The organism is Streptomyces sp. NPDC056479 (assembly GCF_042795335.1).
Lineage (GTDB): Bacteria > Actinomycetota > Actinomycetes > Streptomycetales > Streptomycetaceae > Streptomyces.
The window spans coordinates 305,920-362,009 of the sequence record NZ_JBHTRZ010000005.1 but is presented as its reverse complement, the minus strand read 5'-3'; the positions used below and the strand labels follow the sequence as shown (position 1 = coordinate 362,009).

Below are 56,090 nucleotides of genomic sequence, written 5' to 3'. Positions count from 1 at the left end.
CGTCCCGCCGTGACAGACACCCAGACCACAAACCCCCCGCGCCTGACCCGCCTCGCCTTCCACGGCCCCCTGTCGGAGTCCCGCGCAGCCGCCCTGGTGCAGCGCCTCAGCCGCACGAACCCCGCCACCGTGCTGGACATCGGCTGCGGCTGGGGCGAGTTGATGCTCCGCGTCCTCGCGGCCACCCCGGAAGCGACCGGCATAGGCGTGGATCTCAACGGCGACGACCTCGATCGCGCCCGTAGCAACGCCGAGGACAGAGGGCTCGGGCGACGGGCCGAGTTCGTCGAGGAGTCGGCCACGAAGACCGCGCGCGGCCCCGCCGACCTGGTCCTGTGCGTGGGAGCGAGCCAGGCCCTCAGCACGGACGGTGCCCCCGACCCCCTCATCGAGGCGCTCCGCGAACTACGCCGCCTGGTCACCGACGACGGCCGTGTGCTGCTCGGCGAGGGTTTCTGGCAGCGTCCCCCGACCCCCGCCGAACTCAAGGGCATGTGGCCGGGAGCCTCCGCCGACGATCACCACGACCTCGCCACCCTCCTCGATCTCGCGGTCGCCGCCGGCTTCCGCCCGGAGTGGACGGAGACGGCGAACCTCGACGAGTGGGAGGAGTTCGAGTCGGCGTACCAGGCGGACGTCGAGATATGGCTGGCCGGGCACCCCGACCACCCCCTGGCCGCCGAGACCCGCGAACGCCTCGACCGCCACCGCGCCCAGTGGATGAGCTATCGCGGGGTGCTGGGACTGGCGTACCTCACGCTCGTCCCGGCCCGCTGAGTCACCGACGCTCCGGCTCAAGCGGGAACGTGCACCGTCTCCACCCTGCTGGCGACCAGCCGTTCCCGCTCCCTGAGCGCCGCCCGCTTCCGCAGCCGCAGGATCTGGCTGACCCCCAGCGCCTGAAGGACGAACACCACCGAGAAGGCGACGGTGTAGTCACCGCCGGTCGCGTCCAGCAGCACACCGACGGCGAACAAGGTCGTCATCGAGGCCACGAAACCGCCCATGTTGGTGATCCCGGAGGCCGTCCCCTGACGTTCCGGCGGATTCGCCGGCCGCGCGAAGTCGAAGCCGAGCATCGAGGCCGGTCCGCACGCCCCGAGCACCGCGCACAGCACGACCAGCAGCCACATCGGTGCCGTCTCGCCGGGCCAGAGCAGTGTCGTCGCCCACAGCGTCGCCGTCGCCGCGACGGTCCCGAGCGCGAGCGGGAGGCGGGCCTCGTGGTGCCGGGCGACGATCTGGCCGTAGACCAGGCCCACCACCATGTTCGACAGCACGACGAGGGTGAGCAGTTCACCGGCCGTCGCCCGCGACAGCCCCTGCGCCTCCACCAGGAACGGCAGCCCCCACAGCAGCAGGAAGACCATCGCCGGGAACTGCGTCGTGAAGTGCACCCACAGTCCCAGCCGGGTGCCCGGCTCCCGCCAGGACGCGGCGATCTGGCGTCGTACATAGGCCGCGCCCAGGTGCGGCAGCGGCTCCGGCTCGTGTCCCTCGGGGTGGTCCTTGAGGAACACGAGCATCAGGACCAGTACGACGACACCCGCGCCCGCGCTGCCCGCGAACGCGGCCGTCCAGCCCACCCCGTGCAGCAGCCGGGCCAGCAGCAGCGTGGAGACGAGGTTGCCGGCCATACCCGCGAGCCCGGCGAGCTGGGCTATCAACGGGCCGCGCCGGGCAGGGAACCAGCGGGTGCCGAGCCGCAGCACGCTGATGAACGTCATCGCGTCGCCGCAGCCCAGCAGCGCACGCGAGGCGAGGGCCATGCCGTACGAGGGGGAGAAGGCGAAGCCCAGTTGGCCCACGGTGAACAGCACCGTGCCCATGGCCAGCACCTTCTTGGTGCCGAGCCGGTCGACCAGCAGGCCGACGGGTATCTGCATGCCCGCGTACACGAGCAGCTGGAGGATCGAGAACGTCGACAGGGCCGAGGCGTTCACGTCGAAGCGGTCCGCGGCGTCGAGGCCGGCGACCCCCAGCGACGTACGGAAGATGACGGCGACGAAGTAGACCGAGACGCCTATGCCCCAGACGGCGATGGCGCGGCGGCCGCCCGGAGGATCGCCGGGCAGTGCGGCGGACCTCATCGCTCCTCACCTCGCGCGAGGTGCGAGAACCAGTCGATGTGCCGGTGGACCAGCCCGACGGCCGCCTCGGGGTCGCCGGAGCGCAGGGCCTGAAGGATCTCCTCGTGCTCGACGAGGGTCTTGGCGATCCGGTCGGGGTGGGAGTGCAGGATGGCGACGCCCATGCGCAGTTGACGGTCGCGCAGTTGGTCGTACAGCCGCGACAGGATCTCGTTGCCGCCGCTGCGGACGATCTCGGCGTGGAAGCAGCGGTCGGTGACGGCGGCTCCGGCGAGGTCTCCGGCGGCGGCCTGTTCCTTCTGCCGGGCGAGCAGTTCCTCCAGGCGCTCGATGAGTCCGGGCGGTGCGGGGACGGCCTTGCGCGCCGCGTGCTCCTCGACGAGCAGCCGCGTCTCCACGACGTCCTTGATCTCCTGTGCGGAGACCGGCAGGACCAGTGCGCCCTTCTTCGGGTAGAGCTTGATCAGCCCCTCGACCTCAAGACGCAGCAGCGCCTCCCGCACCGGAGTACGCGAGACCCCGACGGCCTCCGCCAGCTCCCCCTCGGTGAGCAGCGTCCCGCCTTCGTAACGGCGGTCCAGGACGCCCTGTTTGACGTGGGTGTAGACGCGGTCGGCGGCAGGGGGCTGCTTGAGCGGGGCGGGCGGGGCGGAAGGCATGTCCACAGCATAGATACAACACGTACGCATGACGGCGTTCATCCAGCATGCGGACCACTTCCCAACCGTCAGTCAAAAAAGCAACATTCATGCCAGCCACCGCACAACCTTGTGTGCTACTTACGTGTCACACCCGTGCGGCCCCATCTTCTTCCCCTTTCATTCGGCCGCGCATTCGGGGCATTTCGACGTAATCGGGGTATTTCAGTTGATTACCGCCACCAAGGGACTCCGTGTCCGCAGAGCCGTCGCCGTCGCCGCGACGACCGGCGCAGTGCTCGTCACCGGAGGCCTCAGCGCGGCTCCCGCGCAAGCCGTGACGGCGCCCACCATCACCGCCAAGGGTGGGTACCTGATGAACAGCACCACCGGCACGACCCTGTTCACCAAGGCCGCCGACACAAAGCGGCTCACCGCCTCCACCACGAAGATCATGACCGCCAAGGTCGTGCTCTCGCAGGCGAACCTGAACCTGGACACGAGGGTGACGATCCGCAAGGAGGTCAGCGACTACATCGTCTCCAAGGGCGCCTCGTCGGCCCGGCTGATCGTCGGTGACAAGGTCACCGTCCGTCAGCTGCTCTACGGGATGATGCTGCCGTCCGGCTGTGACGCCGCGATGGCCCTCGCCGACAAGTTCGGCTCCGGCACGACGGTCAAGGCCCGCACGGCGAACTTCATCGGCAAGATGAACACCATGGCCAAGAGCCTGGGCATGACCAACACGCACTTCGACTCGTTCGACGGCATAAGCAATGGCTCCAACTACTCGACGCCGCGCGACCTGACGAAGCTCGCCCGCAGCACGATGAAGAGCACCACGTTCAAGGCCGTCGTGAAGACCAAGGCGTACACCGCCAAGACGATCACGAAGACCGGCGCCACCCGCACGATGCAGACGTGGAACAACACCAACACCCTGCTCGGCTGGAACGGCACGCTCGGCATCAAGACCGGCTCCGGCACCGAGGCCAAGTACTGCCTCGTCTTCGCCGCCACGCTCAACGGCGAATCGGTGATGGGCGCCGTCCTGACCGCCTCCTCGGAGGCCAACCGTACGGCGGACGTGAAGAAGCTGATCAACTACGGCTACGCCCGCATCAGCTGACCTCCACGACCCACGCAAAGGGGCGGCCACCCGAGGGTGGCCGCCCCTTTCGCTACCGCCGGTGGCTCACGCCCAGGTGATCAGCCGCTTCGGCTGCTCCAGGATCGCCGCGACGTCCGCCAGGACCTTGGAGCCCAGCTCGCCGTCCACCAGACGGTGGTCGAAGCTGAGCGCCAGCGTCGTGACCTGACGCGGCTTCACCTTGCCCTTGTGGACCCACGGCTGGAGCTTGATCGCGCCGATCGCGAGGATCGCGGACTCACCGGGGTTGAGGATCGGGGTGCCGGTGTCGACACCAAAGACTCCGACGTTGGTGATGGTGACCGTGCCGCCCTGCATCGCGGCGGGGGTGGTCTTGCCCTCCCGCGCCGTCGACACCAGCTCACCGAGCGCCTGAGCCAGCTGCGGAAGCGTCTTGGCGTGGGCGTCCTTGATGTTCGGAACGATCAGACCGCGCGGGGTCGCCGCCGCGATGCCCAGGTTGACGTAGTGCTTCTGCACGATCTCCTGGTTCGCCTCGTCCCAGGACGCGTTGACGTCAGGGTTGCGCCTGATCGCGACCAGCAGGGCCTTGGAGATGAGCAGCAGGGGGTTCACGCGCAGGCCCGCGAACTCCTTGTCCTCCTTGAGCTCCTCGACCAGCTTCATCGTGCGCGTCACGTCGACCGTCACGAACTCCGTGACATGCGGCGCCGTGAAGGCCGAGCCGACCATCGCCGCGGCCGTCGCCTTGCGGACGCCCTTGACCGGGATACGGGTCTCGCGAACCGCGTCGTACGTGGCCACCGGCGCCGGGGCGGCGGCGGGCGCGACGACCGGAGCGGCCTGGGGCACCGGCTCGGCGGCCGGGGCCGGCGGGGCCACCGCCGCGTGGACGTCCTCGCGGGTGATGATGCCGTCGGGGCCGGTGGGAGTGACCATGGCCAGGTCTACGCCCAGGTCCTTCGCCAGCTTGCGCACCGGCGGCTTGGCCAGCGGCCGGGGAGGCGTCACCTCCGGCGCGGGACCATGGCCGTTCAGCTCGGACTGCAGGGCCTGCGCCGCGGGCTCCTGGCGGGGGACGTCGGCTCCCTTGCGCGGCCGGCGCTTCGTCGAGGTCTGGGCCACGCCGTAGCCGACCAGCACCGGCTGGCGGCCCGAGCCCGCGGGCTTGGGCTCCTCCGCCGGTACCTCCGGCTGCGCGGCGGGCGCCTCCGCGGCCGGGGCCGCCCCGCCCGCCACGTCCACCGCGATGATCGACGTACCGACGTCCACCGTGGTGCCCTCGGGGAAGTGCAGCTCACGGACCACCCCGTCGTACGGGATGGGCAGTTCCACGGCCGCCTTGGCCGTCTCGACCTCGCACACCACCTGGCCGTCGGTGACCGTGTCGCCCGGCTGGACGTACCACTTGAGGATCTCCGCCTCGGTGAGTCCCTCGCCCACGTCGGGCATCTTGAACTCGCGCACGGACGCTTCAGTCATCGTCGTCACGACCCTCTCCTCAGTACGCCAGGGCACGGTCGACGGCGTCGAGCACCCGGTCCAGGCCCGGCAGGTACTCCTCCTCCAGACGCGCCGGCGGATACGGGGCGTGATAACCGCCCACCCGCAGCACCGGTGCCTCCAGATGGTAGAAGCAGCGCTCCGTGATCCGGGCGGCGATCTCCGCGCCCGAACCGAAGAACACCGGTGCCTCGTGGACCACGACCAGTCGGCGCGTCTTCTCGACCGACGTCTGGATGGAGTCGAAGTCGAGCGGGGAGACCGAGCGCAGGTCCAGGACCTCCAGGCTGCGGCCCTCCTCGGCGGCCGCGTCGGCGACCTCCTGGCACAGCTTCACCATCGGGCCGTAGGCGGCCAGGGTGAGGTCCGTGCCCTCGCGGACGACCCGCGCCTTGTGCAGCGGGCCGGGGATGGCCTCGGTGCTGACCTCGCCCTTGTCCCAGTAACGGCGCTTGGGCTCGAAGAAGATCACCGGGTCGTCGCTCTGGATGGCCTGCTGCATCATCCAGTACGCGTCCGACGCGTTGGACGGCGAGACGATCTTCAGGCCCGCCACGTGCGCGAAGAGGGACTCGGGGGACTCGCTGTGGTGCTCGACCGCGCCGATGCCGCCGCCGTAGGGGATGCGGACGACGACCGGCAGCTTGACCTTGCCCAGCGAGCGCGCGTGCATCTTGGCGAGCTGGGTGACGATCTGGTCGTAGGCCGGGAAGACGAAGCCGTCGAACTGGATCTCCACCACCGGGCGGTAGCCGCGCAGCGCGAGACCGATCGCCGTGCCGACGATGCCCGACTCGGCCAGCGGGGTGTCGATGACACGGCTCTCGCCGAAGTCCTTCTGCAGGCCGTCGGTGACCCGGAAGACGCCGCCGAGCTTGCCGACGTCCTCGCCCATGATGAGGACCTTGGGGTCCGCGTCCAGCGCGTGCCGCAGCGACTCGTTGATCGCCTTGGCAAGAGCCATGCTCTTGACTGTCTGCGCTGCCATGTCAGGCCCCCTCTACGTCCGCGAACGACGCCTGGTAGGCGGCGAACTGGGCGCGCTCCTCGTCGACGAGCGCATGCCCGTCCGCGTACACGTTCTCGAAGATGGCGAAGTGGTCCGGGTCCGGCATGGCACGGACCGCCTCGCGCACTCCCTTGCCCAACGCCTCGCTCTCGGTCTCCAGTTCCGCGAAGAATCCCTCGTCCGCGTGGTTTGAAGCCTCGAGGTACCGGCGAACGCGCAGGATCGGGTCCTTCGCCTCCCAGGCCTCGCGCTCCTCGTCGGCCCGGTACTTCGTCGGGTCGTCGGAGGTGGTGTGGGCGCCCATGCGGTACGTGTACGCCTCGACCAGCGTCGGTCCCTCACCGTTGCGGGCGCGCTCCAGCGCCCACTTCGTCACGGCCAGGCAGGCCAGGACGTCGTTGCCGTCGACGCGGACGCCGGGGAAGCCGTAGCCCTGCGCACGCTGGTAGAGCGGCACGCGGGTCTGCTTCTCGGTCGGTTCGGAGATCGCCCACTGGTTGTTCTGGCAGAAGAACACCACCGGGGCGTTGTAGACCGCGGAGAAGGTGAAGGACTCGGCCACGTCGCCCTGGCTGGAGGCACCGTCGCCGAAGTAGGCGATGACCGCGCTGTCGGCGCCGTCCTTGGCGATGCCCATCGCGTAGCCGGTGGCGTGCAATGTCTGCGAGCCGATGACGATCGTGTAGAGCTGGAAGTTGTTGCTGTTCGGGTCCCAGCCGCCGTTGTTCACGCCGCGGAACATGCCGAGCAGGTTGGTCGGGTCGACCCCACGGCACCAGGCGACGCCGTGCTCGCGGTAGGTCGGGAAGACGTAGTCGTCCTCGCGGGTGGCCCGGCCGGAGCCGATCTGCGCGGCCTCCTGGCCGAGCAGCGACGCCCACAGGCCCAGCTCGCCCTGGCGCTGCAGGGACGTGGCCTCGGCGTCGAAGCGTCGGGTGAGCACCATGTCGCGGTAAAGGCCGCGGAGCTCTTCGGGGGTGATGCCGGCGACGTACTTGTCGTACTCGGCGTTCTTGACGCGCTTTCCCTCAGGCGTCAGCAACTGCACGAGTTCGGGGTCCGCGCCCTGCGTTTTCCTTGCGGTTGTGGTCTTGCCGGCCGTGCTCTTGGTACCGGCGCTGCGTCGCGGCTTGCGCGCGGCAGTGCTCTCCACGGTCACGTGTGCTCCTCCGTCGGTCCGGCGCCCGGGTTCGCCGGGTGCCAGTGCGGCTCACCTGAAGCCCTATCGGACGCACAGGGTGGGTGCGCTCGATGGGGACAGGCGTGACAGGTGCCCCGGCGAGCATCCTGCAAAAGGCACGTTACCCAGTGCTCCACATTTCTGTGAAACCCCTCCTGACCTGCGATTTTGCTTGGATTTCCAAGTAAATCTCGAAAGTCGGGAACAACTCCTGGTCACAGCCTTGCAGGGGGCCGGAACAACGGCACGTTATATCGGTGAGCCAGGCCACGGGAAGAGTCGCCGAGGGGCAGATCACTCAGTCGATGTGACATCAGACTCGTATGGGAAGAAGGAAATGTCCAGGTATTCCCGATCGGCAAAAACGATCAAGAATGGCAAGTCGTTCGGTGATCGGTTCCACGACCGGAAGTGACTGACGGCGACTGGCAACGACTGGCTGTGACAACGCCCAGCTCACAGGATCTGCCGTTGCCCTAGCATCGGCGCGTGCCGCGCTCCTGTGTACCACCCCTCGTGTCTCACACGCCCCCTCTGGGCGCCCTCCTCCGCCAGTACGCCGCCGGTTCCGCCCTCGCCTGCGATCCCGTCGACCAGGGCCTGCTGAACCGCGGCTACCGGCTGCGCACGACCCGCGGCCGCTACTTCCTCAAGCACCACCACGACCCCGAGACCGCCGATCCGGCCGCCATCGCCCGCCAGCACCGGGCGACCCAGCGCCTGGCCGACCTCGGCGTCCCGGTGGCCCCGCCGCTGACCTGCCGGGACGGACGTACGGTCGCCGTCGTCGGCGGCCGCGCGTACGCCCTGCACCCCTGGATCGACGGGCGGCACCGCCACGGCGGCCAGCTGACGCACGGGCAGTGCGAGCGGCTGGGGGCGCTCTTAGGCGTCGTGCACGCGAGCCTGGAACGTGTGATGCCGGCGGAGGGGCGGGCGCCGGTCGAGAGCGCCGACCCCGCCGATACGTTCGCCCTCATCGACGACCTGCTCGCCCGGGTGCGCCGCCACCGCCCCGCCGACCGCTTCGACCAACTCGCCCGGCACCGTCTGCTGGAACGCCGCGAACTCCTGCAGCGGCACGCCGGCCGGCGTCCCCCGCGCGGCGCGCTGGTCGGCTGGGTGCACGGCGACTTCCACCCCTTCAACCTGCTCTACCGGGGCGACGCCCCCGCCGCGATCGTCGACTGGGACCGGCTCGGCGTGCAGCCCCGCGCGGAGGAGGCCGTACGCGCCGCCGCGATCTTCTTCGTACGGCCCACAGGGGCGCTCGACCTGGCGAAGGTACGGGCGTACACGCGCGCGTACCGGCGTACGGCCGACGCCACCGCGCCGGAGCTCGCGGCGGCCGTGCACCGCGTCTGGTGGGAGCGGCTGAACGACTTCTGGATGCTGCGCTGGCACTACGAGCGCGACGACACCCGCGCGGACCAGCAGTTCCCGGCGGTCTCGGCGCTGGCGGTGTGGTGGACCCGGCAGTACGAGGCGGTCCACGACGCCTTCACCGACTGATCCGGCGAGGCCCGCACGGGCGGCCGGTCAGCCTCCGGTGCCGTCCGTCGGGGCGGTCGGAAGCGTCGGATCCACCGTCGGGTCCTCCGTCGGCTCCTCGGTGGGCTCCTCGGTCGGCTCCTCCGTCGGCTCGGCCGTGGTCGGCTCCTCCGTGGGCTCCTGCGTCGGCTCCTCGGTGGGCTCCTCGGTCGGCTCCTCGGTCTGCGTGTAGTCCGGGTCGGCGCCCGTGCCGGAGCCGTCGTCCGTGACCTCCTCGGTCGGCTCCTCGGTGGCCTCGTCGGTCGGCTCGTCGGTCGCCTTGTCCTCGTCGGTGGTCTGCGAGACGGTCGGCGTCTGATCGGTGTCCTTGTTGCCGCCGCCACCGCCGCCGTTGTTCAGCGCCAGCGCGACGCCCGCCGCGATGGCGACCACCGCGAGGACGGCGAGGATCCACAGCTTGCCGCGGCCGCTGCCCCGGTTGCCGTGCCCTTCGAAGCCGCCGTCGTCCCCGCCGCCGTACCCGGAGGGCAGGATCTGCTGCGGGATCTGCGTCGTACCGGAGGCCGGATCGCCGGGGTGACCCATGACGGTCGTGTTGGCGAAGCCCGATGCCGGGGTGTGGCGGCCCTCGTGCATGGTCACCGGGCCGGTGTTCCAGGTGCCGGTGTGGCCGCCGTGGTCGTACAGCATCTGCAGGCCGTACTGGACGAGGCCGCGCATCTCCTCGGCCGTCTGGAACCGGTCGTCCGGCTCCTTGGCGAGCGAGCGCATGACCAGGCCGTCGAGCTCCGGCGGCGTGGCGTCGGAGACCTCGGACGGCGGGGTCGGGATGTCCTGGACGTGCTGGTAGACCACCGACAGCGGCGTCTCGCCGGTGAAGGGGGGCCTGAGCGCGAGGAGTTCGTAGAGGAGGCAGCCCGTCGCGTACAGGTCGGAGCGGTGGTCGACCGCCTTGCCGAGCGCCTGCTCGGGCGACAGGTACTGCGGGGTGCCCATGACCATGCCGGTCTGCGTCATCGTCGACTGCGCGCCGTGCAGGGCGCGGGCGATGCCGAAGTCCATCACCTTCACGGCGCCGTTGTGGGTGATGATGACGTTGGCGGGCTTGATGTCGCGGTGCACGATGCCGTGCTGGTGCGAATAGGCGAGAGCCTCCAGGACGCCGGAGACGATGATCAGCGCCTGCTCGGGGCCGGGTGCCTCGGCGTTGATGAGGAGGTCGCGGATGGTGCGGCCCTCGACGATCTCCATGACGATGTACGGCACGCTCTGGCCGTTCACGAAGTCCTCGCCGGAGTCGTACACGGCGACGATCGCATGGTGGTTGAGGCCGGCCACCGACTGGGCCTCGCGCGTGAAGCGGGCCTTGGACACCGGGTCCTCGGCAAGGTCGGAGCGCAGCAGCTTGACCGCCACGGTGCGGCCGAGACGCACGTCCTCGGCCGCGAACACCTCGGCCATGCCGCCCCGGCCGAGTCTGCGGGTCAGCCTGTAACGGCCGTCCCCGACAAGTCCGCCATTACCCCACATTTCCGGCGCGTCTGACATACCGCCGCCAGCCGCCTCGGGGTCGGACGGGCCCTGAGCGCGCTGCTGCTGTGCCATCGGTCCTCGCCGTCGTTTCTGCCCGCGGTGCGCGCGGTGTTGTTACGGTCTCCGTCGGCCACGCTACAGCCTCAGCGCAAGCCGCCGGTCCGAGACGGTAGCCCCAACCGGACGGAGACAGACCGGCCATCAAACCGGTACCCCGTCTCCTCGTGCAAATTCTGTGCACCGACCGTACGGCCCCTGTAACGCTTCCGCGACGCTCCCTTCGCGTACGGTCACGGATCGGGCACCGCGCTTGACCTGTCAGTGCCGTCGGGCAGACTTGGCCGGGAATAGCACATTGGATCACTCGGGACCGCTCGGTCCAGGGGGCCGCAGGCGCCCGAGAGGCACGGGGGACGCAGAACATGAGCCAGGACGGCGCACAGGGCGCAGGCGCGGGGCGGGCGCTGGCCGGCGGCCGCTATCAGCTGCGCGACCTGCTCGGCCAGGGCGGCATGGCCGCGGTGCACCTCGCGTACGACTCCGTGCTCGACCGGCAGGTCGCGATCAAGACCCTGCACACCGAGCTCGGCCGCGAGCAGGCGTTCCGCGAGCGCTTCCGCCGCGAGGCGCAGGCCGTGGCCAAACTCACGCACACCAACATCGTCTCGGTCTTCGACACCGGCGAGGACACCGTCGAGGGCATGACGACGCCGTACATCGTCATGGAGTACATCGAGGGCCGCCCGCTCAGCTCGGTCTTCGACGAGGACGTACGGCAGTTCGGCGCGGTGCCCGCCGACAAGGCGCTGAAGATCACCGCGGATGTGCTCGCCGCTCTGGAGATCAGCCACGAGATGGGTCTGGTCCACCGGGACATCAAGCCGGGCAACGTGATGCTGAACAAGCGTGGCGTGGTCAAGGTGATGGACTTCGGCATCGCGCGCGCCATGCAGTCCGGTGTGACCTCGATGACCCAGACCGGCATGGTCGTCGGCACCCCGCAGTACCTCTCGCCGGAACAGGCGCTCGGCCGGGCCGTGGACGCCCGCTCCGACCTGTACTCGGTCGGCATCATGCTGTTCCAACTCGTCACCGGGCGGCTCCCGTTCGACGCGGACTCCCCGCTGGCGATCGCGTACGCGCATGTGCAGGAGGAGCCGGTCGCTCCGTCCTCGATCAACCGCGCGCTGCCGCCGGCCGTGGACGCGCTGGTGGCCCGCGCGCTGAAGAAGAACCCGAACGAGCGCTTCCCTAGCGCCGAGTCCATGCGCGACGAGTGCATGCGCGTGGCCGCTTCCTTCCAGGCCGCCCCGCCGAGCATCGTGCCGGGCGGCCACACCCAGAGCGGCCAGGGCGTCGGCGCCTCGGTGTTCCCGCCGGTCGGCCAGACGCCCCCGCCCGGCGGCCCGGTCCAGTCGCCGTACCAGCCGACCCCGGCCCCGAACCCGTACGGCACCACCCCGCCGCCGTCCGCACCCTCTCCGGCATACGGCTACCCGCAGCAGCAGCCGGGCTTCCAGACGCCCCCGCCGGCGGCGTACTCCCCGCAGCCGGGCCATGCCACGCCGCCACCGTATTCCATCTCGCCCCAGGCACCCACCACTTCGGGCGGCGGCAAGAACAACAAGCCGGTGATCATCGGCTCGATCGTCGTGTCCATCGTCGCGGTGGTCGGCCTGATCGCCGCGCTGGCTCTGAAGGGCGGCGGCTCCGAGGACGACGCGCGCGGGGGCGGCGAGACCCCGACGACGTCGACGACGAAGAAGGCGGGATACCGGGCGGGGGACACCGAGAACACGGTCGAGACGAGCGAGTGCACCGAGCCGGACGAGTCGTACCTCGACCCGGACAAGGTGACGATGCCGAGCTTTGCGTTCAAGCACTGGTCGTCGGTCGAAGCGTGCCTCAAGGCCGCGGGGTGGGAGTACAAGAAGGTCGCCGTCGACGAGAACACCTTCGGCGACGGCACCGTCATGCGGCAGTCGCCCACGGCGCGGACGGACTTCGACCCGGACGACCCCCCGGAGATGGAGTTCCAGGTCTCGACGGGCAATCCGGAGTGACCCCGGCGAACTGAAAGGGCCCGGCAGCATCTGGCTGCCGGGCCCTTCGCGGATCTGGGGCGGCGATTACTTACAGGTAGGGCCCGCCCGAGCGGCCGCCCGGGTGCTGCTCTCCGTCCTCGTGACCGCCGACCCCCGGCGGGAGGGCTCGGCGCATCTGCTCCAGCTGGGCACGCGCGGCCATCTGCTGGGCGAAGAGCGTGGTCTGGATGCCGTGGAAGAGGCCCTCCAGCCAGCCGACCAACTGGGCCTGCGCGATGCGCAGTTCCGCGTCGGAGGGGGTCGCCTCGTCCGTGAACGGCAGGGAGAGCCGCTCCAGCTCCTCGACGAGCTCCGGCGCCAGGCCGTCCTCCAGCTCCTTCACCGAACTGGCGTGGATCTCCTTCAGCCGGACCCGGCTCGCCTCGTCGAGGGGAGCCACGCGCACCTCTTCGAGCAGCTGCTTGATCATGCTGCCGATCCGCATGACCTTCGCGGGCTGCTCGACCTGCTCCGTCACCGGAACCTCGCGGGAGTCCTCGTCTCCGTTGCCGCCGCTCAGCGCCATCCCGTCCTGGCCCACGACCAGGATCTGGGGGTGCTCGGGCTGCCTGTCGTTCCTCGGCATCTCCATGCCGCCATTCTCTCGCACCCGTACAGCTCATCATCGTGGTGCCCCCGGTGTGGGGTGATCCACCTTTTACGTCCCCGCTGTTTCTGTCAGTCCGCCGGCCGCCCTGCGGCCCGGGTGAGCCGGGTGAGCCGGGCCTCGCAGAGGTCCAGCCAGCGGCTCTCCGCCTCGGCGTGGAGGACGCGCTGGTCCAGGACGAGCAGCCGGGCCATGTCGTCGGGGTGCTCGTGCGCCCGGGCCAGGGTCTCGGCCCGCTGCCGTACGCAGGCGTCCAGGGCCTCGGCCACATGCCGGCGCTGTGCCTGCACGACCTCCCGTACGTCGACGTCGGGCGCCCCCACCGCCATCACCAGCTTGATCGCCAGCTCGTCGCGCGGTGGACCGACCCGCTCCACGGGCCGTTCGAACCAGGCCCGCAGCTCGGCGCGGCCCGCGTCCGTCAGGGCGTACAGCACCCGCCCCGCCTCGTCCGTGCCGTCCTGGACGACCATGCCGTCCCGCTGCAGACGCCCCAGGGTCGTATAGACCTGCCCGATGTTCAGCGGCCAGGTACCCCCCGTGCGCGCCTGGAAGTCGGTGCGCAACCGGGAGCCGTAGCGGGGGCCGGCTCGCAGAATCGCCAGGAGCCCGTGCCGTATCGACATAAACGGATTGTGCGCCCGATCGGGTCGGGTGGCGGTGTCCGGAATGCCGGGCGTGCCGGGTGCTGTGAGGGTTGTTCCATGACTTCATGGCTGGGGGCGGTGCGGGGGCGTACGCGAGCGGCCTCGAGTGGGCCTCGCGCCGTGCCGTGGCGGGCGGGACCGCTGGTCCTGGTGGTGGCGGGGCTGGTCGCCGGGCCGTGGGGGGCCGCGGTGTCGTACGGCCTTGATGCCCCGGTCGGCGAGGCTTGGTCCGTGGTCGCGCCCGCCGGTTCCACGGCTGTGTCCCGGCCGTCGTCCGAGGTTTCCCCGGAGCCCGGGGATTCGCCCACGGCCGGCTCGGGGGCATCCACGGCCGGCTCGGGGGCATCGTCCGGCTCCTCGGCCGAGGCTCCGCCTTCGTCCCCGCCTGAGGCGTCCGAGGGCCCCTCCGCTTCCTCTGGCGCGCCGGGCGAAACAGCCGGGGAGCCCGGGAAGTCGTCCGGCAAATCGCCCGGGGAATCGGGGAAGGCGGTGCAGCCCAGGGGGTCGTCCAGCCCTACCGCCCACGGACCGGCCGCGTCCCGGCCCGACCCCTCCGACAAGCCATCCCGCGCCGGGAGCAGGGCCGGTGAGGGTCGGGAGCGGCCCGGGCGGGAGAAGGGGCCGCTGGAGGACCAGGAGGCGGCGCGGGATCGCGGTGACGGCGTCGACGAAGGGGACAGGGACCGCTCGGGGCCGCCGGAGGAGCGTGAGGACGACGGGGGGAGCGCGGCCGAGAGCTCGGATGCCGCCGACGCCCCCGCCGAGGATCCGTCGCCCGCCACCCCGTCGGCCCACCCGGCACGGCATCCCGCCCCACGCGCCGACGGCCCCGCCGAGCCCGTGCTCGAACTGCTGCCCCTCGGCTCGGGGCTCGTGCTCATCGGGCTCGGCCTGGGCCTCGCCTTCGTGGGCCTGCGGCTGCGGCGCGGCTAGGCCGTGTCCGCAAGGTCCCGTCGTCCGCCCGGAGGGCGGGCCACGCGGCGGCGATGGGGGTCCCCCCGCGCAAGGTTGTTCGAGCGTGGGGGAGGGTGCTCTCGGCGTGCCGGGCGGGTGCCCTCGTACTGGACTTACGTGGGCTTTCGCCCGGTGCGGCGAGTGGGAGTCCCCCTCTGGGGGAGCGTGCCGTGCGTCGCGGGGCAGGCGGGACTTTGCGGACACGGCCTAGCGGGTGTCCTACCGGTTGTCCTACGGCACGACGAGGAGCACCTTGCCCACGTGCCCGCTCTCCTCCACCACCCGGTGTGCCTCGGCCGCGTCGCTCATGGGGAGCTCCCGGTCGACGACCGGGCGTACGTGGCCGGCGTCCAGGAGGGGCCAGACGTGTTCGCGGACGGCTGCCACGATCGCCGCCTTCTCGGCGAGGGGGCGGGCGCGCAGCGAGGTCGCGCTGATGGCGCCGCGCTTGCCGAGGAGCGCGCCGATGTTGAGCTCGCCCTTGATGCCGCCCTGCATGCCGATGATGGCGAGACGCCCGTTGACGGCGAGGCTCTGGATGTTGCGGTCGAGGTACTTGGCGCCCATGTTGTCGAGGATGACGTCGGCACCGGCGCCGTCGGTGGCCTGCTTGAGCTCGTCGACGAAGTCCTGCTCCCGGTAGTTGATCAGGATGTCGGCGCCCAGCTCGGCGCACCGTTCCAGTTTCTCCTTGCTGCCCGCGGTGACGGCGACGTTGGCGCCGACGGCCTTGGCCAGCTGGATGGCCATGGTGCCGATACCGCTGGAGCCGCCGTGCACGAGCAGCGTCTCGCCGGGGCGGAGGTGGGCGACCATGAAGACGTTGGACCAGACCGTGCAGACCACCTCGGGCAGCGCGGCGGCCTGCGTCAGGCTCACGCCCTTGGGCAGGGGCAGCAGCTGACCGGCCGGCACGACGACCTTCTCGGCGTAGCCGCCACCCGCGAGCAGTGCGCACACCTCGTCGCCGACGGCCCAGCCGGAGACGTTGGGGCCGAGCGCGGAGATCCGGCCGGAGCACTCCAGGCCGGGGTAGGGGGAGGCACCGGGCGGCGGGTTGTAGAAGCCCTGACGCTGCAGAATGTCGGCGCGGTTGACGGCCCCGGCCACCACCTCGACCAGCACCTCGCCCTCACCGGCCACGGGATCGGGGACCTCGTCCCACACCAGCGCCTCGGGCCCACCAGGTTCGGGAATCGTGATCGCATGCATGGGACGGACGCTACTCCTCGGACCCCGCTCCCCCTGGCCCTAGGTCCCTTGTCCCCGCGCCCTGGGTCATTGGCCCGTGTCCCTCGGTCTTTGTCCCCGTGTCCCTCGGTCCTTGGGCGGGTCCTTCGAAAATCCCTGTGCGCCGCCGATGAGTTTGCGCGACCGTAAAAGTCTCCCTATGCGTACCCCAAGAACGCGGAAGGACCACCCGGAAGGACCCCGACAGCATGAGCACGCAGACGACGTCCGGTCTCGCGATCGAGACCGCCGGCCTGGTGAAGACGTTCGGCGAGACACGGGCCGTCGACGGCGTGGACCTCGCGGTCCCGGCCGGCACGGTCTACGGCGTCCTCGGCCCCAACGGCGCCGGCAAGACCACCACGGTGAAAATGCTCGCCACCCTGCTACGACCCGACGGCGGCGAGGCCCATGTCTTCGGCCACGACGTCGTCCGCGAGGCCGACGCCGTACGCGGCCGGGTGAGCCTCACCGGTCAGTACGCCTCCGTGGACGAAGACCTCACCGGCACCGAGAACCTGGTCCTGCTGGCCCGGCTCCTCGGCCACGGCAAGCAGGCCGCGCGGGAGCGCGCCGCGCAGCTGCTGGAGGCCTTCGGGCTGACGGACGCGGCCGGCAAGCAGGTCAAGAACTACTCCGGCGGCATGCGACGCCGTATCGACATCGCCGCATCGATCCTCAACACCCCTGACCTGCTCTTCCTCGACGAGCCGACGACCGGACTCGACCCGCGCAGCCGCAACCAGGTGTGGGACATCGTGCGCGCGGTCGTCTCACAGGGCACCACCGTGCTGCTGACCACGCAGTACCTCGACGAGGCCGACCAGTTGGCGTCCCGGATCGCCGTCATCGACCGCGGCAAGGTGATCGCTGAGGGGACCAAGGGCGAGCTGAAGGCGTCCGTCGGCGCCGGGTCCGTCCATCTGCGGCTGCGTGATCCGGAGCAGCGGCCGGAGGCCGAGCGCGTGCTGCGGCTGGCACTGGACGCGGACGTGCAGCTGGAGTCCGACCCCGTCGCACTCACCGCCCGCGTCGGTTCCGGGGCGAACAACGGCCAGGGCGCGGCGGAACAGGCGGGCCGCGCGCTCGCGGAGCTCGCCCGCACCGGCATCACCGTCGACAACTTCTCGCTGGGCCAGCCCAGCCTGGACGAGGTGTTCCTCGCCCTCACCGGACACGACACCCACGAGACCAAGGACGACAACGAGGACAAGGACGAGGTGACGGCATGAGCACCGTGACGCAGACCGAGAGCAAGGAACTCGCCCCCGTCAGCGCCGAGTCGCTCGCCGCACTGCTCGTCACCAAGGAGCGTCCGCCGCGGCCCAGCGCCTGGTCGGCCTCCATGACCTTCGGCTGGCGGGCGATCCTGAAGATCAAGCATGTGCCGGAGCAGCTCTTCGACGTCACCGCGTTCCCGATCATGATGGTGCTGATGTACACGTACCTGTTCGGGGGTGCCCTGGCCGGCTCCCCGAAGGAGTACATCCAGTTCCTGCTGCCGGGCATCCTGGTGATGTCGGTCGTGATGATCACGATGTACACCGGCGTCTCGGTGAACACCGACATCGAGAAGGGCGTCTTCGACCGCTTTCGTTCGCTGCCGATCTGGCGGCCGTCGACGATGGTCGGCTATCTGCTGGGCGACGCCCTGCGCTACACCATCGCGTCCATCGTGATGCTCACCGTCGGCATGATCCTGGGCTACCGCCCGGACGGCGGAGTCGCCGGAGTGCTGGCCGGGATCGCGCTGCTGGTCGCCTTCTCGTTCGCGTTCTCGTGGATCTGGACGATGTTCGGGCTGATGCTGCGCTCCGAGAAGTCGGTGATGGGCGTCAGCATGATGGTGATCTTCCCGCTCACCTTCCTGTCCAACGTCTTCGTCGACCCGAAGACCATGCCGGGCTGGCTCCAGGCGTTCGTGAACAACAGCCCGATCACCCATCTCGCCTCGGCCGTGCGCGGGTTGATGGCGGGCGACTGGCCGGCCGCCGAGGTCGCCTGGTCGGTGGGCTGGGCAGGCCTGTTCGTGCTGGTCTTCGGGCCGATCACGATGCGGCTGTACAACCGCAAGTAGGGCCCGGCCTCAGATGGGCTTCATCCCTGGGGGCAGACGCCGGTCATCGGGAGTCACCTGAGTGGCCGGCGTCGCGCGCACGATGGTGATCAGCCGGTCCGTCAACTCCAGTGTCCCGACGGCCGAATCGTCGTATCCGAGCACCCGATGCCCCCGGATGACGCTGACCACCAGGTCGTCGGTCTGCCGCGGGGTCTTGCCCACCTCGGCCTTTATGACCGGCCGTTCGACGATGTCGAGTCCGCTGCCCTGGTGGATCAGGTCCTCCAGGACCATCCCGGCGGCGGGACTGAGCACGGACAGGCCGAGCAGCCGCCCGGCCGCACTGGCACTGGTGATGACCGCGTCGGCGCCGGACTGCTTCAGCAGCGGGGCGTTCTCCTCCTCACGCACCGCGGCCACGATCTTCGCGCCGCGGTTGAGCTGCCGGGCTGTCAGCGTCACCAGGACGGCCGTGTCGTCCCGCTGGGTCGCGATGATGATCTTCCGCGCCTTGTGCACCTCGGCCCGCATCAGAACCTCGCTGCGGGTCGCGTCACCCGTGACCCCGGCGTATCCCTCCGCGACGGCCGCCTCGATCACCTTGGAACTCGGGTCGACCACGACGACCTGCTCCTTCCGCAGCCCGGTCGCGCAGACGGTCTGGATCGCCGAACGCCCCTTCGTGCCGAAGCCGACGACGACGGTGTGGTCGCGCAAGGTGGACCTCCAGCGGTTCAGACGCCATTCCTCCCGGGTCCGTTCGGTGAGGACCTCAAGAGTGGTGCCGACCAGGATGATCAGGAACAGCACGCGCAGGGGCGTGATGACGAAGATATTGGTGAGCCGGGCGGCGTCACTGACCGGGGTGATGTCGCCGTATCCGGTGGTGGAGAGGCTGACGGTCGCGTAGTAGAAGGCGTCGAGGAGATCGACGGAACCGTCGGAGTTGTCGTTGTAGCCGTCATGGTCGGCATAGACGATCAAGGCGGTCGCCACGAGCAGGGCCAGTGCCAGCGTGACCCGCTTGGCGACCTGCCGGAACGGATGCTCCACGATCTTCTTCGGGAGCTTGACCCGGTAGGTCTCGACACGCTCGTCCGCCCGGCGCGCTATGGCGTCCTGGCCGGGAAGTTTCACGTGAAACACACCTCGATGCCGGCACTGGCCCAGGGCAGATCGAGCAGTTCCGCCTCCTGACCAGCCCGTGCGCCACCCGGCGGCACGACGGCGACGGCGTCCGCCGCCGCCATGCCCCGCAGCATGGCCGGTCCCTGGTAGTGCAACGGCACGGCATGGTCACCGCGCAGCACGACGGGGATGAGCCGGGTGTCGTACGGGTGGCCGTGCGCCGCTTCCTTCAGGGGCAGCGTGTACGACTCGGGGGCGGGGCGGGCCGCGAGGGTGCGCAGCATCGGTTCGGCCAGGGTGAGCAGGCCGGAGACCGCGGCGAGGGGGTTGCCGGGCAGACCGACGAGGTGCTGGTTCTCCTTGATGCGGGCCAGCAGCATGGGGTGGCCGGGCCGCACCTTGACGCCGTCCACCAGGAGTTCGGCGTCGATGCGCTGAAGCGTGGGGTGGACATGGTCGACGGGGCCGGCCGCGGTGCCGCCGGTGGTGACGATCAGGTCGGCGTCGGACTTGGTGAGGGCCTTGCGCAGGGCCTTGGCATCATCACCGAGCCGGCGTACGGCGGTGACCTCGGCGCCCAACGCACGCAGCCAGGGCGGCAGCATCGGGCCGAGGGCGTCGCGGATCAGCCCGTCGTGCGGCAGCCCTTCGGTGAGCAACTCGTCGCCGAGGATCAGGACTTCGACGCGGGGGCGGGGCACTGCGGTGACGGCGTCGTATCCCGCGGCCGCCGCCAGGCCGAGCACCGCCGGGGTCACCAGCGTGCCGACGGCGAGCAGTTGATCGCCGTTACGGCACTCCTGGCCGCGTGCGCGGATGTCCTGGCCGGGCTGGATCTCCCGGGTGGCGTGCAGATGGCCCTTGTCGTCGGTGCGGCCATGCTCGCTGCGCAGGACGGCGGTGGTGTCCGGGGGGATGCGGGCGCCGGTCGCGATACCGACGGCCTCGCCGTCGGTGAGCGGGTCGGGCTCGCCGTGCCCGGCCAGAACGCCTTTCTCCCGTACGTCCCAGGGTCCGGGGCCCGCGACCGCCCAGCCGTCCATCGCCGAGGTGTCGAAGGAGGGCAGATCACTGAGGGCGGTGAGCGGCTCGGACAGGGTGAGGCCGAGGGCCGCGTCGAGGGGGACGGAGAGCGGAGCGCGGCCGACGGCCCGGGAACGGGCGGCGATGTCGCGCGCTTCGGGCCACGGGGTTGCCTTGTGGTGGCGGTCCTCGTGGCGGTTCTGCTGGTCATGGTCCGGCCGACGGGGGCCCTGGCCCTGGGGGCGCGGGGTGGGTGGGGGCACGTGGTCGCCAGGGGTGCGGTGAGCGTTGTCCTCGTTCACTAGGGCGAGCACCTCCTCGACGTCGAGGTCCTCGGCGTCCTCGTCCGTCCGGATGCCGCGGGCGGTCATCCGGCGTCCGGCCGGGTGTCGGGGGTGGCGTCGGGGGCCGCGTCGGGCTTGGCGGCGGTCGCGTCGGACTCGGCGGCGGCCTCCTCCGCCCAGCGCAGGGCGAGCGCGGCGGCCTTGCGGGCAGCCTCGGCGACGGCTTCGGGGCCGCCCTGAGCCTGCGCTGCCGCGTATCCGACGAGGAAGGTGGTCAGCGGGGCCGCGGGTCGCGCCACGCCGTGGGCGGCGTCGCGGGCGAGGTCCAGCAGCACCTTGATGTCGACGTCGAGGTCGATGCCCAGTTCGTCCTTGACTGCGGAAATCCATTCATCCAACACGTGCCCATGCTCCCTGATGCGTGCCCTGGCGGTGGCGATGTCGTCCCAGGTGTCGCAGTCGAAGGACGCGACGGGGTCGGGGACGCGGATGAGGTCGAGCGCGCCGGTCAGCCGGCGCAGGGGGAGGCCGGTGAGACCGGCGGCCCCGGGACCGGCCGGGCCGTCGTGCCCTTGGGCGAGTGCGGCCAGTTCGCGGCGCAGCACAGGCGCGCGGTACGCGGCGACGAGCGGCTGGTCACGGCCGTCGGCGTCGGTGAGCAGGGCGCCGTCGGCTCGCCCGGTGCGCAGGGCGGTCAGCAGCCGCCGTACCGTCCGCTCGTCGAGGAACGGCAGGTCGGCCGAGAGGACGACGACAAGGTCCGCGGTGGTGTGACGCAGGCCCGCGTCGAGGGCGGCCACCGGTCCGCCGCCCGGCGGGTCCTCGCGCGCCCAGGTCACCGGGCGCGCGGTGGGGCGGGGGCCGGCGACGACGACGGCCGTGCGCGCCTCGGCGCAGGCGGCGAGCACACGGTCGAGCAGCGGGCGCCCGCCGACGCGTACGGCGGGCTTGTCCACGCCGCCGAGGCGCCGGGCACCGCCTCCGGCGAGCACGACGGCGTCGTACACGACGTCGTGTCCCGTGTCGGTGGCGCCCTGCTCGCCCGTCGGCCCGTTCGCGGTCACCCCCCGAGTATGCGTGCCTTCACGATCACAGGGAACGCAGGGGAGGGGACCGGTCGTACATCCGTCACACGGTGCGCAGCAGCACCGCCGGGTGTTCCACGCAGTCCGCCACATAGCGCAGGAAGCCGCCCGCCGTGCCGCCGTCGCAGACCCGGTGGTCGAAGGTGAGCGCGAGCTCGACGACCTGGCGCACCGCCAGCTCTCCCTCGTGCACCCACGGCTTGGGGATGATGCGGCCGACGCCGAGCATCGCGGCCTCGGGGTGGTTGATGATCGGCGTGGAGCCGTCGACCCCGAACACCCCGTAGTTGTTCAACGTGAAGGTCCCGCCGGTGAGTTCCGCGGGTGTGAGGCCGCCCGTGCGGGCCGCCTCGGTCAGCCGGGCGAACTCGGCGGTCAGCGACTCCGCGTCCCGCGCGTGCGCGTCCCGTACGACCGGGACGACGAGCCCTCGGTCGGTCTGCGCGGCGAATCCGAGGTGTACATGGTCGAGCTGGACGACCTCCCTGGCCTCCATGTCGACCGTGGAGTTGAGCTCGGGGAACCGGGCCAGGGCGGCGGTGCAGATCCGGGCCAGCAGGGCGATCAGGGAGATCTTCGGTCCCCCGGCGGCGTTCATCGCGGTCCGTGCCCGCACGAGCTCCGTCGCGTCGGCGTCGACCCAGCAGGTGGCGTCCGGGATCTCCCGCCGGCTGCGGGAGAGCTTGTCGGCCACGGCACCGCGGACGCCCTTGAGCGGGACGCGGATACCGGCGGGGGCGGCGGAGGAGGAGATGCGGGCGGACGGAGCCGTGGGGGACGGCGCGGCGGGGGCCTGTGTCCCGGCGGCCGGCGCCGCCGTCCTTCCCTGCACGGCGGCGGCACGCAGCGCGTACTCCACGTCCGCGCGCAGGATCAGCCCGTCGGGTCCGGAGCCGTGCAGCTCACGCAGGTCCAGGCCGTTCTCCCGGGCGAGCCGGCGGACCAGCGGGGAGATGACCGGTACAGGGCCCTCGACCCCCTCCCGGCCGGCGGCACTGCCGTTGGCGGCGGCGGATCCCGCGACGGGCACCCCCGCGACCTCCACGGGTACGGCGGGCACCGACTCCCCCGGCCGCACCCTCCGGCGCCGCGCCGGGGCCTGAGAGGTGCCGTATCCCACCAGCACGTTCCCGGAGCCCTCGGCCTCGCCGTCGGGGGCCGGCGCGCCCACGGCCACCGTCAGCAGCGGTGCGCCGACGGGCAGTTCCGTGCCCTCCTCGCCGAAGCGGGCCGTGACGACGCCGCCGTAGGGGCAGGGGATGTCGACCATCGCCTTGGCCGTCTCGACCTCGACGACCGGCTGGTCGACCGCGACGACGTCGCCGACCTGGACCAGCCAGCGCACGATCTCCGCCTCGGTGAGCCCCTCCCCGAGGTCGGGGAGCTTGAACTCGAGCACCTGTGCCATCAGCTCTCGGCCTCCCACTGCAGACGCCCCACGGCGTCCAGGATCCGGTCCACGCCGGGCAGGTGGTGACGCTCCAGCATCGGCGGCGGATAGGGGATGTCGAACCCGGCCACGCGCAGCACCGGCGCCTCCAGGTGGTGGAAGCAGCGCTCCGTGACCCGGGCCGCGATCTCCCCTCCCGGTCCGCCGAACCCGCCCGACTCGTGTACGACGACCGCCCGTCCGGTCCGCCGTACCGAGGCGGCGACCGTCTCGTCGTCGAACGGCACCAGCGAGCGCAGATCGACGACTTCCAGGTCCCACCCCTCCTCCCGCGCCGCCTCGGCGGCTTCGAGGCAGACGGGCACGGACGGTCCGTACGTGATGAGCGTGGCACTCCGGCCGGAGCGCCGCACCACCGCGCGGCCTATCGGTTCAACGGTCTGCGGATCCTCCGGGTTCCAGGCGTCCTTCGACCAGTACAGCCGCTTGGGCTCCAGGAAGATCACCGGGTCGTCGGAGGCGATGGCGGCGCGCAGCAGGCCGTAGGCGTCGGCGACGGTCGCGGGCGTGACGACATGGAGCCCCGGAGTCGCCATGTAGTACGCCTCGGACGAGTCGCTGTGGTGCTCGACGCCGCCGATACCGCCGCCGTAGGGGACGCGGACGGTGATCGGGAGCGGCATCCTGCCGCGGGTGCGGTTGCGCATGCGCGCGACGTGCGAGATCAGCTGCTCGAACGCCGGGTAGGCGAAGGCGTCGAACTGCATCTCCACGACGGGGCGCAGGCCGTACATGGCCATGCCGACCGCGGTGCCCAGGATCCCCGCCTCGGCGAGCGGGGTGTCCGTGCAGCGGTCCTCGCCGAACTCCTTGGCGAGCCCGTCGGTGACGCGGAAGACGCCGCCGAGGGTGCCGACGTCCTCACCCATGACGTGCACGGTGGGGTCCTGCGCCATGGCGTCGCGCAGCGCGCGCGTGAGGGCCTGCGCCATGGTGGCCGGCTTGACGGCGACGGTGGTCATCGGTGCGCTCCCCCTTGAGAGCCGTGCTCGGCGTCGAGCTCCGCCTGCAACAGGGCCTGCTGTTCGCGCAGTTGCGGGGTCGGCTCGGCATAGACGTGGGCGAACAGGTCCCTCGGGTCGAGCGCCGGGTCCTGGTTCATGCGCTCGCGCAGGTCGGCGGCCATGGCCTCGGCGGCGTCCTTCGCGGCCTGCTTGCCGGCCTCGTCGAGGAGTCCGCGCTCGGTCAGCTCGTGCTCCAGGAGGGCGATCGGGTCGTGCCCGCGCCAGGTCTCGACCTCGGAGTCACCGCGGTAGCGGGTGGCGTCGTCGGCGTTGGTGTGGGCGTCGATCCGGTACGTGATCGCCTCGATCAGCGTCGGACCGCCGCCCGCGCGTGCGTGCCGTACGGCGTCGCCGACGACCTCGTGCACGGCGGCGGCGTCGTTGCCGTCGACCAGGCGGCCGGGCATGCCGTAGCCGACGGCCTTGTGGGCCAGCGACGGGGCCGCGGTCTGCTTGGCGAGCGGGACCGAGATCGCGAAGCCGTTGTTCTGGACGAGGAAGACGACCGGCGCCTGCCATACGGCCGCGAAGTTCAGCGCCTCGTGGAAGTCGCCCTCGCTGGTGCCGCCGTCGCCGACCATGGCGAGCGCGACCACGTCGTCGCCCTTGAGGCGGGCGGCGTGCGCGAGGCCGACGGCGTGCGGGAGCTGGGTGGCGAGCGGCGTGCACAGGGGGGCGACACGGTGCTCGTGGGGGTCGTAGCCGGTGTGCCAGTCGCCGCGCAGCAGGGTCAGGGCGTCGACGGGGTCCACGCCGCGTGCGACGGCCGCGAGGGTGTCGCGGTAGCTCGGGAAGAGCCAGTCGCGCTCCTCCAGGGCCAGCGCGGCGGCGACCTCGCAGGCCTCCTGGCCGGTGCTGGACGGATAGACGGCGAGGCGGCCCTGCTTGGTGAGCGCGGTCGCCTGCGTGTTGTACCGGCGGCCGCGCACCAGCCCGGCGTAGAGCCTGCGCAGCAGGTCCGGGTCGGCCTTCGCGGCCGCCTCCGTCCCGAGGACCCGGTAGGGCTCGGCGTCGGGCAGCAGCGGCGCGGGGTCCATCCGGGGCTGCCAGGCGGGCGGCGGCGATGGCCGGTACGCGCCTCGCTGCTCCATGACCGTCATGACGGCACCTCCTCGTGGGAGTGGCTACGGGAGGCGCAGCTTCTGTGATGCGCCTCACCTACCGATTGTTCGGTCGTCGGCACATTTTGGCTACAGGCACCCTCAGGCTGTGGACAAACGGTTCTCCACAGCCTCCAATGAACGCACTACGTCCACAGAGGGAAGGCAGGGGGACATGGCGCCTGAACAAATGGCCGAGAGCCCGGAGGGCGGCGTCCCCCTGCCGCCGCCGCGTCCGCTCGACGCCATCGATCAGGACATCCTGCAGATGCTCCAGGCCGACGGCCGCGCGTCGATACGGTCGGTCGCCGAGCGGGTCCATGTCTCACGCGCCAACGCCTACGCACGCATCAACCGTCTCATCGAGGACGGTGTCATCCGCGGTTTCGGCGCCCGCGTCGACCATGAACGCGCAGGTCAGGGCACGTCGGCGTATATCACCCTGAAGATCGTCCAGAACTCCTGGCGCACGGTCCGCGAGCAGCTGCGCCAGCTCCCCGGCGCCTCCCACATCGCCCTGGTGGGCGGGGACTTCGACGTCCTGCTTCTGGTGCACACGCCCGACAACCGCGCCCTGCGCGAACTGGTCCTCACCCGCCTCCAGGCGATCCCCGAGGTGCTCAGCTCCCGCACGCTGCTGGTGTTCGAGGAGGAGGACCTGGAGCCGCAGGGCTGAGCGTGCGCCCCGGCCGTCAGTCCTAGGACCACAACATGGCGATCCACATCAGGAACAGCAACGGAAGGATCGCGCAGACGAGCCCGGCGACGGCCGCCGTCACGCGCAGCATCGACGAGGACCGGCGGTGCGGCAGCGCCCAGGCGAGCGCGAGCAGCCCGACCGCCCCGTAGACCGCGCCCCCGAGTGTGCCGAGGGCGCCCTCGGGCCCCAGCATGACGAACTCCCACGCGAGGAGTGGCAGCCCGGGCACCGTGGCCACGAGAGGCGCCTTCCACCACGTCGGGTCGGTGTCGGAGTGCTGTACGTCGTTCTGGGTCATGCGGCACAGCTCACCAGCCGGGACCGTCCGGGGACATCCGGCGGCGTACTCACCCGTCCACGCGCGCGTACTCAGCGCCGCGGCGCTGCGGGCGGGGTCAGCCCTCCTGGCGCAGGCCCCCGAAGACCAGCCGCACCACCGTGTCGGCCACTTCGCGTTCGTTCATGCCGCGGCCGTCCGGGCGGTACCACTCCACGATCGAGTTGACCATGCCGAAGACGAGCCGGGTCGCCAGCCGTACCTCCACGTCGGCGCGCACCTCGCCGTCGGCGGCGGCCGCCTTGAGGAGGGCTGCGACCTGGTGGTCGAAGTCGCGGCGCCGTTCCAGGGCCCAGCGCTCGGTGCCGGTGTTGCCGCGCACGCGCAGCAGCAGCGTGACGTACGGCAGCTCGGATATGAGCACCTCGACCATGCGCCGTACGACGTACTCCAGACGGTCGGCGGCGTGCCCCGCGCGCGCGTGCTCCTCGTCGAGGATCCCGAAGAGCCCGTCGAGCGCCCGGCTGACGGCGCGGCGCAGCAGCTCCTCCTTGCCCGTGACGTGGTGGTAGATCGACGACTTGGAGATGCCGGCCGCCTTGGAGAGGTGCTCCATGGAGGTGCCGTCGTAGCCGCGCTCGTTGAAGACCTGGACGGCGACGGAGAGCAGCGTCTCCGGGGTGTACGTGTCGCGCTTGGCGGTGGTCATGAGGTGCTGCCCTCCCGCTTGTCGGAGGCGTACGCGTGGCGGTACAGCGCGAGGGACGGCGCGTAGCGGCCGGACGGCTCGCGTACGTGCAGCTCGTCCAGGACGTCGTACGCCCAGCCGCGGCCGAGCCTGCGGCTCCATTCGAAGGGCCCCATGGGGTAGTTCACGCCGAGCCGCATCGCGGTGTCGATGTCCTCCTCGGTGGCCACGCCCTTGGCGACGGCGTCGTGCGCCAGGTCGACGACCCGGGCGACCGTGCGGGCGACGATCATGCCGGGGACGTCACCGATGACGCTGACCGCCTTGCCGAGCGCCTGGAAGAGACCGATCGCCTCGGTGAGGGTCTGCGGCGACGTGTCCTGGGAGGCGGACAGGGCGATCCGGGTGGCGCGGCGGTAGTCGACGGCAAGGTCGAAGTAGACGACGTCCCGGAACTCCACCGACGTCTGGCCGTCGGCGAGCGCCAGCTGGCCGCCGCTGGGCAGCACCAGGCGGGTGCCGTGGTCCTCTTCCTCCTCGCGCACCGGAATGCCCGCCTCGCGGATCAGCTGGAGCAGCTCGGAGGCGGGGCCCAGGTCGCCCTCGGCGACGACGTAGGCGGGCTGCGGTGCCCGCTCCGCGGTGTGCGGCTCGTCCCGCTCGGCGTCAGCGGCGTAGTCGTACCAGCCGTGTCCGCTCTTGCGGCCGAGCCGCCCGGACTCGACCAGGCGGCGCTGGGCGAGCGAGGGGGTGAAGCGCACGTCCTGGAAGAAGGACTGCCACACGGACTGCGTGACGGACTCGTTGACGTCCTGCCCGATCAGGTCGGTGAGCTCGAACGCGCCCATCTTGAAGCCGCCGCACTCGCGCAGCACGGCGTCGATGGTGGCCGGGTCGGCCCCCTGCGCCTCGTGGACCGCGAAGGCCTCCGCGTAGAAGGGCCGGGCGATGCGGTTGACGATGAAACCGGGGGTGTCGGCGCAGGCGACCGGCGTCTTGCCCCAGGCGCGTGCCGTCTCGTACGCGCGCGTGGCCGACGTGACGTCGGTGGCGAACCCGGAGACGACCTCGACCAGCGGCAGCAGCGGCGCGGGATTGAAGAAGTGCAGGCCGACGAAGCGGCCGGGGTTGGCCAGAGCGCCGCCGATGGCCGTGACGGACAGGGACGAGGTGTTGGTGGCGAGCAGGCAGTCCTCGCCGACGATGCCCTCCAGCTCGCGGAACAGCTCCTGCTTGACGTCGAGGCGCTCCAGGACGGCTTCGACGACCAGGGCGCAGTCCGCGAGCTCGGCGAGGGACCCGGCGGGCAGCAGCCGGGCGCGGGCCGCGTCACGGTCGGCCGCGGTGAGCCGGTCCTTCTCGACGAGCCGGTCGAGACGCGCGCCGATCGCGTCGACGGCGTCCTGGGCCCGCCCGGGAGCGGTGTCGTACAGCCGTACGGGATGGCCGGCGACCAACGCGACCTGGGCGATGCCCTGGCCCATGGTGCCGGTGCCGACGACGGCCACGGGGCTGCTGAGGTCGAGAGCTGTCATGGGCGCGATCCTCCCGCACGGGGTTTTCCACAGATGCGGCGGACCCCCTTGAACCGACCGATCGTTCGGTTACTCTAACTCTGACTGGCTGTTCCTGCCCATGTTTCTGCCCAGGTCATGAGCTCGACGGAGAGCTCTGGAAACGAGGAGTTGGTCTCGCATGGCCGCCGTACTGACCACCCACGAGTTGATCGCCAAGCACCGGCCCACCCTCGACCAGGCGCTGGAAGCCATCCGCACACGCGCGTACTGGTCACCGCACCCCGAGCACCCCAAGGCCTACGGCGAGAACGGCAGCCTGGACGCGGCGGCGGGCAAGGCCGCCTTCGACGCCCTCCTGGGCAACCGCCTCGACCTCGGCCAGCCCGGCACCGACGACTGGGTGGGCGGCGAAGTGTCGCCGTACGGCATCGAGCTGGGCGTCGGGTACCCGCACGCGGACCTCGACGCGCTGCTGCCGGCCATGAAGTCCGGCCAGCGCGCGTGGCGGGACGCGGGCGCGGAGATGCGCGCGGTGGTCTGTCTGGAGATCCTCAAGCGGATCAGCGACCGGACGCACGAGTTCGCGCACGCGGTCATGCACACCTCCGGCCAGGCCTTCATGATGGCCTTCCAGGCGGGCGGCCCCCACGCACAGGACCGCGGCCTGGAAGCGGTGGCGTACGCCTACGTCGAGCAGGTCCGCACCCCCGACACCGCGGAGTGGACCAAGCCGCAGGGCAAGCGCGACCCGCTGGCGCTGAACAAGCAGTTCACGGCGGTCCCGCGCGGGATCGCCCTGGTCGTCGGCTGCAACACCTTCCCGACCTGGAACGGCTACCCGGGCCTGTTCGCCTCGCTCGCCACCGGCAACGCGGTCCTGGTCAAGCCCCACCCGCGCGCGGTACTGCCGCTCGCACTCACCGTGCAGGTCGCGCGCCAGGTGCTCGCCGAGGCGGGCTTCGACCCGAACCTGGTCGCGCTGGCCGCCGAGCGGCCCGGCGAGGGCATCGCCAAGACCCTGGCCACCCGCCCGGAGATCCGGATCATCGACTACACCGGCTCGACCGTGTTCGGCGACTGGCTGGAGGCCAACGCCCGTCAGGCGCAGGTCTACACGGAGAAGGCCGGCGTCAACACCGTGATCGTCGACTCCACCGCCGACTACAAGGGGATGCTGTCCAACCTGGCCTTCTCGCTGTCCCTGTACAGCGGCCAGATGTGCACCACCCCGCAGAACCTGCTCATCCCCCGCGACGGCATCCGCACCGAGGAGGGTCCCCGGACCTTCGACGAGGTCGTGGCCGACCTCGCCCGCGCGGTCGACGGCCTCCTCGGCGACGACGCCCGTGCGAACGCGCTGCTCGGCGCGATCGTCAACCCCGACGTCAAGGCCCGCCTGGAGGCTGCCGCCGGCCTCGGTGAAGTCGCCCTCGCCTCCCGCGAGATCGCGAACCCCGAGTTCCCGGACGCGGTCGTGCACACGCCCGTGATCGTCAAGCTCGACGGTGCCAAGCCGGACGACGAGGCCGCGTACATGAGCGAGTGCTTCGGGCCCGTCTCGTTCGCCGTGGCGGTCGACTCCGCCGCCGACGCGGTGGAGTTGCTGCGGCGGACCGTGCGGGAGAAGGGCGCGATGACCGTCGGGGCGTACACCACCGACGACGAGGTCGAGTCCTCGATCCAGGAGGTGTGCCTGGAGGAGGCGGCCCAGTTGTCGCTGAACCTCACGGGCGGGGTCTACGTGAACCAGACGGCCGCGTTCTCCGACTTCCACGGGTCCGGTGGCAACCCGGCGGCCAACTCGGCACTCACCGACGGGGCGTTCGTCGCCAACCGGTTCCGGGTCGTCGAGGTGCGCCGGGAGGCCTAGGCGCCGCTGAGGCTCCAGTGGTACAGCGTCATCGCCACGCTGGTGGCGAGGTTGTAGCTGGAGACCTGCGGACGCATGGGCAGAGCCACCAAATGATCGGCACGCGCGCGTAGTTCGGCCGACAGGCCGCTTCGCTCCGATCCGAAGGCGAGGACGGCGTCGTCCGGGAGCTTGATCCCCCGGATGTCGTCGCCCTCCGGGTCCAGCGCGAAGACCGGTCCGGGCGGCAGCTCATCCACCGCCAGCCGCTCCACCGCCGTCGCGAAGTGCAGGCCCGCCCCGCCGCGTACGACCGTCGGATGCCAGGGGTCGAGGGTGCCGGTCGTGACCACGCCGGTCGCGCCGAAGCCGGCGGCCAGGCGGATCACGGCGCCCGCGTTGCCCAGGTTGCGGGGGTTGTCGAGGACCACGACGGGGGCGAGGCGGGGGGTGTGCGCCAGCTTCCCCAGGTTGGTGGCGCGGGAAGGCCGTACGGCCAGGGCGGCCACCGCGGTGGGGTGCGGGCGCGGCACCAGGGACGTGTACGTCGGCTCCGGGACCTCCGTCAGAAGCGCGGCCAGGGTGTCCCGTACGTCCGGTGCCAGCTCGTCGGCGAGGGCCAGCGCGGCCTCCCGGTCGACCGCGACCGCGACCTGGACCTCGGCTCCGAAGCGCACGGCGTGCTTCAAGGCGTGGAAGCCGTCGAGCAGGACGGAGCTCTCGGCGAGCCGGTTCCAGGTGGTCACGGTCATGCCGTGAAGCCTACGTGCGCGTGCTCGGGGTTCTCCGGGGTGCGCGGCCCGGGGAGGGGCTCATGATCGTCGCCGCCGCGGACCAGACGCGCCAGGCGTCCACGCGCGCGTGCCGCCCAGCCGCCGAGGCGGCGCAGGAACGACGTCGGCAGGAACACCGCGTCCGCCGCGATCATCGCCAGCGAGAAGAACGGCAGACCGAGGACGACCGCGATCACGGCGTGCTCGGTGATCATCGCGGCGAGGAGGGCGTTCTTGACCCGCCGGTTGAACAGGGTGAACGGGAAGGCGACCTGCACGATGACCGTGCCGTAGGTGATGAGCATCACCATCGTGCCGCTGGATGACAGCACGTCGGCGAGGGCGGGCCAGGGTGAGAAGTAGTCGAGGTGCAGCGGGTAGTAGACGGCGGTGCCGTCCTGCCAGCGCGAGCCCTGGATCTTGTACCAGCCGGCGGTCGCGTAGATCAGGCACGCCTCGGCCATGATCACCAGCAGGGCGCCGTTGTGCACGATGTTGCCGATGACGTCCAGCAGGATGCGGGGCTCGGCGGTCCGCGCGCGGCGGCGCACGATCCACCCCACGGCCTGCGCCAGCCAGACGCCCCACAGGAGCACGGGCACGGTCAGGTCGCCGTCGAGCCGGCCCGCGGCGGTCGCCGCGACCAGTGCGAATCCGAACACGCCCCACAGGGCCGGGCCGACCCGGTCCGGCGCGACGCGCTCGCCACGCGCGCGTGCCTCGCGCGCGAGCCGGGCCCGGCGCTCGTCCAGCGACCAGACCTGGCCGCAGCGCGCGAACACGAGGTAGACGCACATCAGGTGCAGCACGTTGTCGCCGCCGTCGCCCATGAAGATGGAGCGGTTCTGCAGCGACAGCACGCCGACCATGAACAGCACCGACATCGTGCGGGTGCGCCAGCCGAGCAGCAGCAGAACGCTGGTCAGGACGGCGAAGACGTAGACGCTCTCGAACCAGAACCCGCCGCTGGACCAGATCAGCGCGGTGAAGGAGCCGTTCGTCCCGATCAGCTGCTGGGCGAGGTCGAAGTCCCAGGGGCCGTCGGGGCCGTACAGCTCCTGGCGATGCGGGAACTCACGCAGCAGGAAGAGCAGCCAGGTGGCGGTGAAGCCGATGCGGATGACGGCCGTCTGGTACGGGCCGAGGGCGGACTCGGTGACGCGGGCGATGGCCGCGGAGACCGCGAGGGCGAAACGGCTCACCGGGCGCCTCCCGTGCCGGTCCCGGCCGCTTCGGCGGTCTCGTCGTCCGGGATCCCCCACCAGGGCAGCACGCGGTAGGTGGCCTTGTCCGAGATCTGCTCGTCGCTCCACTTCGGCGGGGGCACGTTCGTGGTGCGGGAGCGGACCTGGACGCGTTCGACGGCGCCGCCCGCGCCGGCCGCGTCCGCCCGGTCGAGGCGCAGCTGCACTATGTGCCGCAGATAGGTCTCGGACAGGGCGCCGCGCAGGCCCACGGGACGGTTCTGGGCGTCGTGGGTGGCGACGAAGAAGTCCCAGGCGCGCCGCAGCTCGTTCTGCTGGGTGTGGCTGGGCAGCAGATTGCCGTCGATGGCCCGGCCGTCCTGGGCCGACAGGTCGTACCAGCCGGTCGTGCGCGTGGCACCGGCGGCCGTACTGACCTGGGCACGGACCTGTACGGAGATGTTCTGCTGAAGCGGGTTGGGGGCGAACAGCTTCCAGTTCTGCTCGAACTCCGGATATATCCAGTCGTCGATCGCCCGGCCGTGCTGTTTGGTGACCGTGTTCGGCGGGGCGACGTGCAGAAAGATCATGCCCACATGGACACAGACGGCGATGGCCACGACCGCGAGGGCGAGCGCGGCGCCGATCTGGTACCGCAGGGAGAGGGCGGCCACACCCGAGCGGGGTTCCGCTTCCGGTTCGGGGAGCGGCGGGGCAGTGGGGGGCGCGACAGCAGGCGGAGCGTCCTGAGGCTCCTGGTCAGGCCCGTGCCGGGCGGCCGAGCCTGCGTGGTGCGCGTCCATCGTGCCCCGTTTCCCGATTCCGGTCTGCTTTTCCTCGGCGCTCGCACGGGAACGGTACTCAGGCCCACGCGCCGGGCACAGCCCTGGCGGCCAGCCGTTGCCCACACGATACGGGGGTCCCACGGGGCCGTACCTGCGCTCTGTGTGACCTCGCGGAGCGGAGCCCGCACGCGGGGCATTCCCTTCTTCTAGAACCTGTTCTATCTTGACGCACCGTCAGATCGCCGTGCGTGTGGAAGGGCAGGGACCGTGGACTTCACCTTCACCGAGGAGCAGCAGGCGGCGGCCGAGGCGGCGCGCGGGGTGTTCGCCGGGGTCGCGCCGGACGCGGTGCCCTCTCCCGCGCTCACACCGGGCGCCGTCGCCGACGAATTCGACCGCCCGCTGTGGAGCCGCCTCGCGGCCGCGGACCTGCTGAGCCTGCTGCTCACGGACGAGTACGGCGGCGCGGGCCTCGACGCCGTCGCCCTGTGCCTGGTGCTGCGCGAGTCGGCGAAGGTACTGGCCCGGGTGCCGCTGCTGGAGAGCGGCGCGGCGACGGCCGCCGTCCAGGCGTACGGCGACCCGGAACTGAAGGCCGGGCTGCTGGCGCGGGCGGGGCGCGGCGAGGTCGTGCTGACGGTCGCCGCGCACGGCCGCACCGGCCACGACCCGGCCGAGCTCGCGGCGACCGCTCGGCAGGACGACTCCGGGTGGGTGCTGGACGGGGTTCAGACCGCGGTGCCCTGGGCGTACGACGCCGATCTTGTCGTCGTGCCGGCCCGTACGGCCGCCGACCGGACCGTTCTCGCGCTGGTGGCGCCCGGGGCTGAGGGGGTCTCGCTCGGCGAACAGTTCTCGACCAGCGGGGAGCGGCTCGCCGAGCTGCGGCTGGAGTCGGTGCGGCTGGCGGAGCGGGACGTCATCGACACCGAGGGGGCGTGGGAGTGGCTGCGGGAACTGCTGGCCACGGGCACCTGTGCGCTGGCGCTCGGTCTGGGGGAGCGGGTACTGGGGATGACGTCCGAGTACGCGACCAAGCGCGAGCAGTTCGGGTATCCCATCGCCACATTCCAGGCGGTCGCCGTGCAGTCCGCCGACCGCTACATCGACCTGCGCGCGATGGAGGCGACGCTGTGGCAGGCCGCGTGGCGGATCGCCTCGGGGGCATCGGGGTCACTGCCCGCCTCCGGCGACGTGGCCGTGGCCAAGATCTGGGCCTCGGAGGGCGTACGACGGGTCGTGCAGACCGCACAGCACCTGCACGGCGGCTTCGGCGCCGACGTCGACTATCCGCTGCACCGGTACCACGCCTGGGCCAAGCACCTGGAGCTGGCGCTCGGCCCGGCGGCGGCGCACGAGGAGGCGCTGGGGGATCTGCTGGCGGCGCATCCGCTGGGCTGACGGTCGTCCGCGACGGCTGAGCGGCACTGCTCGGCGGGGCTTCTCGGGGGGCTTCTCCGCGAATGGTGCTTCTCAGAGGGTGGGGCTTCTCAGAGGACGAAGCCGGGCTGACCCTCGTCGTTCACCACGGGACGCCCGAGTGCCGCCCACACCTGCATGCCGCCGTCGACGTTCACGGCGTCGACGCCCTGCTGGCCGAGGTACATCGCGACCTGCGCCGAGCGGCCGCCGGAGCGGCAGATCACATGGACGCGGCCGTCCTGCGGGGCGGCCTCGGTCAGCTCGCCGTAGCGGGCCACGAACTCGCTGATGGGGATGTGCAGTGCCCCCTCGGCGTGGCCCGCCTGCCACTCGTCGTCCTCGCGGACGTCCAGGAGGAAGTCGTCGTCCTTGAGGTCCGTGACCTCGACCGTGGGCACGCCTGATCCGAAATGCATGGCTCCGACGCTACCTGACAGGAGCGGGGCGTCGAGGACTCCCCAGGGAGCAGGGTGGGTCCGTCGTCCGGAGGGTGCGGGTCGCGTCGTGGCCGGTCGCGCAGTTCCCCGCGCCTCCAGGGCGTGGCACCTCCGCCTACCCGAGAAGTGCGGCGAGCTCCGCCTCTCGCTCCGCGACCTGGGCCAGGAGCTGGTCGGCGATCTCGTCGAGCAGGCGGTCGGGGTCGTCGGGGGCGAGGCGCAGCATGGCGCCGATCGCGCTCTCCTCCAGATCCTTGGCGACCAGGGTGAGCAGCTCCTTGCGCTGGGCGAGCCATTCGAGCCGGGCGTAGAGCTCCTCGCTCGGGGTCGGGCCCTGCTCCTTCGGCGCGGGTCCCGCGGCCCATTCCTCGGCCAGCTCCCGCAGCAGCGCCTCGTCGCCGCGGGCGTAGGCGGCGTTGACGCGGGTGATGAACTCCTCGCGCCTGGCCCGCTCCGCATCCTCCTGGGCGAGGTCGGGGTGGGCCTTGCGGGCCAGCTCGCGGTAGAGCTTGCGGGCCTCGTCGCTGGGACGCACCCGCTGCGGGGGCCGCACCGGCTGGTCCGTGAGCATCGCGGCGGCCTCCGGGAACAGTCCGCCGCCGTCCATCCAGCCGTGGAACAGCTCCTCGACACCCGGCATCGGAAGCACCCGGGCGCGCGCCTCGTCGGCCTTGCGGATGTCCTCGGGGTCACCGGTGCGGGCGGCGACCGCCTCGGCGATCCGGGCCTCCAGCTCGTCGAGACGGGCGTACATGGGGCCGAGCTTCTGGTGGTGCAGCCGGGAAAAGTTGTCCACCTCGACGCGGAAGGTCTCCACCGCGATCTCGTACTCGATCAACGCCTGCTCGGCGGCACGCACGGCCCGCTCCAGCCGCGCCTCGGGCCGCTCTGCGGCATCCTCGGCCGTCACCTGCGCCTCACCACCCTGCTCAGCTCCACCGACGGGCACCTCGGCACCGTCCGGCGCCCCCGCACCAGCGGGCTCGGCCTGGGACTGCTCAGCTTCCGGCGTCATCACCCGCCCAGCGTAGGCCACGACGGGGCCGGCGCTCAGAACACCGACGCCCCGGCAGGCGCCAGGCCGACGCCACCGCGAGCGCCGGGCCCGACGGCAGGGGCCGGCTGACCGGCCGCTGCCTCGACGGCGCCCTGCGTCACACCCCCGTCTCCGCCGCGATCCGCCCCGTCCGCACCGCCTCCAGCAGTGCGGCGTGGTCCGCCTCCGTTCGGTCGGCGTAGCTGACGGCGAAGGTGGCGATCGACTCGTCCAGCTCCTCGTTCTTGCCGCAGTAGCCGGAGATCAGGCGGGGGTCCGCGCTGTGCGAGTGGGCGCGGGCCAGGAGGGCACCGGTCATGCGGGCGTAGTCGTCCAGCTGGTCGGTGGCCAGGGCGGCCGGGTCGACGCTGCCCTTGCGGTTGCGGAACTGGCGTACCTGGAAGGGCAGTCCGTCGACCGTCGTCCAGCCCAGCAGGATGTCGCTGACGACCTGCATGCGCTTCTGGCCGAGGACCACGCGCCGCCCCTCGTGGTCGGGCTCCGGCACCTCGAAGCCGGCCGTCACCAGATGCGGGAGCAGGGCCGAGGGACGGACCTCCTTCACCTGGAGTACCAGCGGCTCGCCCCGGTGGTCCAGCAGCAGGACCACGTACGAGCGGGTGCCCACGCTGCCCGTGCCGACCACGCGGAACGCCACGTCGTGCACCGCGTGCCGGGACAGAAGGGGGTGCCGGTCCTCGGAGAGGGTCGCGACGTAGCTCTCCAGCGACGCCGCCACGGCCGCCGCCTCCTCGTCCGCAACCCGGCGCAGCACCGGCGGCGCGTCGACGAAGGTGCGGCCGCCGTCCTCGGTCGGCGCCGTCGACTTCGCCGCGAAGCGACCGCTGGTGTTGGCCCGGGCCTTCTCCGCGACCCGCTCCAGCGTGCCGAGCAGGTCATGGGCGTCGGTGTGGGAGACCAGCTCCTCGTCCGCGATCGCGTTCCACGCGTCCAGCACCGGAAGCTTGGCCAGCAGGCGCATGGTGCGCCGGTACGCACCGACCGTGTCATGGGCCGCCTTGCGGCACGCGTCCTCGTCCGCGCCCGCCTCCCGGCCCGCGAGCACCAGCGAGGTGGCGAGCCGCTTGAGGTCCCACTCCCAGGGGCCGTACAGCGTCTCGTCGAAGTCGTTCAGATCGATGACCAGGCCGCCGCGCGGGTCGCCGTACAGGCCGAAGTTCGCCGCGTGCGCGTCACCGCAGATCTGGGCGCGGATCCGGGTCATGGGGGTGCGGGCGAGGTCGTACGCCATGAGCCCCGCCGAGCCGCGCAGGAAGGCGAAGGGCGTCGCCGCCATCCGGCCGACCCTTATCGGCGTGAGCTCGGGGAGCCGGCCGAGGTTGGACTCCTCGACGGCGGCCACGGCGTCGGGGCGGGCGGCGTCCAGATCGAGAACCGCGTGCTCGGCGCGCGGCACGCGCCTGCGCAGCGTCTTCCCCTCCTCCTTCGGCGATCCACCACCGGGCCACTCGGCGAAGCCGCGGACGCGGGGCAACCGACGCGCCGTGGATCCCGAGGGCGCCCCGGATCCCGACGACGAGCCCGACGCCTCCGCAGCCGTCTCCGCCGCAGCCTCCGCACCGACCTCGGTCATAGCGACCGCCTCCCCCGCTCACGCAAGAACATCAACACGAACATCAACTCGTGCCGACGTTACAACCGCTGGCCGGAAACGCGTCAGACCCTGTGGACAACTCGACGCCTGTGGAAAACCGCACGAAGCGCCGCTCCCGGGCATCGCCCTCAGCAACCCTCGGGCCGCTCTCCGTCCGGCAGATACTTCTCCGCCCATCCCCCGAGTTCGGAGAGCGCGGGTTCGAGCGCGGCGCCCGCCTCCGTCAGCCGGTACACGACCCGCAACGGCGGCCCTTCGTACACCTCGCGGACGACAAGTCCCGCGGCCGCCAGTTCGGTGAGGCGGTCGGAGAGCATGCGCTCGCTGATGCCGGGAATCGCCCGGCGCAGGGCGACGAAGTACGCGGGTCCCGCGGTCAGGACGGACACGATCGGGCCGGTCCAGCGCTTTCCGAGCAGCTGGAAGACGCGTGAGATGCCCGCGTCGACCCGCTTGCAGTCCGCTGCGTCGTGATCCCGCTCACCCGTCTCCATGGCTTCAGGGTACTGCTCTGTCGTATGCGGATGAAAAAAAGTAAGTGACTGTGTTATCCATAGTCGAGTACGAAGTTTCAGTCACAGCGGGAAGGTGCGCGCCTGTGCGCCGCTTTCCCCTGCCCGCTCCCCTGCCTCCCTCTCTGGAGAGACCCCATGGCAACGCTCCTGCACATCGACTCCTCCGTCTTCCCGGCCGCCGCCTCCTCCTCCCGCGCCGTCACCGACGCCTTCCGCCGCACCTGGGAGGAACAGCACCCCGGCGGCACAGTGATCCACCGCGACCTCGCCGCCGACCCGGTGCCGCACATCACCGCCCACGCGCACACGGCCGGCTTCTCCGATCCGGCGACGCACACCCCGGAGCAGGCCGCCGCCTTCGCCGGGCGCGTGAAGCTGATCGAGGAACTGGAGAGCGCGGACGCCGTGCTGATCGGTGCCCCGATGTACAACCTGACGATCCCGTCGACGCTGAAGGCCTGGCTGGACAACGTGGTCCTGTTCGGCCGTACCGCGGGCGACGCCCAGTCGGTCAAGGGCACCCCGGTCACCGTCGTCGCCAGCCGCGGCGGCGCGTACGGTCCTGGCACGCCGCGCGAGGGCTACGAGTACGTGCAGAACTATCTGTCTGCCGTCCTGGCCGACTTCCTCGGCGCCGACCTCGACTTCATCGTGCCGGAGCTCACGATGGCCCCGGCCAACCCGGAGATGGCCGACCTGGTCCCCCTCTTCGAGGCCTCCCGCGAGCGCGCCCTCGACGAGGCCGCCACGAAGGCGAAGCGCCTGGCTCAGCTGCTCGCGGCGTAAGGCGGCGGGCTTCGAGACCGACCGGCCAAAGAGACCCAGAGTCTGCCGAAAGGCCGACCGGCCGGTCGGCCTCGATCACCGCACCGGCAAAATCACCGCATGCACACGATCTCAGTCGTCCTCGTCGCCCTCATGGCGCTGCTGCACGCGTACATCCTGGTCCTGGAGATGTTCCTGTGGCAGCGCGGCCCGGGCCGCCGGCTCTCCGGTTTCGACGCCGAGCTGGCCCGCACCACCGCTCCGCTGGCCGCCAACCAAGGCCTCTACAACGGATTCCTGGCCGCGGGCCTCGTCTGGGGTCTGATCGCCGACGACCCGACCGGCCACCGGGTCCAGATCTTCTTCCTGTCCTGCATAGTCGTCGCCGGCGTCTACGGCGCGGCCACCGCCAACCGCCGCATCCTCTTCGTTCAGGCCCTGCCCGCCGCCGTGACTCTCGCCACGGTCGTCGCGGCGGGCTGAGTGGGCGGATGCCGCCGAGTCCGCGCCCGTGACCTGAGAGCTTCATCACAGGTCACGGCGCCAGGACGCCGTGGTGCGGCACAACGTGGCGAACACAACAGAAGAGGCGGCATCGTGTCTACGATGCCGCCTCTTCAGTGGTGCGCGAGGGGGGAGTTGAACCCCCACGCCCTTGCGGGCACTGGAACCTGAATCCAGCGCGTCTGCCTATTCCGCCACCCGCGCATTGGGTGTGTCCTCGGGGCCTTCCCTTGCGGTGCGGCGCCCTCCGACATCCAGAACATTAGCACGCCGGTCAGGGTGGATTCACATCCCTTATCCCCAGGCAGCCGCCGTGCAACCACCCCTCAGGCGCCCACCAGCACAGTCGCCGGCCGCCGCCCGGCGGTGACCGATCCGCGGCGCCTTCCGCTCCGTATCAACGAGAACCTGTTCACGTATCAACCTCGTACCGGTCCTGGGCATCTCCCCAGTAGCCGGTCGGGGTCCACAGTCAGGTGCGGGACACTGGTCTGCGGCCCCCTCTACGATCCATGGCAAGACTGTGTCCGTGAGGAGTTCGAAGGGGAGCTCCGAGGGGAACTTCGAGGGCGTCGACACCCGTCGACCGGGCCGACAGGGGGAACCAGCCGATTTACCGGCGCGTGGATACGATCAGTAAGCAGTACCAGGTAAGGCAGTGCCCGCCCGGCGGGATACAGGACGAAGCAGGCTACGGAGGAGGTGCCCCATGGGAGTCCTGAAGAAGTTCGAGCAGCGTCTCGAAGGTCTGGTCAACGGCACCTTCGCCAAGGTGTTCAAGTCCGAGGTCCAGCCGGTCGAGATCGCGGGAGCGCTCCAGCGCGAGTGCGACAACAACGCCACCATCTGGAACCGCGACCGCACGGTCGTCCCCAATGACTTCATCGTGGAGCTGAGCACGCCGGACTTCGAGCGGCTCAGCCCCTACTCCGGCCAGCTCGGCGACGAGCTCGCCGGGATGGTCCGCGACTACGCGAAGCAGCAGCGCTACACCTTCATGGGACCGATCAAGGTCCACCTGGAGAAGGCCGACGACCTCGACACCGGCCTGTACCGCGTCCGCAGCCGCACGCTCGCCGGCTCCACCAACCAACAGGGCCAGCCGGGCCAGCAGGGCCCCGCGCCCGCCGCCCCGGCCGGGCGGCCCGGCGGCGCCCAGGGCGGCTACGGCTATCCGCAACCGGCCGCGCCCACCGGCGCCCCGCCCATGCCGGCCGCGCCGCCCCCCGGCGGACGCCCCGGCGGCTACGGCTACCCGCAGCCCGCGGGCGGCCAGCGTCCTCCCGCCGCACCCGCGGCCGGCGGCCGCACCCGCTACTGGATCGAGATCAACGGCACCCGCCATCAGATCTCCCGTGCGACGCTCGTGCTGGGCCGCAGCACCGACGCCGACGTGCGGATCGACGACCCCGGCGTCTCCCGCCGGCACTGCGAGATCCGGACCGGAACGCCCTCGACGATCCAGGATCTCGGGTCCACCAACGGCATCGTGGTGGACGGGCAGCACACCACCCGCGCTACGCTCCGCGACGGCTCGCGGATCGTCGTGGGCAGCAGCACCATCATTTACCGGCAAGCCGAAGGGTGAAGCGGGGGCAATGTCAGAGCTGACCCTCACGGTCATGCGGCTGGGTTTCCTGGCCGTACTGTGGCTGTTCGTGATCGTGGCCGTGCAGGTCATCCGCAGCGACCTGTTCGGGACGCGTGTCACCCAGCGCGGGGCCAGGCGGGAAGCCGGACGGCAGCAGCAGGCCGCCCGGCAGGCTGCGGCGCCACCGCAGCAGCGCGGCCAGCAGAGCGGCGGCCGCCAGCGCCGTAACGCTCCCTCCAAGCTGGTTGTGACCGAGGGCACCCTCACCGGCACCACCGTCGCGCTGCAGTCCCAGACCATCACCCTGGGCCGGGCGCACGACAGCACGATCGTGCTGGACGACGACTACGCCTCCAGCCGGCATGCCAGGATCTACCCGGACCGCGACGGCCAGTGGATCGTCGAGGACCTGGGCTCCACCAACGGCACGTACCTCGACCGAACGCGGCTGACGACCCCCACACCGATTGCGCTGGGCGCGCCGATCCGCATCGGCAAGACCGTCATCGAGCTGCGGAAGTAGTACGACAATGAGCGAGCGGAGCGAGCACGCAGCGGTGGCCCACACCACGGGCCCCGGCGCGCTCCCGACCGGAGGGTGGGCACCGTGCGGATGTACCCGGAGCCGACGGGCGAGGTGCGCATGAGTCTGTCACTGCGCTTCGCCGCCGGATCGCACAAAGGCATGATCCGGGAGGGCAACGAGGACTCCGGATACGCCGGTCCCCGCCTGCTCGCCATCGCCGACGGCATGGGCGGCGCGGCCGCGGGCGAGGTCGCCTCCTCCGAGGCGATCTCCACCATCGTCGCCCTCGACGACGACGTCCCCGGCTCCGACATCCTCACCTCGCTCGGCACCGCCGTACAGCGCGCCAACGACCAGCTGCGCGCGATGGTCGAGGAGGACCCGCAGCTGGAGGGCATGGGCACGACGCTCACGGCCCTGCTGTGGACCGGGCAGCGCCTCGGCCTCGTGCACGTCGGCGACTCGCGCGCGTATCTGCTGCGGGACGGCGTCCTCACGCAGATCACGCAGGACCACACCTGGGTGCAGCGTCTGGTCGACGAGGGCCGCATCACCGAAGAGGAAGCCACCACCCACCCCCAACGCTCCCTGCTGATGCGGGCGTTGGGCAGCGGCGAGCACGTCGAGCCCGACCTCTCCATCCGTGAAGTCCGCGCCGGCGACCGCTACTTGATCTGCTCCGACGGCCTCTCCGGCGTCGTCTCCCACCAGACGCTCGAGGACACCCTCGCCAGCTACCAGGGCCCCCAGGAGACCGTGCAGGAGCTCATCCAGCTCGCGCTGCGCGGCGGCGGCCCCGACAACATCACCGTGATCGTCGCGGACGTCCTCGACCTGGACACCGGCGACACCCTGGCCGGGCAGCTGTCCGACACCCCGGTCGTGGTCGGCGCGGTCGCCGAGAACCAGCAGCACCACCTGCACGACAACGGCATCATGCAGACCCCGGCCGGACGCGCCTCCGGGCTCGGCCGCCAGGTGCCCGGACAGGGCGGCGGGGGCGGCGAGTTCGGCCCGCCCGGCTCCGGCGACACCACCGGTTACGCGCCGGCGGGCGGCTTCGGCGACTACACCGACGACGACTTCGTCAAGCCCCGCAAGGGCCGCAAGTGGCTGAAGAGATCCTTCTACTCGGCCCTCGCGCTCGCCGTCCTCGGCGGCGGCCTGTACGGCGGCTGGCGCTGGACGCAGACGCAGTACTACGTGGGCTCCAACGAGGAACACGTCGCCCTGTACCGCGGGATCAGCCAGGACCTGGCCTGGGTCTCGCTGTCGGAGGTGGAGAAGGACCACCCCGAGATCGAACTCAAGTACCTGCCGCCGTACCAGCGCAAACTCGTCGAGGCGACCATCGCCGAGGGCGGTCTGAAGGACGCCCAGGCGAAGATCGACGAGCTCGCCCTGCAGGCCTCCGCGTGCGAGAAGCGGTCGGAGCAGCAGGCCGCCGAGAGCGCCAAGAACTCCAAGACCGGCGAGGGCGAGGCCGGAGGTACCACGGGAACCACGCGTACCTCCCTTACGTCCAAGGCGACACCGACGCCGAATCCGTCGGCGTCCACCAAGTCCCCGCCCCCGTCCTCCTCCACCTCCCCGACCCCGACTGCGACGCCAAAGCCCGGCCCCACACTCTCGGAGGAAGAGCAGAAGGTCGTCACGAACTGCGGTACGCAGTAGGCAAGCCGTGAGAGGCCCCGTCACACCATGAGCAGTACTACGAACTCGCCGACGCACCACACGTCCACGATCGGCGCGATCGGCGCGCCGAGCAGGCGCAACACCGAGCTCGCGCTGCTGGTGTTCGCGGTCGTCATCCCCGTCTTCGCCTACGCCAACGTGGGTCTGGCGATCAATGACGAGGTCCCGGCCGGCCTGCTGAGCTACGGAATCGGCCTCGGCCTCCTGGCCGCCATCGGCCACCTCGCCGTACGCAAGTTCGCGCCGTACGCGGACCCGCTGATGCTGCCGCTGGCCACCCTGCTGAACGGCCTCGGGCTGGTCGTGATCTGGCGTCTGGACCAGTCGAAGCGTCTCCAGCAGAGCAACAGTTTCGTCGAGGCGGCGCCTCGCCAGCTGCTGTACTCCGCGATGGGCGTCGCGCTGCTCGTGGCAGTGCTGATCTTCCTCAAGGACCACCGCGTCCTGCAGCGCTACACGTACATCTCCATGGCCGCCGCGCTGTTCCTGCTGATCCTGCCGCTGGTACCCGGACTCGGCGCGAACATCTACGGCGCCAAGATCTGGATCAAGATCCCCGGCCTCGGCACACTCCAGCCCGGTGAGTTCGCGAAGATCATCCTCGCGGTCTTCTTCGCCGGCTATCTCATGGTGAAGCGGGACGCCCTGGCCCTGGCCAGCCGTCGCTTCATGGGGCTCTACCTGCCGCGCGGACGCGACCTCGGTCCGATCCTGGTCGTCTGGGTCATCTCGATCCTCATCCTGGTCTTCGAGACCGACCTCGGTACGTCGCTGCTGTTCTTCGGAATGTTCGTCATCATGCTGTACGTCGCCACCGAGCGGACCAGCTGGATCGTCTTCGGTCTGCTGATGTCCGCGGTCGGCGCCGTCGGTGTGGCGAGCTTCGAGTCCCACATCCAGACGCGTGTGCAGGCCTGGCTCGACCCGGCGCGCGAGTTCCAGCTCAGCCGCTCCGGCGTCAGCGACGGCGTCGTCCACTCCGAGCAGGCCATGCAGGCCCTGTGGGCCTTCGGCTCCGGCGGCACCCTCGGGACCGGCCTCGGCCAGGGCAACTCCGACCTCATCGGCTTCGCCGCCAACTCCGACTTCATCCTCGCCACCTTCGGCGAGGAGCTGGGCTTGGCCGGCGTCATGGCGATCCTGCTGCTCTACGGCCTGATCGTCGAACGCGGTGTGCGCACGGCACTCGCGGCCCGCGACCCGTTCGGCAAGCTGCTCGCCGTCGGCCTGTCCGGCGCCTTCGCCCTCCAGGTCTTCGTGGTGGCCGGCGGTGTCATGGGCCTCATCCCGCTGACCGGTATGACGCTGCCGTTCGTGGCGTACGGCGGCTCGTCGGTCATCGCCAACTGGGCGCTGATCGGCATCCTGCTCCGCATCAGCGACACCGCACGCCGCCCGGCGCCCGCCCCCGCACCCAACCCCGACGCCGAGATGACCCAGGTGGTCCGTCCGTGAACAAGCCCCTACGCCGGATCGCGATCTTCTGCGGACTTCTGGTCCTGGCTCTGCTCATCCGCGACAACTGGATCCAGTACCTCCAGGCCGACGAGCTCAGGACCGACAAGAACAACCGCCGCGTCGTCATCGAGCGCTACGGCACCCCCCGCGGCGACATAATCGTCGACGGCAAGGCCATCACCGGCTCGGACGAGACCTCCGGCAGCGACTTCAAGTTCAAGCGCACCTATACGAACGGGCCCATGTGGGCGCCCGTCACCGGATACGCCTCGCAGGCCTTCGGCGCCAACCAGCTGGAGTCCATCGAGGACGGCATCCTCACCGGCAACGACGACCGGCTGTTCTTCCGCAACACCCTCGACATGCTCACCGGCAAGGAGAGGGAAGGCGGCAACGTGGTCACCACCCTCAGCGGCGCCGCCCAGAAGGCCGCTTACGAGGGTCTGAAGAAGCAGGGCGGCAAGGGCGCCGTGGCGGCCATCGAGCCGTCCACCGGCAAGATCCTGGCGCTGGCCTCCTACCCGTCGTACGACCCCGCGTCCTTCGCCGGCAACTCCACGACGACCGACACCGACGCGTGGCAGAAGCTCCAGAAGAAGACCAACCCGGACGACCCGATGCTCAACCGGGCGCTGCGTGAGGTCTACCCGCCGGGCTCGACCTTCAAGGTGGTCACCGCGGCCGCGGCGCTGGAGCACGGCCTGTACACGGAGGCGAACGAGAAGACGAAGACGCCGCTGCCGTGGACCATGCCGGAAACCACGACCGTGCTGAAGAACGAGGGGAACATCCCCTGCAAGGACGCGACGCTCCGGGTCGCCCTCCAGTTCTCCTGCAACACCGTGTTCGGCAAGATCGGCTCCGACCTCGGCAACGACAAGATGCTGGAGACGGCCAAGAAGTTCGGCTTCACCGAGGAGCAGTTCACGCCGATCCGCACCAGCGCGTCGGTCTTCTCCGACGACATGAACCCCTCGCAGACCGCGCTGTCCTCCATCGGCCAGTTCAACACCGCCGCCAGCCCGCTGCAGATGGCCATGGTCGCCTCGGCCGTCGCCAACAACGGCACGCTGATGAAGCCGTACATGGTCGACGAGCTCCAGACCAACAACCTCGACGCCATCGAGAAGACGGACCCCGAGGAGATGAGCAAGCCGCTGTCGCCGGAGAACGCGCAGATTCTCCAGGACATGATGGAGACGGTCGTCCAGGACGGCACCGGCAAGAACGCGCAGATCGACGGCGTGAAGGTCGGCGGCAAGACCGGTACCGCCCAGCACGGTGTGGACAACAGCGAGAACCCCTACGCGTGGTTCATCTCCTACGCCAAGGCCGAGGACGGCAGCTCGCCGGTGGCCGTGGCCGTCGTGATCGAGGACGAGAACGCCGTCCGCGACGACATCTCCGGCGGCGGCCTCGCCGCCCCCATCGCCAAGAGCGTCATGGAGGCGGTCATCAACAGCAAGAAGTGACCCCGCTCACGTCCCCTTCACATCGGTGCACGTTGCGATACCGGTCCTGTATCGGGTTACGGGCTTGGCCAGGTCACACAAGATGAGCCGGGTACGGTATGCCCGGACGGCACACCGCCACACCCACAAGGGTGAGGTCGGGACCGACGGAGAGGGCTGGTAGGTAGCTTATGGAAGAGCCGCGTCGCCTCGGCGGCCGGTACGAACTGGGCCAGGTGCTCGGTCGTGGTGGCATGGCGGAGGTCTACCTCGCGCATGACACCCGCCTCGGCCGCACCGTAGCGGTGAAGACGCTGCGCGCGGACCTCGCGCGCGACCCGTCCTTCCAGGCCCGCTTCCGCCGGGAGGCCCAGTCGGCCGCCTCGCTCAACCATCCCGCGATCGTGGCGGTCTACGACACGGGCGAGGACTACATCGACAACGTGTCGATCCCGTACATCGTCATGGAGTACGTGGACGGCTCGACGCTCCGTGAGCTGCTCCACTCCGGCCGCAAGCTGCTGCCGGAGCGTGCCATGGAGATGACCATCGGCATCCTCCAGGCCCTGGAGTACTCCCACCGCGCCGGCATTGTCCACCGCGACATCAAGCCGGCCAACGTCATGCTGACCCGCAATGGCCAGGTCAAGGTCATGGACTTCGGCATCGCCCGCGCCATGGGCGACTCCGGCATGACGATGACGCAGACGTCCGCGGTCATCGGCACCGCGCAGTACCTGTCGCCGGAGCAGGCGAAGGGCGAGCAGGTCGACAACCGGTCCGACCTGTACTCGACCGGCTGTCTGCTCTACGAGCTCCTCACGGTCCGGCCGCCGTTCGTCGGGGACTCCCCGGTGGCCGTCGCCTACCAGCACGTACGCGAAGAGGCGCAGCCTCCGTCGGTCTTCGACCCCGAGATCACGCCCGAGATGGACGCGATCGTGCTGAAGGCCCTGACGAAGGACCCCAACTACCGCTACCAGTCGGCCGATGAGATGCGCGCCGACATCGAGGCCTGCCTCGACGGCCAGCCGGTCGCCGCGACGGCCGCGATGGGTTCGGTGGGCTACGGCGGCTACCCCGACGACCAGCCGACCACGGCCCTGCGCTCCGCGGACGCCGGCGCCACGTCGATGCTGCCGCCGATGAACCCGGACGACGGCGGCTACGGCTACGACGACCGCCCGGACCGCCGCCGTCAGAAGAAGTCGAACACCTCGACGATCCTGCTGGCCGTCGCGGCCGTGCTGGTCCTCGTCGGCGCGATCCTCATCGGCAAGTGGGTGTTCGACGGCGAGAACGCGAGCAACAGCCAGGTGCCCGTCCCGAACCTGGTCGGCGAGACGGAGAACAGCGCGAGAGGTCTGCTGACCAACAGCGATCTCAAGGTGGGTACGGTCACGAAGAAGGAGTGCGAGGACCAGCCCAAGGGCAACGTGTGCGACCAGGATCCTGATCCCAAGACCAAGGTCGACAAGAAGACGCCGGTCAACCTCGTGGTTTCGACCGGTGCCCCGAAGGTGACCGTGCCGAGCGTGATCGGTCTGAGCCTCGATGAAGCGAAGTCGAAGCTCCAAGCCGACGACTACCAGTTCGAGATCAAGACGGAGACCCGAGAGACTTCGTCGGACGATCCGAACACCGTCCTCGACCAGGACCCGCCGCGCGGCGAAGAAGTCGAGAAGGGCACCACGATCACCCTCACCGTCGCCAAGGAGGAGGAGAAGGCCACCGTGCCGGACGTCCTCGGTAGGTCCTGCGACGAGGCGAAGGCGCAGATGACGGCCAATAACCTGGTCGGTAACTGCACCGAGGTGGACACGCAGGACCCGAACCAGATCGGCAAGGTCATCTCGACCTCGCCCCAGGCGGGCAGCGAGGCCGACAAGAACTCCTCGGTGAACATCCAGATCGGCAGGCAGGCCCAGCAGAAGACCCCGGTGCCGAGCGTCGTGGGTCAGACGGTGGGCCAGGCCAAGCAGACTCTGGCGGCGGCCGGCTTCACCAACATCCAGTTCGCCAACGGCAGTGACCAGAGCGACACGGCCTTCGTCACCGACCAGGACCCCAAGGGCAACCAGCAGGTCGACGATCCCGCGAACACCCAGGTCACCCTGACCACCGTGGGCTTCGGCAACAACGGCGGAAACAACAACGGAGGCGGCGACAACGGAGGAATCTTCGGCTGACGAAGCGCTTCCGAGACTGCGGCAAAGCCCCGGCACCCTGATGAGGGTGCCGGGGCTTTGTCATGCGACGAACCCAGCAACAGCCAGTCGGGTCAGCGCCTCGGTCAGCGCAGCTCTTCCGGCAAGGTCCGCTCCTCGTCCACCTTCTCCACCCGCTCCAGCTCGCCCCACACCACATACCGGTACCGGCTCGTGTACACCGGCGTGCACGTCGTCAGCGTGATGTAGTGGCCCGCCTTCGTCCTGCCGGATTCCTTCGGGATCGGGCCGAGGACCTGGACGTTGTACTTCGAGGTCTCGGGAAGGACGGCGTAGACCTTGTAGACGTACCACTTGTCCTTCGTCTCGAAGACGATGGGGTCGCCCTTGGTGAGCTTGTGGATGTTGTGGAACTTCGCGCCATGGCCGTCACGGTGCGCGGCGAGGGAGAAGTTGCCCTTCTTGTCCGAGGTGGGCAGGGCCGACTTGACCGGGTCGGTGTAGTAGCCGGCGACGCCGTCGTTGAGGATCTTCGACGTCGTGCCCTTCTCGACCAGGATCTCGCCCTTGCTCATCGCGGGGACGTGCAGGAAGCCGATGCCGTTCTTGGAGTCGAACTCGGCGGGACGGCCGGAGTCCCCGCCCTGGTGGGCCCAGTTGTCACGGACCTTGTCCGCCTGCTTGTCCGCCGCACGGTCGGCGACGACGTTCGTCCACCAGAGCGAATAGACGACGAACAGGCCGAGCACCAGGCCCGCCGTGATCAGGAGTTCGCCGAAGACGCTGACGGCCGCGGCGATCCGGCCCGTGCCGCGACGGCGGGCCCGAGGGTGCCGGGACGCGGGAGCGGCCGTGTGATCTTCCGTGCCCTCGGTGGTCGCTGCCACTTTTCATCTGCCCTTAACTGACGAGCGCATCCGGCTTGCCCTTGCTGCGCGGCCGTTCCTCGACCATCTTGCCCCAGACGATCAACCGGTACTTACTGGTGAACTCCGGCGTGCATGTGGTGAGTGTGATGTACCGGCCCGGCTCGGTGAAACCCGACCCCGGCGGAACCGGATCCAGCACGCTCACATTGCTGGGCGACGTCACCGGCAGGATCGACGCCATCTTGTACACGAAGTACTTGTCCTGCGTCTCCACGACGATGTCGTCGCCCTGGGCGAGCCGGTTGATGTAGCGGAAGGGCTCGCCGTGGGTGTTGCGGTGACCGGCCAGCCCGAAGTTGCCCGTCTTGGCGTCCGGCATCGCCGTCTTCAGCTTGTCCTCGCCGTAGTGGCCGACCATGCCGCGGTCGAGCACCTTCTTGTTGCTGATGCCCTCGGCGATCGGGACGACGACATCCAGCTTCGGGATGTGCAGTATGGCGAAGCCCTGCCCCGGCTCGAAGGTCCCCGGGTTGCGCTTGCCGTTCGCCCAGTCGTCCTGGAGGCTGCTGGCTTCCTTGTCCGCCTGTGCGTGCGCCCGGACATTCGTCCACCACAGCTGGTAGCTCACGAACAGCAGCATCAGCACGCCGGTGGTGATGAACACCTCACCGATCGCCCGGCTGGCGACGGTGGCCGGGCTGGCCTTGCGCGCCCGCGCCTGCCGACGGGCCTCCATGCGCGAGAGCGGTGCGCCGGACTTCTCCGAGCCTGTCTCGGCGGCCTCGGACGCCGGCCGACTGCCGCCATGACGCCCGTGACGCCGCTTGGCGGCCTTTCTACGAGCCGCACGGCCGCCCGTAGGGGTTCCAGTGGCAGAAGCGGCGGAGGAGGCGGGAGACGGCGATATGGGCTCGCGGGCGGGGGGCGGATCGGGGACCCGAAGGGCTACGGTCTCGTCGTCCGGGGGCGGTATGTACGGCTCCGCGTACGGCTCTTGGGGCGCGGGGGGCATTCCATCGCCGTAGCCCTGATTGCCGTAGCCCCCGGCCTCGTAACCCCCGCCTTCATAACCCCCGGCTCCGTAGCCGTCTCCGCCGTGCCACTCCCCGAGCGCACCCGAGTCCCCGTACGGCTGCTGCCCGTACGAGGTCCCCTGGTCGCCGGCGTCGCCGTAGGAGTCCGTGAAGGACTCCCCGTACGCGGCACCGGACTCGCGCTCAGGGCGCAGGGCGGTCACGCCGTGGCCCTGCCCACCACCGGGGCGAGCCCCGTCGACCTCGCCACCGCGCCCTGGTCGCCGCACTCCACCAGCCAGTTGGCCAGCATCCGGTGCCCGTGCTCGGTCAGCACCGACTCGGGGTGGAACTGGACGCCCTCGACCGGGAGTTCACGGTGGCGCAGGCCCATGATGATGCCGTCGTGCGTACGTGCGGTGACCTCGAGGTCGGCCGGCACCGTCGCCGGCTCCGCCGCCAGCGAGTGATAGCGGGTCGCCGTGAACGGCGTCGGCAGGCCCGCGAAGACTCCCTTGCCCTCGTGCTCGACCAGCGAGGTCTTGCCGTGCAGCAGCTCCGGCGCACGGTCCACGACACCGCCGTACGCCACCTGCATCGACTGCATGCCGAGGCAGACGCCGAAGACCGGTACCCCGGTCGAGGCGCAGTGCCGGACCATGTCCACGCACACGCCCGCCTCCTCCGGCGTACCCGGGCCCGGCGACAGCAGCACGCCGTCGAAGCCGTCCTGGGCGTGCGCGGTCGACACCTCGTCGTTGCGCAGCACCTCGCACTCGGCGCCCAGCTGATAGAGGTACTGGACCAGGTTGAAGACGAAGCTGTCGTAGTTGTCCACGACGAGGATGCGCGCGCTCACTGGTTGTCCACCGTCACATCGTTGAAGGGCAGCAGCGGTTCGGCCCACGGGAAGACATAGTTGAAGAGGACGTAGACCATGGCCACGACCAGAGCGAGCGAGAGCAGCGCCCTCACCCACGCGTTCCCCGGCAGATGCCGCCAGATCCAGCCGTACATGCCGTCCCTTTCGTCGCACCACGGCAGCAGACTCACGCCGTTACAGCCAACAGACTAACGGCGCAACGCCTTGGGTTTCCCGGCCTCCACAGGCTGGGTGGAGTCCAGATGGGCCCACACGATCAGCCGATGACTGTGCCCCCACTCCGGATCGCACGTGGTCAGGGTCAGATAGCGGCCTTCACGCGTGTACCCCGACTTACGGGGCACAGGGCCGATCACCTCAATGTCCGTGGGCAGTGTTTTGTAGGGGCCATTGTCGATCCGATACGTGAACCAGGTCGTTCCGTCCGTCAGCACCACCGCGTCACCGGGGCGCAGCCTGGGAAAATCCTTGAAGGGGTCGCCGTATGTACGCCGGTGGCCGGCCACCGAGAAGTTGCCCTTCTGGCCGAGCTGAGCGGTGTTCGCGTAGTGGCCGAGCCCCTTCTTCAGGGTCTTGGTGGCGGTGCCCTCGAGAACCGGCTTGTTCCACGTGAAACCAAGACGCGGGATGTACATGATCGCGAAGGGCTTGTCCGTGACATACGGTGCCGGCTTCGGCGGACCGGCCACCGCACCCGGACTCGCGGTGCCGCCGGGAGCCGGGTCCGTCGGACGGACCGCGCCGTGCGCCCACTGGTCCTGTAACTGATCGATCTGGTCGTCCATGACGTGGTCGGCTTTCACGCCGGTCCAGAACAGGACATAGACGACGAACAGGACGATCACGGTGCCGACCGTGATGCACAGTTCACTGACGGACCTGACGACGACACGCACCGGCAGCTCCAGAGAGGCTCACTCCACGGGCTTGGCGTACTGCAGATCCACTGTGCCCGAGTAGCCGGGCAGAGTCACCGTCCCGTCCTCGGTTACTTTCCAGCCGAGGCCGTAGACATTGACGTACACCATGTAGTTCTGAATCGCCGGCGAGGCAGCCAGCGCCTGCTGCATCTTCTCCGGGTCACCGACGGCCGTGATCTTGTACGGCGGCGAGTAGACCCGGCCCTGAAGGATCAGGGTGTTGCCGACGCAGCGCACCGCGCTGGTGGAGATCAGCCGCTGGTCCATGACCTTGATGCCCTTGGCGCCGCTCCGCCACAGAGCGTTGACCACCGCCTGGAGATCCTGCTGGTGGATGACCAGGTAGTCCGGCTGCGGCTCGGGATAGCCGGGCAGCTTGGCGGTGGCGTCCGGCGGGGCGTCGTTGAGCGTGACCGTGATCGCCTCGCCCGTCAGCTTCTGGGTGCCCGCACTCCGCTCCAGCGCCGCCAGCTTGGCGTCCTCCGCCTTGGTGCTGCCGTCGTCCCGCTCGGCGAGCGCCTCCACATCGTCACGCAGGGCCGCGTTGGAGTCATTGAGCTCACCGTTCTCACGGCTGCGCTCATGGATCAGGTCCGAAAGCTTCAGTAGTGAGGCATCCGTACGGATATTGGTGCCCTTGGCCGTATTGAAGCTGGTGAAGAAAATGAGCCCGGCTAGAGCGAAGACGGCCGCGGTCAGTACCCGCACCGGCCGGAAACGCCCACGGGCAGGGCTGGATCCCGTCCCGGGAGAGTCGGCAGAATTGCTCAACGTACCCTTATCTCCTTCGACGCCGCGGAAGCACTACGCTAACGGACGCCCGGGGGAGCAATCAGAGTCCCCTTGTACGCTGCCCCGGAGCCAGTCAGAGTTCCCTGCGCGGCCACGCAGCGCATCGACAGGAGAGACCCTCGTGCCGAAGTCACGTATCCGCAAGAAGGCCGACTACACGCCGCCGCCGTCGAAGCAGACGACCGCGATCAAGCTGAACAGCCGCGCATGGGTCGCGCCTGTGATGCTGGCCATGTTCATCATCGGCCTGGCCTGGATCGTCGTCTTCTATGTGACCGACGGTTCACTGCCCCTCGAAGTGCTGGGCAACTGGAACATCGTGGTGGGCTTCGGCTTCATCGCCGCTGGATTCGGCGTCTCCACACAGTGGAAGTAGCGGTCGAAAGCGGTCGGAGCAGCACTCGAACCGGCGGCCACCTCTCGGTGAACGCAGCTCTGCCCAGGGCTATCCGCTGAGTTATCCACAGCCGTTTTCCACAGTGGGGAAAAAGAACGACGATCTGTGGATAACTCATCGAGTGTTGACGCCGGTGTGACGGAACTACCGGTGAACGGCACACTACCGAAAACTTGTTCGCCCCCTGCCTGACCTGCGAAAACGCTGATCAGTAACAGGGGGCACAGTTGTTCCCACACAGTGTGCACAAGATCCGCCACACGCTGTGGACAACGGGAAGGCTCAGGTGGATGACGGTCCCGCTCAGGTGAGCTGGAGCGTCCTCAGCACGGTCATCAGCACGACCACGGCCAGGACCAGCGCACATGTGCCGTACTGGACCAGCGTCCGGCGCTCACGCGGTGCGTGGACCATCGCGTAGCCGATGACGACACCGGCGACGAGACCGCCGATGTGGGCCTGCCAGGCGATGTTGCTCCAGCCGAATGTGAAGATCAGGTTGATCACCAGCAGGGCGATGATCGGCCGCATGTCGTACTGGAGCCGGCGCATGAGCACGGCGGTGGCGCCGAAGAGACCGAAGATCGCGCCGGAGGCGCCGAGCGATGCCGTGGTCGGACCGGCCAGCAGATAGGTGAGGGCGCTGCCCGCCAGGCCGGAGCAGAAGTAGAGCGCGAGGTAGCGGGCGCGGCCGAGGGCGGCTTCGAGGGGGCCGCCGAGCCACCAGAGGCTGAGCATGTTGAAGGCGATGTGCCAGATGGCCTCGTGCGTGAACATCGAGGTCACCAGGCGCCACCACTCGCCCTCGGCGACGCCTTCCGTGGGGTTGAACGGGGCGGGCGGCCAGGCACCGATGAGGACGAGGTCGTTCAGGAGCGCGGTGCTGGTCTGGACGGCGATGAAGACCGCGAGGTTGATCCCGATGAGGATCTTGGTGAGCAGCCGGGGGTCCGAGGCGATGGTGCCGCCGGCGAGGGTGCGGGGCTGGGCGGCGCTGGGGGCGTGCCCCGTGCCGGAGCCGTCGCGGACGCAGTCCGGGCACTGGAAGCCGACGGAGGCGCTGACCATGCACTCGGGGCAGATGGGCCGCTCGCAGCGGGTGCAGCGGATGCCGGTCTCGCGGTCCGGATGGCGGTAGCAGACGGGCAGGCTCTGCGCGTCCTGCGGGCTGCCTGCCGGCTGGTCCATGAGGTCCCCTAGGTCGTCGTACGCGATGCACGTACCCAATACACCGCCCCGCTCATCCTTACGGACGAGCGGGGCGTTTGGTTCCCTGCGGGAGGTGTCGGACTCGGCCTCAGCGGGTCTCGACGACGACGGACTCGATCACCACGTCGTTGACCGGGCGGTCCGTGCGCGGGTTGGTCTGGAGCGTCGCGATGGCGTCGATGACCTTCTGGCTCGGCGCATCGGTGACCTCGCCGAAGATGGTGTGCTTGCGGTTCAGCCAGGTCGTCGGCGAGACGGTGATGAAGAACTGCGAGCCGTTGGTGCCCGGGCCTGCGTTGGCCATGGCGAGCAGGTAGGGCTTGTCGAAGGCGAGGTCGGGGTGGAACTCGTCCTGGAACTGGTAGCCGGGGCCGCCGGTGCCGTTGCCCAGCGGGTCACCGCCCTGGATCATGAAGCCGCTGATGACGCGGTGGAAGACCGTGCCGTCGTAGAGCTTGGCCGTGGACTTCTCACCGGTGGTGGGGTTCGTCCACTCACGCTCACCCTTGGCGAGTTCGACGAAGTTCTTGACCGTGATCGGCGCGTGGTTCGGAAAGAGCCGGACCTCGATGTCGCCGTGGTTGGTCTTCAGGGTGGCGTAGAGCTGCTCGGCCACGATCTGCCTTCCGTTGTCTTTCTGTGACCCCCCGATCCTCGCACGGCCGACGAGATCCGTCGCCCAGCTGCCGTTCACCGGTACGCAACCCGGCGCTTCGCTTGCAGAAAACTCGTCGAGTGGGTACTTGGCAGGGGCGCGACGCGGCGAAGCGTGGCATTGTCGACGACAAGCCACCGTTGCACCGCATTGGTCCGTTAATGCGTTTGATCAAGTTCATCGGCACCCATATGCCCGCCCTCACATGCCGCAGAGCGTTCCGACAGGCATGATCCGTAAAAGGGTGGAAAGTCGAATTACCGTACGCCACCGAGGAGGAGGATCCCGTGACCCGCATCGACAGCGTGCGCGCCGCGACCGGCTCGGCGAAGGACAGCGTGCTGCACGCCGCGGAAGTGGTGGCGCCCTACGCCGACACCGCCAAGGACAGGGCCGCGCAATATGCACAGGAGGCGCGCGTACGGCTCGCGCCGATGGTGTCGCAGGCCACCGAGCAGGCCCGCACGCAGGCACGTCTCCAGTACGGCGCTCATGTGGCGCCCTACCTGGAACAGGCTCGTTCGCATGTGCCGCCGAAGGTCGACCAGGCCGCTCATGACGCCGCGACCCGTACGCGCAAGGCGGCTCGGCAGGCCGCCGACTACTCCCGGCCGAGGCTCGAGCAGGCGGTGTCCGCGGCCGGACCCGTGAGGGACGAGGCCACCGCGCGCGGTGTCGCGGCACTGGCCGCGCTCCGCGGTCAGGTCTCGCCGAAGGAGATCCGGAGGCTGACCCGCAAGCACGAGCGCCGCGCCAAGGCCGGTCGCGCGGTGAAGGTGCTGGCGGTGCTCGGTCTTCTGGCGGGCGGTGCTTTCGCCGCGTGGAAGTGGTGGGACAAGCAGGCCAATCCGGACTGGCTGGTCGAGCCACCCGCCGCGACGGAGGTGCCCGAGTCGGGCCGTCTCACTTCGGTGGACGGCAGCGGCCAGTCCGGCCTGGACCCCGAGGTCCAGGCGAAGGAGGCCGAGGAAGAGGCAGCTCGGGGGGACGAGGGCCGGTGATGTGAGGGGTCTTCCCTCTCTTCACTGCTTCATCGCTTCACGCCTTCACGGCTCTCCAAGAACGATGGGTGGTGGGGGGGGCGGGGGGGGGAAAACAAACCCCCCCCTCTCACCCTCCCCCCCCCGACCAGCCAAGAACCCCCCCCCCCTCCCCGTCGCAGGTGCGTTTCCCCCCCCCCAAAAAC

At 70.3% G+C, this 56,090-nt stretch carries 53 protein-coding genes and 1 tRNA gene; 20 read left to right on the top strand and 34 right to left on the bottom strand.

Translation table 11 applies throughout. From position 1 onward, the window contains the following. Positions 1 to 9: 9 nt before the first annotated feature. Positions 10 to 777: an SAM-dependent methyltransferase gene (locus ACFQ6S_RS21940; RefSeq protein WP_383412179.1), complete on the top strand. Its 768-nt coding sequence runs from the start codon at positions 10 to 12 to the stop codon at positions 775 to 777. Positions 778 to 794: 17 nt separating this feature from the next. Here the strand turns inward: ACFQ6S_RS21940 and ACFQ6S_RS21935 are convergent, their stop codons facing one another. Beyond that, positions 795 to 2,090, bottom strand: coding sequence for a nitrate/nitrite transporter (locus ACFQ6S_RS21935; RefSeq protein ID WP_383412176.1), 1,296 nt, complete (start codon positions 2,088 to 2,090; stop codon positions 795 to 797). Beyond that, positions 2,087 to 2,749, bottom strand: a complete 663-nt coding sequence (locus ACFQ6S_RS21930; protein WP_383412173.1) for a GntR family transcriptional regulator — start codon at positions 2,747 to 2,749, stop codon at positions 2,087 to 2,089. Before ACFQ6S_RS21930 ends, ACFQ6S_RS21935 begins: the two co-directional genes overlap by 4 nt. 208 nt (positions 2,750 to 2,957) lie before the next feature. On the opposite strand from ACFQ6S_RS21930, the gene ACFQ6S_RS21925 reads away from it, so the two are divergent. Beyond that, a complete protein-coding gene (locus ACFQ6S_RS21925) occupies positions 2,958 to 3,857 on the top strand; it encodes a D-alanyl-D-alanine carboxypeptidase family protein (protein WP_383412170.1) in 900 nt (299 codons plus the stop codon). A 66-nt stretch (positions 3,858 to 3,923) separates the two neighbouring features. Here the strand turns inward: ACFQ6S_RS21925 and ACFQ6S_RS21920 are convergent, their stop codons facing one another. The 3 genes from ACFQ6S_RS21920 to pdhA (ACFQ6S_RS21910) are packed head-to-tail and all read right to left on the bottom strand — an operon-like array spanning position 3,924 to position 7,510. Beyond that, positions 3,924 to 5,330: a dihydrolipoamide acetyltransferase family protein gene (locus ACFQ6S_RS21920; protein ID WP_383412167.1), complete on the bottom strand. Its 1,407-nt coding sequence runs from the start codon at positions 5,328 to 5,330 to the stop codon at positions 3,924 to 3,926. A gap of 10 nt (positions 5,331 to 5,340) precedes the next feature. Continuing rightward, positions 5,341 to 6,330, bottom strand: coding sequence for an alpha-ketoacid dehydrogenase subunit beta (locus ACFQ6S_RS21915; protein ID WP_383412164.1), 990 nt, complete (start codon positions 6,328 to 6,330; stop codon positions 5,341 to 5,343). Between the two features lies 1 nt (position 6,331). Next, a complete protein-coding gene (gene pdhA, locus ACFQ6S_RS21910; protein ID WP_383412161.1) occupies positions 6,332 to 7,510 on the bottom strand; it encodes a pyruvate dehydrogenase (acetyl-transferring) E1 component subunit alpha in 1,179 nt (392 codons plus the stop codon). Between the two features lie 537 nt (positions 7,511 to 8,047). Between pdhA (ACFQ6S_RS21910) and ACFQ6S_RS21905 the strand changes: the two genes are divergently transcribed. After that, a complete protein-coding gene (locus ACFQ6S_RS21905) occupies positions 8,048 to 9,043 on the top strand; it encodes a phosphotransferase (RefSeq protein ID WP_383412159.1) in 996 nt (331 codons plus the stop codon). 27 nt (positions 9,044 to 9,070) lie between these two features. Here the strand turns inward: ACFQ6S_RS21905 and ACFQ6S_RS21900 are convergent, their stop codons facing one another. Continuing rightward, complete coding sequence (locus ACFQ6S_RS21900) at positions 9,071 to 10,627, bottom strand: protein kinase (protein ID WP_383412156.1); 1,557 nt, start codon at positions 10,625 to 10,627, stop codon at positions 9,071 to 9,073. 350 nt (positions 10,628 to 10,977) lie between these two features. On the opposite strand from ACFQ6S_RS21900, the gene ACFQ6S_RS21895 reads away from it, so the two are divergent. Next, the gene (locus ACFQ6S_RS21895) at positions 10,978 to 12,618 is read left to right on the top strand and encodes a protein kinase (RefSeq protein WP_383412153.1); all 1,641 of its coding nucleotides are present in this window, start codon (positions 10,978 to 10,980) and stop codon (positions 12,616 to 12,618) included. A gap of 70 nt (positions 12,619 to 12,688) precedes the next feature. Here the strand turns inward: ACFQ6S_RS21895 and ACFQ6S_RS21890 are convergent, their stop codons facing one another. Both ACFQ6S_RS21890 and ACFQ6S_RS21885 read right to left on the bottom strand, forming a co-directional pair. Beyond that, on the bottom strand, positions 12,689 to 13,231 hold the full coding sequence (locus tag ACFQ6S_RS21890; protein ID WP_383412150.1) for a bacterial proteasome activator family protein: 543 nt from the start codon (positions 13,229 to 13,231) through the stop codon (positions 12,689 to 12,691). Positions 13,232 to 13,317: 86 nt separating this feature from the next. Beyond that, a complete protein-coding gene (locus tag ACFQ6S_RS21885; protein WP_383412147.1) occupies positions 13,318 to 13,872 on the bottom strand; it encodes a PadR family transcriptional regulator in 555 nt (184 codons plus the stop codon). A 510-nt stretch (positions 13,873 to 14,382) separates the two neighbouring features. Between ACFQ6S_RS21885 and ACFQ6S_RS21880 the strand changes: the two genes are divergently transcribed. Beyond that, positions 14,383 to 14,826 (top strand): hypothetical protein, encoded by a 444-nt coding sequence (locus ACFQ6S_RS21880; RefSeq protein ID WP_383412144.1) that lies wholly within the window; start codon positions 14,383 to 14,385, stop codon positions 14,824 to 14,826. 252 nt (positions 14,827 to 15,078) lie between these two features. Here ACFQ6S_RS21880 and ACFQ6S_RS21875 read toward each other — a convergent pair whose 3' ends face one another. Further along, positions 15,079 to 16,059 (bottom strand): NAD(P)H-quinone oxidoreductase, encoded by a 981-nt coding sequence (locus ACFQ6S_RS21875; RefSeq protein WP_383412142.1) that lies wholly within the window; start codon positions 16,057 to 16,059, stop codon positions 15,079 to 15,081. A 227-nt stretch (positions 16,060 to 16,286) separates the two neighbouring features. Between ACFQ6S_RS21875 and ACFQ6S_RS21870 the strand changes: the two genes are divergently transcribed. Then, complete coding sequence (locus tag ACFQ6S_RS21870) at positions 16,287 to 17,309, top strand: ATP-binding cassette domain-containing protein (protein ID WP_383412139.1); 1,023 nt, start codon at positions 16,287 to 16,289, stop codon at positions 17,307 to 17,309. After that, complete coding sequence (locus ACFQ6S_RS21865) at positions 17,306 to 18,154, top strand: ABC transporter permease (RefSeq protein WP_383412136.1); 849 nt, start codon at positions 17,306 to 17,308, stop codon at positions 18,152 to 18,154. The genes ACFQ6S_RS21870 and ACFQ6S_RS21865 overlap by 4 nt, the downstream gene beginning before the upstream one ends. A 9-nt stretch (positions 18,155 to 18,163) precedes the next feature. On the opposite strand, the gene ACFQ6S_RS21860 is transcribed toward ACFQ6S_RS21865, so the two are convergent. From ACFQ6S_RS21860 to pdhA (ACFQ6S_RS21835), 6 genes are all read right to left on the bottom strand, one after another. Beyond that, a complete protein-coding gene (locus ACFQ6S_RS21860) occupies positions 18,164 to 19,273 on the bottom strand; it encodes a potassium channel family protein (RefSeq protein WP_383412134.1) in 1,110 nt (369 codons plus the stop codon). After that, entirely contained in the window at positions 19,270 to 20,658 is a 1,389-nt protein-coding gene (locus ACFQ6S_RS21855) for a molybdopterin molybdotransferase MoeA (protein ID WP_383412131.1), read from the bottom strand. The genes ACFQ6S_RS21860 and ACFQ6S_RS21855 overlap by 4 nt, the downstream gene beginning before the upstream one ends. Beyond that, positions 20,655 to 21,635 (bottom strand): NTP transferase domain-containing protein, encoded by a 981-nt coding sequence (locus ACFQ6S_RS21850; RefSeq protein WP_383412128.1) that lies wholly within the window; start codon positions 21,633 to 21,635, stop codon positions 20,655 to 20,657. Before ACFQ6S_RS21850 ends, ACFQ6S_RS21855 begins: the two co-directional genes overlap by 4 nt. 64 nt (positions 21,636 to 21,699) lie before the next feature. Beyond that, positions 21,700 to 23,064, bottom strand: a complete 1,365-nt coding sequence (locus ACFQ6S_RS21845) for a dihydrolipoamide acetyltransferase family protein (protein WP_383412125.1) — start codon at positions 23,062 to 23,064, stop codon at positions 21,700 to 21,702. After that, on the bottom strand, positions 23,064 to 24,068 hold the full coding sequence (locus ACFQ6S_RS21840) for an alpha-ketoacid dehydrogenase subunit beta (protein ID WP_383412122.1): 1,005 nt from the start codon (positions 24,066 to 24,068) through the stop codon (positions 23,064 to 23,066). Before ACFQ6S_RS21840 ends, ACFQ6S_RS21845 begins: the two co-directional genes overlap by 1 nt. Continuing rightward, the gene (gene pdhA / locus ACFQ6S_RS21835) at positions 24,065 to 25,210 is read right to left on the bottom strand and encodes a pyruvate dehydrogenase (acetyl-transferring) E1 component subunit alpha (RefSeq protein ID WP_383412119.1); all 1,146 of its coding nucleotides are present in this window, start codon (positions 25,208 to 25,210) and stop codon (positions 24,065 to 24,067) included. The genes ACFQ6S_RS21840 and pdhA (ACFQ6S_RS21835) overlap by 4 nt, the downstream gene beginning before the upstream one ends. A 190-nt stretch (positions 25,211 to 25,400) precedes the next feature. On the opposite strand from pdhA (ACFQ6S_RS21835), the gene ACFQ6S_RS21830 reads away from it, so the two are divergent. Beyond that, a complete protein-coding gene (locus ACFQ6S_RS21830; protein ID WP_383412976.1) occupies positions 25,401 to 25,886 on the top strand; it encodes an Lrp/AsnC family transcriptional regulator in 486 nt (161 codons plus the stop codon). A 22-nt stretch (positions 25,887 to 25,908) separates the two neighbouring features. Here ACFQ6S_RS21830 and ACFQ6S_RS21825 read toward each other — a convergent pair whose 3' ends face one another. From ACFQ6S_RS21825 to ACFQ6S_RS21815, 3 genes are all read right to left on the bottom strand, one after another. Beyond that, complete coding sequence (locus ACFQ6S_RS21825) at positions 25,909 to 26,208, bottom strand: hypothetical protein (RefSeq protein WP_383412117.1); 300 nt, start codon at positions 26,206 to 26,208, stop codon at positions 25,909 to 25,911. Between the two features lie 97 nt (positions 26,209 to 26,305). Next, positions 26,306 to 26,896, bottom strand: coding sequence for a TetR/AcrR family transcriptional regulator (locus ACFQ6S_RS21820; protein ID WP_383412114.1), 591 nt, complete (start codon positions 26,894 to 26,896; stop codon positions 26,306 to 26,308). Continuing rightward, positions 26,893 to 28,410 (bottom strand): 3-hydroxyacyl-CoA dehydrogenase, encoded by a 1,518-nt coding sequence (locus tag ACFQ6S_RS21815; protein ID WP_383412111.1) that lies wholly within the window; start codon positions 28,408 to 28,410, stop codon positions 26,893 to 26,895. Before ACFQ6S_RS21815 ends, ACFQ6S_RS21820 begins: the two co-directional genes overlap by 4 nt. 160 nt (positions 28,411 to 28,570) lie before the next feature. Here ACFQ6S_RS21815 and paaN point away from each other — a divergent pair, with 160 nt between their 5' ends. Next, entirely contained in the window at positions 28,571 to 30,262 is a 1,692-nt protein-coding gene (paaN, locus tag ACFQ6S_RS21810) for a phenylacetic acid degradation protein PaaN (protein ID WP_383412108.1), read from the top strand. On the opposite strand, the gene ACFQ6S_RS21805 is transcribed toward paaN, so the two are convergent. The 3 genes from ACFQ6S_RS21805 to ACFQ6S_RS21795 are packed head-to-tail and all read right to left on the bottom strand — an operon-like array spanning position 30,259 to position 33,001. Beyond that, positions 30,259 to 30,993, bottom strand: coding sequence for a TrmH family RNA methyltransferase (locus ACFQ6S_RS21805; RefSeq protein ID WP_383412105.1), 735 nt, complete (start codon positions 30,991 to 30,993; stop codon positions 30,259 to 30,261). The genes paaN and ACFQ6S_RS21805 overlap by 4 nt on opposite strands. Next, entirely contained in the window at positions 30,990 to 32,216 is a 1,227-nt protein-coding gene (locus ACFQ6S_RS21800; RefSeq protein WP_383412103.1) for an HTTM domain-containing protein, read from the bottom strand. Before ACFQ6S_RS21800 ends, ACFQ6S_RS21805 begins: the two co-directional genes overlap by 4 nt. Further along, positions 32,213 to 33,001, bottom strand: coding sequence for a DUF5819 family protein (locus ACFQ6S_RS21795; RefSeq protein WP_383412100.1), 789 nt, complete (start codon positions 32,999 to 33,001; stop codon positions 32,213 to 32,215). The genes ACFQ6S_RS21800 and ACFQ6S_RS21795 overlap by 4 nt, the downstream gene beginning before the upstream one ends. 249 nt (positions 33,002 to 33,250) lie before the next feature. Here ACFQ6S_RS21795 and ACFQ6S_RS21790 point away from each other — a divergent pair, with 249 nt between their 5' ends. Then, positions 33,251 to 34,384, top strand: coding sequence for an acyl-CoA dehydrogenase family protein (locus tag ACFQ6S_RS21790; protein WP_383412097.1), 1,134 nt, complete (start codon positions 33,251 to 33,253; stop codon positions 34,382 to 34,384). Between the two features lie 89 nt (positions 34,385 to 34,473). Here the strand turns inward: ACFQ6S_RS21790 and ACFQ6S_RS21785 are convergent, their stop codons facing one another. From ACFQ6S_RS21785 to ACFQ6S_RS21770, 4 genes are all read right to left on the bottom strand, one after another. After that, positions 34,474 to 34,803, bottom strand: a complete 330-nt coding sequence (locus ACFQ6S_RS21785; RefSeq protein ID WP_383412973.1) for a rhodanese-like domain-containing protein — start codon at positions 34,801 to 34,803, stop codon at positions 34,474 to 34,476. Between the two features lie 154 nt (positions 34,804 to 34,957). Further along, a complete protein-coding gene (locus ACFQ6S_RS21780) occupies positions 34,958 to 35,860 on the bottom strand; it encodes a J domain-containing protein (protein WP_383412094.1) in 903 nt (300 codons plus the stop codon). 136 nt (positions 35,861 to 35,996) lie between these two features. Then, complete coding sequence (locus tag ACFQ6S_RS21775) at positions 35,997 to 37,472, bottom strand: DUF2252 domain-containing protein (RefSeq protein ID WP_383412091.1); 1,476 nt, start codon at positions 37,470 to 37,472, stop codon at positions 35,997 to 35,999. Positions 37,473 to 37,621: 149 nt separating this feature from the next. Beyond that, a complete protein-coding gene (locus ACFQ6S_RS21770; protein ID WP_383412088.1) occupies positions 37,622 to 37,987 on the bottom strand; it encodes a winged helix-turn-helix transcriptional regulator in 366 nt (121 codons plus the stop codon). A gap of 156 nt (positions 37,988 to 38,143) precedes the next feature. Between ACFQ6S_RS21770 and ACFQ6S_RS21765 the strand changes: the two genes are divergently transcribed. Together ACFQ6S_RS21765 and ACFQ6S_RS21760 are read left to right on the top strand one after the other, a co-directional pair. After that, complete coding sequence (locus ACFQ6S_RS21765) at positions 38,144 to 38,794, top strand: FMN-dependent NADH-azoreductase (protein ID WP_383412085.1); 651 nt, start codon at positions 38,144 to 38,146, stop codon at positions 38,792 to 38,794. Between the two features lie 99 nt (positions 38,795 to 38,893). Continuing rightward, the gene (locus ACFQ6S_RS21760) at positions 38,894 to 39,256 is read left to right on the top strand and encodes a DUF1304 domain-containing protein (protein WP_383412082.1); all 363 of its coding nucleotides are present in this window, start codon (positions 38,894 to 38,896) and stop codon (positions 39,254 to 39,256) included. 138 nt (positions 39,257 to 39,394) lie between these two features. On the opposite strand, the gene ACFQ6S_RS21755 is transcribed toward ACFQ6S_RS21760, so the two are convergent. Next, a tRNA-Leu gene (locus ACFQ6S_RS21755) sits at positions 39,395 to 39,481 on the bottom strand. Between the two features lie 505 nt (positions 39,482 to 39,986). Between ACFQ6S_RS21755 and ACFQ6S_RS21750 the strand changes: the two genes are divergently transcribed. The 6 genes from ACFQ6S_RS21750 (at position 39,987) to pknB (ending at position 48,187) form a co-directional block, all read left to right on the top strand. Then, positions 39,987 to 40,865 (top strand): FhaA domain-containing protein, encoded by an 879-nt coding sequence (locus ACFQ6S_RS21750; RefSeq protein WP_383412079.1) that lies wholly within the window; start codon positions 39,987 to 39,989, stop codon positions 40,863 to 40,865. Positions 40,866 to 40,875: 10 nt separating this feature from the next. Next, positions 40,876 to 41,391 (top strand): FHA domain-containing protein, encoded by a 516-nt coding sequence (locus ACFQ6S_RS21745; RefSeq protein WP_383412076.1) that lies wholly within the window; start codon positions 40,876 to 40,878, stop codon positions 41,389 to 41,391. Between the two features lie 90 nt (positions 41,392 to 41,481). Then, positions 41,482 to 43,068 carry a Stp1/IreP family PP2C-type Ser/Thr phosphatase gene (locus ACFQ6S_RS21740; protein ID WP_383412970.1) on the top strand — a complete coding sequence of 529 codons (1,587 nt, stop codon included), beginning with the start codon at positions 41,482 to 41,484 and terminating at the stop codon, positions 43,066 to 43,068. A gap of 27 nt (positions 43,069 to 43,095) precedes the next feature. Beyond that, entirely contained in the window at positions 43,096 to 44,544 is a 1,449-nt protein-coding gene (locus tag ACFQ6S_RS21735) for an FtsW/RodA/SpoVE family cell cycle protein (protein ID WP_383412073.1), read from the top strand. Next, on the top strand, positions 44,541 to 46,019 hold the full coding sequence (locus ACFQ6S_RS21730) for a peptidoglycan D,D-transpeptidase FtsI family protein (protein WP_383412070.1): 1,479 nt from the start codon (positions 44,541 to 44,543) through the stop codon (positions 46,017 to 46,019). Before ACFQ6S_RS21735 ends, ACFQ6S_RS21730 begins: the two co-directional genes overlap by 4 nt. Positions 46,020 to 46,189: 170 nt before the next feature. Further along, positions 46,190 to 48,187, top strand: a complete 1,998-nt coding sequence (gene pknB / locus ACFQ6S_RS21725; protein ID WP_383412067.1) for a Stk1 family PASTA domain-containing Ser/Thr kinase — start codon at positions 46,190 to 46,192, stop codon at positions 48,185 to 48,187. A gap of 104 nt (positions 48,188 to 48,291) precedes the next feature. On the opposite strand, the gene ACFQ6S_RS21720 is transcribed toward pknB, so the two are convergent. The 6 genes from ACFQ6S_RS21720 to ACFQ6S_RS21695 are packed head-to-tail and all read right to left on the bottom strand — an operon-like array spanning position 48,292 to position 52,622. Next, entirely contained in the window at positions 48,292 to 49,053 is a 762-nt protein-coding gene (locus ACFQ6S_RS21720) for a class E sortase (RefSeq protein ID WP_383412064.1), read from the bottom strand. A 13-nt stretch (positions 49,054 to 49,066) separates the two neighbouring features. Further along, a complete protein-coding gene (locus tag ACFQ6S_RS21715; RefSeq protein WP_383412061.1) occupies positions 49,067 to 50,272 on the bottom strand; it encodes a class E sortase in 1,206 nt (401 codons plus the stop codon). Continuing rightward, positions 50,269 to 50,907 (bottom strand): aminodeoxychorismate/anthranilate synthase component II, encoded by a 639-nt coding sequence (locus ACFQ6S_RS21710; RefSeq protein WP_383412058.1) that lies wholly within the window; start codon positions 50,905 to 50,907, stop codon positions 50,269 to 50,271. Before ACFQ6S_RS21710 ends, ACFQ6S_RS21715 begins: the two co-directional genes overlap by 4 nt. Next, entirely contained in the window at positions 50,904 to 51,101 is a 198-nt protein-coding gene (locus ACFQ6S_RS21705; protein WP_383413010.1) for a hypothetical protein, read from the bottom strand. The genes ACFQ6S_RS21710 and ACFQ6S_RS21705 overlap by 4 nt, the downstream gene beginning before the upstream one ends. An 18-nt stretch (positions 51,102 to 51,119) precedes the next feature. Then, a complete protein-coding gene (locus ACFQ6S_RS21700; protein WP_383412054.1) occupies positions 51,120 to 51,827 on the bottom strand; it encodes a class E sortase in 708 nt (235 codons plus the stop codon). A gap of 18 nt (positions 51,828 to 51,845) precedes the next feature. Further along, a complete protein-coding gene (locus ACFQ6S_RS21695) occupies positions 51,846 to 52,622 on the bottom strand; it encodes a DUF881 domain-containing protein (protein WP_383412051.1) in 777 nt (258 codons plus the stop codon). 142 nt (positions 52,623 to 52,764) lie between these two features. On the opposite strand from ACFQ6S_RS21695, the gene crgA reads away from it, so the two are divergent. After that, a complete protein-coding gene (gene crgA, locus ACFQ6S_RS21690; RefSeq protein WP_383412048.1) occupies positions 52,765 to 53,019 on the top strand; it encodes a cell division protein CrgA in 255 nt (84 codons plus the stop codon). A 324-nt stretch (positions 53,020 to 53,343) separates the two neighbouring features. Here crgA and ACFQ6S_RS21685 read toward each other — a convergent pair whose 3' ends face one another. Both ACFQ6S_RS21685 and ACFQ6S_RS21680 read right to left on the bottom strand, forming a co-directional pair. Then, the gene (locus tag ACFQ6S_RS21685; RefSeq protein WP_383412046.1) at positions 53,344 to 54,228 is read right to left on the bottom strand and encodes a rhomboid family intramembrane serine protease; all 885 of its coding nucleotides are present in this window, start codon (positions 54,226 to 54,228) and stop codon (positions 53,344 to 53,346) included. A gap of 109 nt (positions 54,229 to 54,337) precedes the next feature. Next, a complete protein-coding gene (locus tag ACFQ6S_RS21680) occupies positions 54,338 to 54,865 on the bottom strand; it encodes a peptidylprolyl isomerase (protein WP_383412043.1) in 528 nt (175 codons plus the stop codon). A gap of 326 nt (positions 54,866 to 55,191) precedes the next feature. Between ACFQ6S_RS21680 and ACFQ6S_RS21675 the strand changes: the two genes are divergently transcribed. Then, positions 55,192 to 55,905 carry a DUF5324 family protein gene (locus ACFQ6S_RS21675; protein WP_383412040.1) on the top strand — a complete coding sequence of 238 codons (714 nt, stop codon included), beginning with the start codon at positions 55,192 to 55,194 and terminating at the stop codon, positions 55,903 to 55,905. The last annotated feature ends 185 nt before the right edge of the window (positions 55,906 to 56,090 follow it).

Excerpts from the sequence above, each read along its gene's own strand:
- ACFQ6S_RS21750 (WP_383412079.1), top strand. The coding sequence starts at position 39,987 with ATGGGAGTCCTGAAGAAGTTCGAGCAGCGTCTCGAAGGTCTGGTCAAC.
- ACFQ6S_RS21840 (WP_383412122.1), bottom strand. The coding sequence starts at position 24,068 with ATGACCACCGTCGCCGTCAAGCCGGCCACCATGGCGCAGGCCCTCACG.
- ACFQ6S_RS21795 (WP_383412100.1), bottom strand. The coding sequence starts at position 33,001 with ATGGACGCGCACCACGCAGGCTCGGCCGCCCGGCACGGGCCTGACCAG.
- ACFQ6S_RS21745 (WP_383412076.1), top strand. The coding sequence starts at position 40,876 with ATGTCAGAGCTGACCCTCACGGTCATGCGGCTGGGTTTCCTGGCCGTA.
- ACFQ6S_RS21885 (WP_383412147.1), bottom strand. The coding sequence starts at position 13,872 with ATGTCGATACGGCACGGGCTCCTGGCGATTCTGCGAGCCGGCCCCCGC.
- ACFQ6S_RS21890 (WP_383412150.1), bottom strand. The coding sequence starts at position 13,231 with ATGGAGATGCCGAGGAACGACAGGCAGCCCGAGCACCCCCAGATCCTG.
- ACFQ6S_RS21900 (WP_383412156.1), bottom strand. The coding sequence starts at position 10,627 with ATGGCACAGCAGCAGCGCGCTCAGGGCCCGTCCGACCCCGAGGCGGCT.
- ACFQ6S_RS21870 (WP_383412139.1), top strand. The coding sequence starts at position 16,287 with ATGAGCACGCAGACGACGTCCGGTCTCGCGATCGAGACCGCCGGCCTG.
- paaN (WP_383412108.1), top strand. The coding sequence starts at position 28,571 with ATGGCCGCCGTACTGACCACCCACGAGTTGATCGCCAAGCACCGGCCC.
- ACFQ6S_RS21830 (WP_383412976.1), top strand. The coding sequence starts at position 25,401 with ATGGCCGAGAGCCCGGAGGGCGGCGTCCCCCTGCCGCCGCCGCGTCCG.
- ACFQ6S_RS21935 (WP_383412176.1), bottom strand. The coding sequence starts at position 2,090 with ATGAGGTCCGCCGCACTGCCCGGCGATCCTCCGGGCGGCCGCCGCGCC.
- ACFQ6S_RS21820 (WP_383412114.1), bottom strand. The coding sequence starts at position 26,896 with ATGACCACCGCCAAGCGCGACACGTACACCCCGGAGACGCTGCTCTCC.
- ACFQ6S_RS21815 (WP_383412111.1), bottom strand. The coding sequence starts at position 28,410 with ATGACAGCTCTCGACCTCAGCAGCCCCGTGGCCGTCGTCGGCACCGGC.
- ACFQ6S_RS21915 (WP_383412164.1), bottom strand. The coding sequence starts at position 6,330 with ATGGCAGCGCAGACAGTCAAGAGCATGGCTCTTGCCAAGGCGATCAAC.
- pdhA (WP_383412119.1), bottom strand. The coding sequence starts at position 25,210 with ATGACGGTCATGGAGCAGCGAGGCGCGTACCGGCCATCGCCGCCGCCC.
- pknB (WP_383412067.1), top strand. The coding sequence starts at position 46,190 with ATGGAAGAGCCGCGTCGCCTCGGCGGCCGGTACGAACTGGGCCAGGTG.
- ACFQ6S_RS21740 (WP_383412970.1), top strand. The coding sequence starts at position 41,482 with ATGTACCCGGAGCCGACGGGCGAGGTGCGCATGAGTCTGTCACTGCGC.
- ACFQ6S_RS21930 (WP_383412173.1), bottom strand. The coding sequence starts at position 2,749 with ATGCCTTCCGCCCCGCCCGCCCCGCTCAAGCAGCCCCCTGCCGCCGAC.
- ACFQ6S_RS21805 (WP_383412105.1), bottom strand. The coding sequence starts at position 30,993 with ATGACCGTGACCACCTGGAACCGGCTCGCCGAGAGCTCCGTCCTGCTC.
- ACFQ6S_RS21845 (WP_383412125.1), bottom strand. The coding sequence starts at position 23,064 with ATGGCACAGGTGCTCGAGTTCAAGCTCCCCGACCTCGGGGAGGGGCTC.
- ACFQ6S_RS21825 (WP_383412117.1), bottom strand. The coding sequence starts at position 26,208 with ATGACCCAGAACGACGTACAGCACTCCGACACCGACCCGACGTGGTGG.
- ACFQ6S_RS21865 (WP_383412136.1), top strand. The coding sequence starts at position 17,306 with ATGAGCACCGTGACGCAGACCGAGAGCAAGGAACTCGCCCCCGTCAGC.
- ACFQ6S_RS21685 (WP_383412046.1), bottom strand. The coding sequence starts at position 54,228 with ATGGACCAGCCGGCAGGCAGCCCGCAGGACGCGCAGAGCCTGCCCGTC.
- ACFQ6S_RS21855 (WP_383412131.1), bottom strand. The coding sequence starts at position 20,658 with ATGACCGCCCGCGGCATCCGGACGGACGAGGACGCCGAGGACCTCGAC.
- ACFQ6S_RS21775 (WP_383412091.1), bottom strand. The coding sequence starts at position 37,472 with ATGACCGAGGTCGGTGCGGAGGCTGCGGCGGAGACGGCTGCGGAGGCG.
- ACFQ6S_RS21875 (WP_383412142.1), bottom strand. The coding sequence starts at position 16,059 with ATGCATGCGATCACGATTCCCGAACCTGGTGGGCCCGAGGCGCTGGTG.
- ACFQ6S_RS21760 (WP_383412082.1), top strand. The coding sequence starts at position 38,894 with ATGCACACGATCTCAGTCGTCCTCGTCGCCCTCATGGCGCTGCTGCAC.
- ACFQ6S_RS21765 (WP_383412085.1), top strand. The coding sequence starts at position 38,144 with ATGGCAACGCTCCTGCACATCGACTCCTCCGTCTTCCCGGCCGCCGCC.
- ACFQ6S_RS21895 (WP_383412153.1), top strand. The coding sequence starts at position 10,978 with ATGAGCCAGGACGGCGCACAGGGCGCAGGCGCGGGGCGGGCGCTGGCC.
- ACFQ6S_RS21735 (WP_383412073.1), top strand. The coding sequence starts at position 43,096 with ATGAGCAGTACTACGAACTCGCCGACGCACCACACGTCCACGATCGGC.
- ACFQ6S_RS21770 (WP_383412088.1), bottom strand. The coding sequence starts at position 37,987 with ATGGAGACGGGTGAGCGGGATCACGACGCAGCGGACTGCAAGCGGGTC.